We start from the raw sequence: 54379 nt of genomic DNA on the forward strand, positions 1-54379 counted from the left end.
CAGGCGAACACCCAGCAATGATCGGCGAACGCGGCGAGGACGGCATCATCCGTTCCATGCGAGTAATCGCCTGGGCGGCTCACCGTGAGTTTTGTCGGATGGCTACGGACTTGGAGATCCCCCAATGAACCAGATTGTCCCGGTGTGGCAGCCAGATGGCTTGCATGGTGAGATCGTCCACGACGTGACCCTCACCGCAGCGGATATCGCGCGTTTCAACGAAGCGCGCGAATCATTCAAGTTGATCAAAGCCTTGTACTGGGCGCATGTCGTGCCCTCGCTCGGCGGATTCGACAATCCTGTAGCCGGCGAACTTGAGCGCCTGTTCGAGCGCGTCGTTTTCGACACGCGAAACTTTATGTGGCCTCACCGAAACGCGGCTGCCTTCCATGATGCAAAGGATGTGGGAGGTGCTGCATGAGCAGCGTTATCAATTTCCCCGCAGCCCCCGCAGCTGATGTGATCGACGAAGCCTTCTTCGAGAAGTTCGCCGATGCTGCCCTGCTGATGACGTGCTTCGAGACCGTCGCCAACGCCATCGAGGTGGTGGAGGAGGGCGCCAAGATCCATGAGCGCGACGAAACGCACGTCAGCCTCATTGAGGCATGCATGGCGCTGGCGGTGCTCTTCCGTAGGCGAACTGGCTATGCCGTGCAGACTGTTTCTGCTGATCACCTGGAGAAGCAGCGCCAGGCGCTGTTGGCGGGAGAGGTGATCAGTTCGCTACCAATCCCTATCCGCCCGCCTGAGCTCAAGCCGTTGGCCGCGTCTGCTTTTGCCGGCCTGGCGGACCTGGAGCTGGCGCAGGCTGGATTCAACTACATCAGGCGTGTCGGTGAGCTCATCAACGGAAATTGCCCTCAGCTGGTTGAGCTGGACCTGGCGAGAGCCCACTCGGTTGACGCCTTGAACGCATACAGCCAACTGATTTCCCGGCTTGCTGGCAGTGCTGCGCAGGATGTGAGTGCTTCTCTTCCGACCATCACCGGTCCCTCATCGGAGACCCTCCAATGACCACGACCCCAAACCATGCCCAGGTGCTCCCGCAGCGCGCTGGCGCGTCGATCATCACCGGCCCTTGGCCAAGCTACGCCGCGTTCCGGGACCTACCAGAGCGCGAGCGTTGGGTGCTGTACGGAAGCGCGAAGGCTTATCGCGAGGCGCTGGAGCTTCAGGGGTTCCAGATGGCCGAGAGCTACGACCAGTTTGTCCGGCGGGTGACCGCTGAGTTGGAGATTTGAACCGATGAGCGTTCAAGCAATGACCTGGGCCCTAGAACAGCAGGAGGTTGGCGAACCGCATGCCCGGCACGTCCTGCTGTGCCTGGCCAACTATGCCGATCAGGATGGGCGCGCCGCGTTCCCTTCGGTGGCTCGTCTTGCAGTCGATACCGGCCTGAGCCCTCGCACTGTCCAGTATCGGCTTCGAGACCTGGAGCAGAAGGGAGCGATCCGCCGGGGCAACCAAGCTATTCCCGCTGCCTACATCACCCAGCGCGATCGCATTCCGGTGTGCTACGACATCGCCATGGAGCGGGGTGCACAGCATGCACCCGGTGCACGCCAGGACAGACCGGGGTGCACGCCAGAACATAACGGGGTGCACGCCACGACAGAACGGGGTGCACAGCATGCACCCGAACCATCAATTAACCACCAATTAACCACCCATAACCGTAAAGAAGGCTCAGGCGCCTCTGGGGATGGCAAAGGGACGCGGAAGGCAAAGGAATCCTTTGACCCTCTGATGGCCAAGCCGGAGAACTGCTCTGATCGCGCTTGGGCCGATTTCTGCGAGATGCGCAAGGCAAAGCGTGCACCGCTGACCAAGCGCGCTTGTGACCTGATTGCCAAGAAGCTGGAAGGGCACCAGAACGCAGATGCGGTCCTCGACAAGTCCACCGTCAGCTGCTGGACCGATGTTTACCCAGAGGCGACGGCAAACGCTGGCGCACGGCCAGGCCGGCCTGGCGCATTCAACAACCTCCCTCAGCACACCGATGACATGTACCAGGAGAGCCACGATGGCCGCCCAAATTTCTGATCTGTTCCACCGCGCCCCGGCCAAACGAATCTTCTCGGGCGAGTGCCCGGTGCATGGCCGCGTCGATATGAGCGAAGTCGAGCAGCTGGACGGCTCGATGCTGGCGCGTGGCTGCAAGCGCTGCGCCTGGGAGGCCCTGCACACCACGCCCCGCGATTCAGCAGAGCGCGCCCTGGCCACCGCCCAACGCAAGGCTGAGGATTCCATGGCCGCGCTTATTGGAGCCGGAATCACCCCGCGCTTTGCTGCCGCGACCTTCGACAGCTACCGAGCTGAAACTGATCCCCAGCTTAAGGCTCTGGCCAAGTGCCGTGCCTACGCAGAACATTTCCCGGCCAACTTCCGGGTCGGGCGGTCGCTGCTGTTAACCGGCAATGTCGGTTGCGGAAAGACCCACTTGGCCAGTGCGATTGTCCGTACTGTGGTGGCCGATCAATGCCGTGCGCTGATCATTCCGGCCGGTGACATTGTGAGCATTGCCCGCGCGTCGATGGCGCCCGGATCGGGTTACACCGATCGTGACGTGGCAGTCCATCTTGGCAGCTTGGATCTGCTGGTGATTGATGAGATCGGTGCGCAGAAGGGCAGCGAGTACGAACTGGGCCTGCTGCACAGCATCATCGACCGCCGGTATCAGGCCGTGCTGCCGACTGTGGTGATCAGCAACTTGAGCGCTGACGGCCTCAAGTCCTACATCGGCGATCGTGCCCTTGACCGCCTGCGCCAGAACGGCGGCCAGCAAGTCGGGTTCACTTGGGAATCGAAGAGGGCTGCGGCATGAGGGCTCTCTACAGCGACGAGGCTGAACACGGGGTGCTCGGCGCGGTGATTCACGCTTCGCTGCAGCAGAATGTGGGCCTGGTCGAGGACATGCTCGGCCAGATGACCTCAGCCGACTTCTATCACGCCGACAATGCGGCTCTGTTCGAGGCCATGCTGGAGTGCCGCGAGCAAGCCATGCCCATCGATCCGGTGACCTTGGGCGCGGTGCAGCGCCTGCTCCCAGGTGGCGACAACGTCATGGCCTATGCCGCTGAGTTGGCCAGCAAGGTGCCTTCGCTGGCCAACTGGAAGGCCTACGCCAAGCACGTCAAGGAGTGGGGTGTGATCCGGCGCATTCTTGACGTGGCCGGTGGCGCGCAGGAAATGGTGCAGGCCGGCGCACCTACCGGCGAAGTGATTGCTGCAGCTCAGCAGGCCATGGCAGACCTGCGCAACCTTGATGGGGAGGCAAAGGGTTACAAGCGGCTGGACCAATGGATGGGAGATGCCGCTGACCTGGTGGATGAAAAGCACCGAGGGGTGGCGCCGAAGTGGCCCTCCACGGGGCTCGAAAAGCTGGATGAGCTGGTCCAAGGCCTCCGCCCGAAGAAGGTGACCGTGATCGCCGGCCTACCGGGCAGTGGCAAGACCACCCTGGCCCTGCAGATCGCACAGCACAACGCGGTAAAGGAGCGGAAGCCGTGGCTGGTGTTCTCCATCGAAATGCCCGGCGAAGAACTGGGGCTGCGTGCTATCGCCTCGCTGGGAGGGGTAGCCCTGCAAAAGCTGGATAATCCGGCCCAGATGCGCGAAGACGACTGGGCCAGGATGAGCGGTGCCGTAGGATTGGCCCTGGAAGCCCCGCTCTTCGTCTGTGACGACCCTGTGCAGACGCCGTCCACCATTCGCGCGACGGCTCGGCAGTGCCAGCGCGAGCACGGACTGGCCGGCATCGTGGTCGACTACCTGACCCTGGTGCGCAGCGAGCGTGGTGGCCGATCTCGTACCGAGGAGGTGGGTAAGATCAGCAAGGCCCTACTGCAGCTGGCCAAGGAAATGGGCATCCCGGTCATTGAACTGGCCCAGCTGAACCGCGACTCGACCAAGCGCCCCGGCAAGAAGCCCCAATCCAGCGACCTGCGCGACTCCGGTGAGATCGAGGCCGACGCTAGCTGCATCCTGATGGTGCACCGGGACATGGATACGGAGGAGGGCCAGAACGGCCTCACCGAGATCCTGATGACCAAGTGTCGCCATGCGCGGGTTGGCAGCTGCATCGTTCAGCAGGAAGGGCAGTATGGCCGGTTTGCCACCTACGCCGGATCGCTGCCCAGTGATGATGAGGTCGAGGCTGGGCGTGGCAGCTACGCCCAGCGCTACAAGGGGGCTGGCCTGTGACTGAGCCAATCAAGATGGCGCCCTGTCCCTTCTGCGAAGGGCCGCCCTGCATCACCGCCAAAGATGAAGCCGGTACCGAAATCTCCGAGGGTCACACCTTCGACCCCTCTGACGAGTTCCCGATGGTTTCGGCGCACGTCTGGTGCCACGACTGCGGCGCGCAGGGGCCGAACATCGACACGCTGACCCTGGGCGCGTTCGAGCACCTGTATGACCTGCAGGTGGTGGATGTGATGCGGATCGCTGTCGAGAGCTGGAACAACCGCCACGCGAAAGCCCGCGCCTGCTACGACGCTGGCGATCAGAAAGGCCTGAACCTGTGGCCGAGGAGGGACGCATGAGCGACACCAAGACCCTCACCGTCACCCTCAGTGACGCGGAGATACGCCGGCACGCTGCCGGCCAGGTCTTCCAGCTGCGCGATACCCGTCACCGGGAGCTGCGGTTCCGGTTCTCGACGGTTGACCGCTCCCGTGGCGCCTGGCACGTCGTGGTGCGCGGGCGCTGGGGCAAGGCGGGTGATTACCCGGGGATCAACACCAAGACCATGCTGGCCACGCTGCCAGCGATCCTGGCCCGCCGTGCCGCCGATGCCAACGCCAAGTCCACCACCACCAGCTGGGCCACGGTGGGCGACGTGCTGTCATGGTACCGCGACCGGATGAACCGTGATCGAGGCCTGTCCGCCAAGCGCAAGGCCAGTGCCAAGTCGGTGCTGGATCGCCACCTGGTGCCGCGCCTGGGTGACCTGCTGCTGGCCGAGACCAACAAGCAGGCGATCGACCAGCGCCTGATGTGGCCGCTACAGGAGCGCTATGCCCTGTCATTCGTGCGTTCGGTATATGGCGTGCTTTCGGTCGCGTTCCGCCAGGCCCTGCGTCTGGACATGCTGCCCGCCAACCCGATGGCCTCGCTGAAGTTCACCGACTTCGTGCGGACCCGGATCAGGCCGCGACCGGCGCGACTGCGTGGGGATGATGTGCCGGGCCTGCTGATGGTGGTGGCCGAGCGCTTCGAGGTGGAGCCAGCAGGCTGCATGCTGGCCCTGATGATGCTGTGCCACGGTTCGCGGCTGGGCGAGACCCGGCTGGCGCGCTGGCGCAACGTCAACCTTGAAGCGGGGCGCTGGTTCATTCCGGCGGGTGACACGAAGACGAAGGCCGAGCACACGCTGCCGCTAACCACCCAGGCCTGCGCCCTGCTGCGCCGGTACCAGCGCCTGCAGGCCGCCCAGGGTTACACCGGCCTGCTGCTGTTTCCGGGCAGTCACGGAGCTCCGCTGAGCCCGAGCAAGGCCAACACCTTGTTCACCGACCTGGCCAAGGGCGAGTGGTCGAGCCACGACCTGCGCAAGGTGGCGCGCACGGCATGGACCGACCTTGGCGTGGATTACATGGTCGGCGAACTGCTGCTGAACCACGCCATGAAGGACCTCGACGCCACCTACATCCACACCACGGCCGAAGGGCTGAAACGTCAGGCGCTGGAGGCCTGGCACAAGCACCTCGACGGGCAGGGATTCGCCGCCATTCACACCGAGACATTGCCGGGACAGAAAACCGGGCCTGTAGCCGTTGACGCCACTGCCGGCGCGGGTTGCAGCACCTCACAGCATCCATCCCAAGGGAGGATGCGCAATCAAGATTCAGAGCCAGGAGGTGGCCATGAATAACGTCGCAGCGGCTCTGCCGCGCAAGAGCTTGACCCCAGTCGAGCGGGAGTTCCTGAAGAAGGGCAATCGTATGCTGCTCGATCAAACCAATGGCCGGATCGCCGCGGCTGCCCTGATGGACATCGTGGCCGACTGGCATGGCTCCCGGGCCGCTCAGGGCTTCGAGCAATTCGCCAAGGCCTGGATCATCCAGGGCGGCGCCAAGAACAAACACGCCTACAAGCTCCTGTGCGAGCTGTTCGGCCTGGATACCGACCCAACGCCCCGGAGGGCTGCATGAAGAAACGAACCTACGTGGACAAAGCGCTGGGCGATACCGAGTACATGCTTGAGCAGTGGGGGTTCTGGCGTATGTGCGAGATGGGAGTTCCCCGGTACGTTTCACCGCTCTACGCCCTCATGCGGGACAACGTCCCATCCGTGGGCGGCGCACGACAGCATGTGATCACAGACGATCTGGCCTTGGTGGTGGACCGCGCCGTGGCCAGGCTGGTGAAGCGTAACCAGCAGATGGGTGATTTCGTGTGGGCCTACTACGGCTACAAGCACCCGGCAATGAGGGTCGGCCGGGAGGCGGGCATGTCTGAGCGCAAGGCCCGGGAGATCATCAAAGCCGGAGTGGCATGGATCGATTGCGCCCTCGAAGAAATTCGAGAGGCAGCGTAAAAAGTTCTATGCGGGCGGATAAACACCTGTTTTCATAGCAGCGTGTCCAGCTTGCAACAACGCGACACAGACAAACCCCGGCCATTGTGTCGGGGTTTTTCGTTTATGCGGATGACGCGCCCAGGCAGCTGGGCTAAGTCGGTAGAGGCGTGGATCAAAGCCGTGCGCTCCCTGATCGACTACGCGATGAGAGTCTGGGGTACGTGACCCAGCGATCCAGACCAACAAGCCGGGAAGCGCCGGCCCTCCGCACCCATTCCAAGCCTCGCACCAGCTGGGGCTTTTTCGTATCTGGAGGATGCATGGAAAAGCTACAGCTCGACGTTGAGGTTGAGGGCGCCGCTGACTTCCTGCGCCCTCTGGCTGAAACGCTCAGGTCACTTGAACATTTTCCCGAGCTGCCGCTGCAGGTCCTTCGTGACCTTGTCGCCCACAGCCTTCATGAGCTTCCCGTAAGTCTCGACAGCACCGCATTTGCCGCAGGTGACCTTCGAGTTGTCGTTCGGCCTAGCCGGAACCTCGAACTTGTCACTGCCGCACTTGGCGCACTTGAGGGTTACCTTCATCGTTTTTCGCTCCGTGAAACGTCTTGTGTGGAAACTCGACGATAGCACGGGGCCATCTTTTCACGTATCCAAGGGCTCGCCAGTTCGACGGGTCATTTTGTTTCTGGAGCACCACCTATGGCCGAGCCAAGTACCGGCGCCCTCGCAGTGACCGGCGTACTTGCCAGCTTCGGCCTGGGTGCCCCGGCATAGCTAATCATCCCCCTCAAAGCGTACATCCGAGATACCCAAATCTGCGACCGCAATGCGGAGATCATCATGTGATAAGCGGCACGGCGCGCGCGCCTCAGGCAAGGGGGCAGCGGGGGCATGCAGACGGAGGAGAGCGGTCAGCACATTGTCTTCGTTCGGCGTGCTAGACCAATCGCATATCCAGAATCTGGTATGGCCTTTGAGGTTGTAGTCGATGCGGTATTTCATAGGTTGCCGGACCTCCGCCATTGGACGTCAGTTATGCCGAAGCGCTCAGCAGCAGGCCGAGAGACTTTTCTGATATCCGAAGCAGTGAACTTAGGGATGACTCCAACGCCGGCTTCGCAGGCAGCCCAGTGCCAGGCCTCATCGTTATCCATCCTCTCGGCGCGGACGATGAATTCGCGAGCTTCTCCATGGAGGTGATAAGCGACCACATAGATGTTACTGACGGGCATTTACTAGTTCCTTCTAGCGAAGCCAGATCGGCCAACATTCCTTTTAACCCCTAGGGATTCCGGGGGCAAGCATCCGGCCGGTTTTACGTCGGTGCACGAATTTTCATTTACGGAGCAAGCAATGGCCCGACCGACCTCGGCCCAGGCGCAGCCACCTCGCTGGGCATAAGGCTCCTCTACTGTTCTCGCTGGGTGGTTGGTCGCCCCAGCCTTCCGCACCCACTCCTGGGCTCGCCACAACGGCGGGCCTTTTCTTTTTCTGCTCCCCGCAAGGGAGGAACCCGGATGTCCAACATGCCAGACAAACCAGACACCTGGGCGGTTGCCCTTGCGTGGTTGAGCCAGCATTCGCCCCTGTTGTATGCGGCCGGGCTCTCCTGCGCCATGGCTGTGCTGCGCATCACTTACGGTGGCGGCACTCGCCGGCAGATGCTGGTGGAGGGCGCCATATGCGGCGGCCTGACCCTGACGATCATCAGCGGCCTGGAGTTCTTCGGCCTGCCGCAGAGCATGTCGACGTTTGTGGGTGGCTGGGTTGGCTTCCTTGGTGTCGAGAAGGTCCGCGCCATTGCTGATCGCGTCACCGACTTCAAGCTGCCGAGCCGCAAGGTCGATTAATCCGCGCCACAAAATAGACATGCGCCGTTTTGTGGCGCGAGCACGCTGGTCATGCGTTCAGCCAGATTAGTGAAGCACTCGACCGGGGACCGGTTGAAGCTGATCCCTTTCGTGGATGACTCCGCGCGCTGCTTTGGTAATTACATCTTGCTGAAGCTGATTAACCTGCATGGTGAGGACACGAACGGCAGTTTGATAAACAACTGATCCGGACGCCACGGGATGCTCCTCCAGTAGGCCTTCAAGCTTCTCGGTTAGCAAAACGCACCTGTCTATAAGCTCTTCGATTTCTTTCATCACGGTTTCTCCAGATCTTTCCGCTACGACCATCCGGGCGGAATGTCGTTCCGACGACCCCGCGGATGCGCCGATTTCATTGCGCGAGAGAGCTTATCGAACATGGCCAAGCAACCCTATACACCATGCAGGCTGTATGTCGACGGTGCCGACGGCATTGCAGTCAGTGATTTCATAACCACTGCTGCCGGATCTGCCTATTTGGTGCAGACGCTGCGTGTGAGCCGCACCCGGCCAGAGCGAAAGTACATGGGCTGCTTGCGCTGGCCCATCGCCGAGATACCCGCCGATGCGCGGTGCTACCAGCTGACCTGGTACAGGAGGTGAGCAATGGCCTGTAGTGGATGCGCCGCTCGGCGCGAGTGGATCAACAAGTGGACAAAGGTGGCGTATGAGCGAGCAGCAAACCTATTCGCAACAAATCGAGCAGCTGAGCCCGAAGAAGGGCGACCTGTTGGTGGTCAGCGTTCCGTTCCCGATCAAGACGGAGGTGCGCGAGCGACTGACTCAACACCTGGCAGGGACAGCTGATCGACTCAAGTGTGAGCTGATCGTGCTTGAGGCGGGCATCACCGCCCAGCTGCAACCAAGCGTCAGCGACCTACTGGCTGAGCAGCAGAAGCAGACCGCGCTTCTGGAGCAGATCGCAACCCAGAACCTGGCGCTGATTGAGGCGCTGGCGGACGGCGACGATGTTGATCCTGACGCTGAGCCAGGCACCTACCTGGATGGCACACCATGCCGCTGAGGCCACAGCGCCCATGCAGAGCCCAGGGTTGTCGGTCCCTGCACCGGAATGCCAATGGCTACTGCGTCGGACATGCCGAACTGGCTGCCGAGCAGGCCAAGGCCTGGGCTACACGCAAGGGCTCAGGTCGTGGCGGTCGCCCCTGGCGTCGGCTGCGTGACCGCATCCTCAAGCGTGATCAGTACCTGTGTCGGTGCGATGACTGCACAAGGCTGGGAGGGATTCGCGAGGCAGATGAAGTTGACCACATCATCGCGCTGGCCCACGGTGGCACGGACGATGACAGCAACCTCAGGGCCATCAACCACGATTGCCACAAGATCAAGACACAGAAAGAATCCCGACAACATCGATAGATAGACCATGCGACCTATACCCAACCTCAGCGGCTATTACGCGACTGAGGAGGGGGAAGTTGCGTCTGTTCGATCTGGATCGGTAAGGGTGCTGAAGAGCCAGGTGTACGATGGCTACCATCGCGTCACATTGACGGTGCGAGTCAATGGCAAGAAGGAGCGTCATCGCTTCGAAGTGCATCGACTCGTGCTTATGGCGTATGCAGGCTTGCCGCAGACTGACGGCCTTGAAGCGCGCCACCTGAACGGTATGAGCGAGGACAACCGTCCGGTTAACTTGGCGTGGGGTACCAGGCGACAGAACCTAGAGGACGCCATCAAGCATGGTACTCGCGGACCAGGAATGAAGGCTCTGCATCGACGCCTTACTGACCAGCAGGTGGTTGAGATAAGGCAGAGGAGAGCTGCAGGCGAGTCGCCGAAGACTCTGGCCGAGGAGTACGGTGTACATCGCGAATACATCCCCAAGATCGTCAGCGGCAAGGCTTGGAGCTGCATACCGATCAAGGTGGGGGTAGGGGCCTAGTGAAAGTTCACACCTTTTCGCTCGGACACCGCGCCCCCAGCTTTTTTTCCATTTCCGCAAAATTCAGGTTTCCAAAATGGCCCGACCGCGCAAGCCGACGAATGTGCTTGAGCTGACGGGTGCGTTCAAGAAAGACCCCCAGCGGCGCCGCGAGGATGCTGAACCGGTGGGCGAGCTGACCGCCCCGCCGGCTCACATCAATGGAGCAGTGCTCCACGCCTGGAAGGAGATCGCCAAGTACGCGCCAAGGGATGTACTGACGAACTCCGACCGACTGACATTGGAGCTGGCCGCCAACCTGCTGGCCCAGTTCCGCAATGACCCACTCGATTTCCCTGCCGCCAAGCTGGTGCGGCTGGAGGCCATGCTCGGCAAGTTCGGCATGACCCCGGCCGACCGATCCAAGGTTGGCGGCGGTAAGAAGGACGCGCCGAAAGGCAATGCATTCGCGGAGCTGTGATGGCAAAGACGAAATTCCCGCTGATGAAGGCGGCTGAGAAGTACGCCAAGGATGTCGTCGCCGGGAAGATCCTCGTCTGCAAATGGATCAAGTTGCTGGCCCAGCGTCACCTCGACGACCTGGTGGCATCCAAAAGAAAGGACTTCCCGTACAAATTCGATCCCGCCAAGGCGGAGAAAGTCGCCAAGTTCCTGCAGCTTCTACCGCACACCAAGGGTAAATGGGGCGGCAAGAAGCAGCTTATCAAGCTGGAGCCATGGCAACTTTTCTCGGTTTGCGTGCCGTTCGGCTGGGTTCGCAAGAAGGATGGCACCCGGCGTTACCGGACGATCCTGGTGTTCGTACCCAGGAAGAATGGCAAATCGATCATCGGCGGTGGCGTTGGCCTCTACATGTTCGTTGCCGACGGAGAGTTCGGCGCCGAGGTCTACTCTGGCGCGACCACGGAGAAGCAGGCCTGGGAGGTGTTCAGGCCGGCCAAGCTGATGGTCGAACGAACCGACGACCTCCGGGAGCACTACGGCGTCGACGTGAACGCATCCAACATGGTAGTTCTGGCCGATGGATCGCGATTCGAGCCTGTCATCGGCAAGCCCGGGGACGGGTCATCGCCGTCGTGTTCGGTGGTCGACGAATATCACGAACACCAAGACTCCACGCTGTTCGACACGATGGAGACCGGGATGGGCGCCCGCGAGCAGCCCATCATGCTGGTCATCACCACGGCTGGCTCCAGCATCGGCGGCCCCTGCCACCAGCTGATCCGCGATTCCGAGCGAATGCTGGAAGGCGTGATCGACCGGCCGGACCTATGGCCGGCCCTCTACACCATCGACCAGGGCGACGACTGGACCAGCGAAATCGCGCTGCGCAAGGCGAATCCAAACTTTGGGATATCCGTCGCGGAGGACTTCCTGCTTGCCCGGCAGCGTGATGCGATGCAGTCGGCGACCAAGCAGGCCACCTTCCGTACAAAGCACCTGAACGAGTGGGTCGGCGCCAAGAATGCCTGGCTCAACATGCTGCGCTGGAAAGAGGCTCCGGCCAGGAAGAGCCTTGCGGAGCTGGAGGGGCGACCGTGCTACGGAAGTCTCGACCTGGCGAGCAAGATCGATATCGCCGCCAACCTGCTGATCTTCCCGCCGTATGGCGACGATCCGTTCTGGCATATCCACGCCAGGTACTACCTGCCAGAAGCGCGCGTGCTCGAGGAGCTGGATAGCAACACCGCGCGGTACCGCGAGTTCGATGCGCTGGGTCTCCTGACCCTGACTGACGGGGAGGTCACCGAATTCGAAGTCATCAAAGAGGACATGCGTGAGTTTGCCGGGCGCTTCGACATCCGGGCCTACGCCTACGACCCGTGGCAGGCCACGCAGTTGGCTCAGGAAATGGATGCCGAAGGTTTACCGATGGTGGAGCTACGCCAAACGGTGCAGAACCTGAGCGAACCCATGAAAGAGGTAGAGGCCCTGGTGCTGCAGCGAAAGCTGGCCCACGGCGATTGCCCTGTACTGACCTGGATGGCCTCAAACGTTGTGGCAAAGCTTGACGTGAAGGACAACATCTACCCCAACAAGGAGCGCCCGGAGAACAAGATCGACGGCATGGTGAGCTTGATCACCGGCTGCGCTGTGGCCATCAAGCTCGGCATCGACGACTCCGGCCACTTCGATGACTTTCTTGCCAGCCCGATCGTGGTTGGCTAACGGGACAACCTATGAAAACTGGCCTGATCATCTTTCTGGCGCTTGCCGCCGGCGGCTTGCTGCTGGGCGTTGCTGGCGTATACGTGCTGGCCGGCCTGGGTTACGCGCTGCTGGCCGCTTCCGGTTCGCTACTTATCGCCGCGGGCTTCATTCGCAAGGGGTTGATCAGTGGCTAAATCACTAACGCAGATCCTCGGCCAAGCCTTGGTGAAGTCGGCCGAGCCAGGAGTAGCATCGAGCCTGGCGGGCTGGGCTGGCCGCAAGATTGGCCTGACCGACGCCGCGTTCTGGAACACCTTCTACGGAACCGACTCGGCGTCAGGAAAGGTGGTCAGCCAGCAGACGGCGCTCCAGCTCTCGACGGTATGGGCTTGCGTGCGACTGATCGCTGAGACCATCGCCACTCTGCCGATTGCCTTGTACGAGGACAAGAACGGCGCGCCGACGGTGGCCAGCTCTCACCCTGTCAACTTCGTGATCAGCCAGCAGCCCAACGCCGACCAGACCCCTGTCGAGTTCTGGGAGAACGTCATGGCTAGCCTGCTGCTCCAGGGTAACGCTTTCTGTGAGCCTCACCAGAGTGGCCGAACGCTGACCAGCCTGGAGTTTCTACTGCCGCAGAACATGTCACCGCCGCGGCGCTTGGCGGACGGCTCCATCGAGTACCGCTACACCGACAACTTTGGCAAGCCTCACACGCTGACCGAGGATCAGATGGTGCACGTGCGGGCCTTCGGCGTGGACCCACTTTGCGGCCTATCGCCGCTGGCCTACGGGCGGCAGGTACTGGGCTCAGCAATGGCTGCTGATGAGTCGGCGGCCAAGATGTTTGCCAACGGCATGAAGCTGGGCGGCGTCCTGTCCACCGACCAGATCCTCAAGCCGGACCAGCGGAAGGACATCCGCGAGGACATGATCAAACAGTTCTCCGGCGCAACGAACCACGGCAAAACCATGGTCCTCGAGGCTGGCATGAAGTACCAACAGGTCTCCATGACGCCGGAGGATGCCCAGATGCTGCAGACCAGGGCGTTCAACGTCGAGGAGATTTGCCGCTGGTTCCGGGTGCCGCCGTGGATGGTGGGGCACACGCAGAACTCCACCAGCTGGGGCACTGGCATGGAGCAGCAGATGATCGGCTTCCTTTCGTTCACCCTGCTCCCCTGGATCAAGCGCATCGAGATGTGCGCCAACCGGCGTCTGCTTCGCCCCGATGAGCGCCGTCGCTTCTACGTGAAGTTCAACCCGGAAGGGCTGCTTCGCATGGACAGTGCCGCACGGGCGGCCTTCTACAGCTCGATGACTCAGAACGGGATCTACACCCGGGACGACTGTCGGCGCAAAGAGAACTTGCCGCCGGAGGGTGGCAACGCGGCAAAGCTCACCGTGCAATCCAACATGCTGCCGATCGACAAGCTGGGCGAAGACCCCGGCGGCGCCAATCAGGCCAAGGCAGCGTTGCTCGACTGGCTCAACGACCAGCCAAGAGGTAATACCCCATGAGGCACAAGGATCGACTGGCGGCGGTCAAGTACCGCTCTTTCGACTATGACGTGAAGGCTGTCGGCGACGACGGCCTTTTTTCTGGCTACGGCTCGGTGTTCGGGGTGGTCGACAGCTACAACGAAGTGGTTGCGCCTGGCGCCTTCCTCGAATCGATCCAGGACGCCAAGGCTAAGTCGCGGACCTTCCCAGTGCTCTGGCAGCACCGCACTGGTGAGCCTATCGGCAGTTGGGACATCAGCAGCTTGAAGGAAGACGAGCGGGGGCTGTTTGGCGCCGGTGAGCTCTGGCTGCAGGACGCTCCGTATGCGCGCATCGCCTACCGCGGCATGCAGACCCGTTCGATCACCGGTCTGTCGATTGGCTACTACGTCCGCGAGTCGAGCTTCGACGAGAAGACGCGCATTCGCACCTTGACCAAGCTGGACCTGATCGAGATCTCCATCGTTACGGTACCGGCCAACGACGAAGCGCGTACCGACACCATTAAATCGAAGCTGGCCCACGGTGGCCTCCCTTCGATGCCCGAATTTGAGTTGCTCCTGCGCGAGGCAGGCTTCTCGAAGACTCAGTCTGCGGTGATTGCCAACCGTGGCCTGCAGCACCTGCTCCGGAGCGAGTCCGAGGGCGACCTGGCAGCAATTGAAATCGCTGAGGCGCTCAAGTCGCGCCCGGCTCTTGGCCATTGCGCTCAGGTAATGCGAGGCCCAGATCAGTTTCTGGTCGCCGTCCATCAGGCCGCTGATGATCAGGTCGCGCACGTAACCCATGAGTTCGGAAGCCTGTTCGCGGGCGTCCTGGCAGGGGATGCCGGGTTCGATGCGGAACAGCGGGTGAGTGTTGTTTTCGCCTTGGTAGAAGCAGGTCTTGCCGACTGTGGTGGGTTCTGTTGTGTTGTCGGTGGGCATTGTTTTGTTTCCCTGGATTCTGGGTTGCCTGGGCTGGCCTGTTCGCGGGCTCGCCCGCTCCCAGAGGTGCTGTGCAGTGCATGACGGCTGTGATGACCCTGTGGGAGCGGGCGTGCCCGCGAAGAGGCCTGACCTGCTAATGCAAGGTGTGAGGCTCTGTGGGTAAATGCGGCCGCATCTGCAACTGCATCAACGCCGACTCGACCAGCCCCTGTACCGCTTCCATTTCATGGATCACGGCCTGCATCACGATCGAGCTGTGGGCGGTGGGTTTGAGTTGCACGGATTGGCGGGCCACGGACAGGGCGCAGAGTACGTACTCTGAGGACTGGACCAGGGTGTCTTGCAGGATCTGGGTGGAATGGGGGGAGTAGGGTGGATCGGGGACTGTCTTGCGCATGTAAGCTCCTTGGGTAGTGGAGCCGCCTGGCAACGCTGTCAAACGAATGGAGGCAGCTATACATGGGTTGACAGACCGGTACCCAAGGACCCGGCGCACACGAATGTGCCCCATGCACAGCTGCCATTAAGCGCTGCAACGGAAACTTGAGTAGTCGGCCTGTCAAAGCCGGTCGCTGATTTCACAACGACGAGCCGAGACTAGAGCGCGACCGAATCCGTCGCAACCGTTTGAGCGGGTTGGCAGTATGTTTGGGAAACGCCCTACAAGGAAGGGGATAATTCTGAGTACAAGCTGTAGGACGGATTTCTACTAATCAATCAGACAGGCTTCCTGCAACATTTTGTCTTGAACTGCCAATGGCACCTTGGGCTACAATGCGGCCCTCTGATACGCCACTCACGCCCAGGCCACACGCCGTAATGATTACGCGCGCTGGGCGATGAACTCTTCCTGACATGGATTCGTTGGATGCTTTGCGCCGTACTGGTCTCCCCCTGCGCCCCTCGCTGGACGGCTGAATTGTCGTCTGCGGCCAGTGCTGCACACTTTCTGAAAATCCCGCACAAACTCGAATGCTGCCGCCAACCATTGGCTGCGGTACGCGGCTGTGCGCCCCACCGAAAATGGAGTGCTCCACTTGCGTAAGAAATTCGTCGCGTCCCTTCTGGCGGTCGCCATCGCCTCTACCACGGCCTGTGCACAGCTCGGGATCAGCAAAGAGCAAGCGGGCACCGTGATCGGTGGCCTGGCCGGTGTGGCCATCGGCTCGACCATGGGCAGTGGCAACGGCAAGATCGCCGCTGCGCTGATCGCAGGTGGCATTGGCGCCTACGTGGGCAACCGCATCGGCCACATGCTCGATGAAAAGGACCAGCAAGCCCTGGCGCTGCGTACGCAGGAAGTGCTGAGCCAGCAGCAAACCACTGCCAGTGCCCAGCCAGTGACCTGGAAGTCCGACCACTCCGGCGCCACCGCGCAGATCGTGCCGGGCAAGGAATACACCAAGACCAAGCAGGTCGAGGTCAAGCGCGCGCCGAAGATCCAGGCGGTGCCGTCGATGAAGCTGATCAACGAGCCGTATGTGACCATCAGCGACAACCTCAACGTGCGCGCCGCGCCTAACCAGGCTGGTGAGAAGGTCGGCAGCCTGAAGAACCACACCGAATTCACCGCCGTGGGCTCCACCGGTGACTGGATTCTGGTCGGCCGCAAGGGTGTGACCGTGGGCTATGTGCACAAGAACTACGTCGAGCCCAAGGCGCAAGCGGTTGCCAAGCGTGTAACGCCAGCCGTCAACCTGGACGAGCTGGACGTTGCCGCCAGCAAGGAAACCCAAGGCTTCGACCTGGACTCGGTGCAGTCGCTGCCGACCCAGACAGTTGCCGCCGAAGCGGCCTGCCGCCCGGTCACCGTCAGCCTGAAATCGCAAAGCGGCCAGACCGAACAAGAGCAGAACACCTTCTGCAAACAAGCCAACGGCACCTGGGAACTGATCTGAGGAACTCCATGAAAAAGCACGCGCTCGCGCTGGCTGTGATCGGCGCTTGTGGTCTGGTACCGCAGGCGTTCGCCCACGAGCTGGCCTTTTCCAAGAAAGACAACATCAAGGTCGAAGTGCCCGGGGATGCCACCACCTGGTGCAAACCCCAGGTAGACCTGACCATCACCCGCCCGGCCTGGGATAACCAGGAACTGCTGTCAGGCCTGCTGACCAAGCTGCCGTTCGTGTTCGCCAAGGACTGCTCGACCGCCAAGGTGAGCTGGAAGGCGGTCGATGCCAAGGGCAACCTGTACGCCAGCGGCTCGGGCAATGCCAGCAACCTGGGGCTGGTGACACTGGCTGCTGCGCCTGCCACTGCCGCCCCGGCGCCGGCTGCAGCAGTTGCCCCCGCTCCGGCACCTGCGCAGCCAGAAGCACCGGCTGCTGCTGCACCGACACCGGCCCCTGCTCCGGCCCCAGCCCCAGCCCCAGCCCCAGCCCCTGCTGCTGCAGCGGCCCCGGCAGTGGTCGAAGCCGCACCTGCGCAGGCAAAACCCGCTCCGGCCCCCGCGCCCGCGCCAGCCGTAGCTGCAGAGCCAGCCCCAACCCCCGAAGCCCCGGCAGCAGCCCCTGTTGTGCCGCCCGCTCCGGCACCTGCCACAGCAGTCGCCGCAGCCCCCACTTCGGACTTCGGTCGCTCGGTGGTCCTGGAAAACCGCAACCTGATGCAGGTAACGGACGGCACCGGCTGCAAATGGGTGCTCAGTACCTCGATCATCGGCGATGGCGACACCCTGTCGTTCGGCACCACCCCGGCCATGCCGTGCCCGGCGTCCGGCTTTGGTGAAGGCAGCTTCGACAAAATCAGCTGGAAGGCTGTGGGTACCTACCGGGGTGATAACTGGACCCGCGTCTATGCTCACCCGAGTGGTTTGATCTTCAACAAGCACCTTGAGCCTGCGGTAAAGGACAAGGCCGTTTCTTATCTCACGCCGCAAGCTGACCAGGCCGCGTTCCTGGTCGGTGAGATCCCCGGCCGGCAGATGAAGGTGTACCTGACGTTCACCCGCTCCAGCTACGGCGTGCTCCGCCCGTTCGGCAGCGACCCTTACTACGTCGCGGTCACCCCGGACGAGTCGTTTGCCCTGGACGCGACCAAGTACAAGGAAGCTGCGCTGGAAATCTTCGACCTGATCAAGACCACCTCGCCGACCACCACCGATGTGGCCAACCTGTTCATCGTCAAAGACCTGTCGGCGATCTCGAACAACATCTGGGGCAACGACGCGCAGAAAATCACCCGCAACCGCATCGGCATCAACCGCCAAGGCCTGTTCTTCGATGTGCGCGACGGAGCCAACTGGGCGGTACAGCGCGAGCAGCAGCGTGTGCGTGAGCAGCGTCAGCGCCAACAGGAACTGGCCCGCGTGCACACCCGTGTGCTGGAACGTTACCAGCAGTTGCAGGACGGCATGAGCGACTTCAAGGGGCGCGAAACCGAGGCGTTGGCGCAGATGGCCGGTATCAAGGTGCGCTTCGCTTCGCCACTGGAGCAGCAAAACCCTGCGACCTCGGCCAGCGTAGTGCCGATGATGGTGCACGTTACCGGCAAGAAAGGTGACTTCTACAGCATCGACTTCCCGAGCAACGGCCGCCTGGTTGCGGACGAGGAATACAGCGAAGGCTGGTACGTGACCCAGGTGGCCAACGCCACGCCGTACTACCCGCTGGACGACGGCCGCGCCGTGCCTACCTACCGTGCCTACAGCGCCGGTGAGCCGGAGGCCTGCAAACAGGACCACTGTGCCGACCGCGTGTCGTTCGGCGCCGTGCTGGCCAAGGAATTCCCCAACGCCGGTATCGATTTCAGCTGGACCCCCGAGGTCTCCCAACAGTACGTGAACGACTGGAACAACGCTTCCGCCATGGTCCAGTGAGGCAAACACCATGATCAAACAGATGAACAAGAAGCAGCTGCTGATTGGCGGTGTGGCCGCAGCGGTGCTGGTGCTCGGTGGTGGCTATGCGATGGTCGCCAGCTCGGGCAAGAAGGCTGCGCTGGCCTACTATGACGACTTCAAGGAGCGCTATTTCCTTGAGGATGTGCTGTCTGAGGGGGACATTTCCTACTCGGCGTTTTCCGGCAACCTGACGGTAGCCGACCCGGAGATCCGCGTGGCGGCGGCGCAGACCAATGGCGCCCAGCAGTTCATGCGCGGCCTGTCGGGCTTGATGGAGTCCGTACAGGGTGGTTCGGCTGAAGAAGGCCTGGCGGGCTGGGCCAAGTACCAGCTCAATGTCAGCCGCAATGTGGCCGGGGTGTACCTGAAGGCTGATGCGCTGAAGCTGGCCCATGACGGAGACAGCAAGGATGGCAGCATTCATATCCAGTTGCTGGGCATGCAGATGGCCAACCCTTACGTTGCCAGCAAGGGGGCTGAAGTCGTGCTGGTGGCGGATGTCAGCGACGAAGTCCAGCCACGTGCCGAGCTGGCCGCCAATGGTCGGGCCGCCCCGTCGAACTTCACCTGGGGCGCCAACATGGCGGTGCGCCAGCCAGTAACCGGCGCGTTTCTGGTCAGCAGCACCGGTGACTTTGGTACCACGGTCGACCTGGACTTCACCATCAAGCGCTCCAGCGATGGCGAAGGCTCGATGGCGTTCGTGGTCACCCACCGCAACGACGGCTCCAAGGTGGGGGAGATCGTGCGTAAGGCCGACTTCCAGTCGCTGCCGGAGCTGGACGATGTCGAAACACAGCTCAAGAGTGCCCTGAGCGCGATGCTGATTGGCGCGTACAGCCCGTACACCGGCCAGGCGGTGTTGGCTGAAGCGGTGAGCGGCTTTGCCCGCAAGGCCAAGGTCGAGAACTACTCGGTGAGCTACAGTGGCTTCAAATCGCTGAAAGAGGCTTTCAGCGATTACCAGCAGCAAGTCCCCAAGGCAAAGTTCGCAGCCTTCTGCCAGGAGGTTGGGCTGTCGTCGTGGAGCAGTGACTTTGGCGCCAAGGCCAAGAACCACAGCGACTCGGAGTGCGCCATCGGGCAGAAGCTGGTCGAAGACGGCAGTTTCGAAGAGCAGTACACCTTCAAGGAAGGCAAGAGCCTGTTTGCAGCGTTATTCGTGAGCAAGGCGTATCAGCTGGAAACCAATTGATTGGGTAATGGCTGAGTGAGCAAGCCCCCGGGAACCCTGAGTTGCCGGGGGCTTTTTTTGCTGTCAGGTGTGCCCGGACCCTGTCGGGCTTGGGATCAGCGCATCGCCGCCAGTTTGATGCCGAATCCCACCAGGCAAGCCCCCGCCAGTCGCTCGAACATATTGGTAATTCGCGGGTTGGCGCGCATGCGCTCGGCCAGTTGATGGGTCAGCACCACGGCAATCAGCCCATACAGGAAGGTCACCACCGCCACTGTCGCCGCCATGAAACCGAACGTCACCAGCCCTTGGTGCTTCACCGGGTCGACGAACAGCGGGAAAAACGCCATGTAGAACATGATCGCCTTGGGGTTGAGCAGGGTGATCATCATGGTCTGGCGCAGGTACTGGCCGTTGTCCATGCGGCAGGTGTGTGCTGCACCACCGGGTTTGCTCAGCAGCATGCGCAGGCCCAGGTAGGCCAGGTATGCAGCCCCCGCCCACTGCACCATATGAAAGGCGGCAGGGTAGGTGGCCAGCAGGGTGGCGACGCCGGCTACCGCCAGCCACAGCAGCACCTGGTCACCCACGATCACGCCACAGGTCGCGGCCAGGCCTGCCTTGATACCGCCCTTGCCGGTGGCGGTGATCAGGGCGAAATTGCCCGGGCCGGGGATGGCCAGAAGAATAAGGAAGGCGATGACGAATGCGCCGTAGTCGGTGACGCCTAGCATGGTGAGTTCCTGTTGGGCATTGCGAAGGCAGTGCGCTGAACTATCGTCGCCAACGGCGCGCTTTTCAACCTGTTGTTGCACAGTTGCAAAGAACCTGTGCCAAGTGCGGCTTGGATCCAATGCCTGGAGTCTGTATGATTCCGCGGCCATCAGACGATGGTCGAAGATGATTCATTTAAAGGACTGAGTAATGAAAAAGCTGTTCAAGGCCACCGTTGCCGTTGCTGTCGTTTCGGGTGTTGCCCTGCTGTCGGGTTGCACTGGCCAAGTTTACAACCAACCGAAAAACTGCACCTACGACTACCTGTTCCACCCTTCGGTTTCCATCTCCAAGATCATCGGTGGCTGCGGCCCGATCGATAAACTGCCTCAGCAGCAGTAATCTTGGCGGTACCCTGATCGCGACGCTTGCGGCGTGATCCAAGGCCCCCGGTCATGCACATGGCCGGGGGTTTTTGTTTTTGACGTGACAAACTGCCGCTGGGGCAACCGGTCGCCTTGACGCGTCTGCCTGCAATTTGTTTGTGCTGGCATTTCAGATACAATCGGAAAAACGATTCAGCCTTGTCGGTCAATTCGACCAAAGGCCGAGCCGTTTTCTGGTTCTCTGGCTGCTGAACAATGATCAACAAAAAGCCTGCGCTGAAGAACACGCTTTACCGGGGCCAGCCACAGGCCCTCCCTCTGTTCTCCTGACTGGAATTGATCAATGTTCAAGAAAGCTGGCAAGACCTTGCTGGGTCTGGCGGTCGCTGCAAGCGTCATGCAAGCGCACGCTGCAGAAACCAAGAAAGTAGACGTGCTGCTGGTCGGCGGCGGCATCATGAGCTCCACCCTGGCCGTGTGGCTGCACGAGCTGGAGCCAAGCTGGTCGATGGAAATGGTCGAGCGCCTGGATGGCGTGGCCGAAGAAAGCTCCAACGGCTGGAACAACGCCGGTACCGGCCACTCCGCGCTGGCCGAGCTGAACTACACCCCGGAAGACAAGGACGGCAACGTCAACATCGCCAAGGCCATCGAAATCAACGAAGCCTTCCAGATTTCCCGCCAGTTCTGGTCGTGGCAAGTACGCCAGGGCGTGCTGAAGAACCCGCACTCGTTCATCAACACCACCCCGCACATGAGCTTCGTGTGGGGCGATGACAACATCAAGTTCCTCAAGAAACGCTACGACGCACTGCAGGCCAGCCCGCTGTTCCGTCCGATGCAGTACTCCGAGGACCACGCGCAGATCGCCAAGTGGGTCCCGCTGATGATGGAGGGCCGCGACCCGAACCAGAAGCTGGCCGTGACCTGGACGCCAATCGGCACCGACGTGAACTTTGGCGAGATCACCCGCCAGTTCGTTGGCCACCTGCAGACCCAGAAAGGCTTCGACCTGAAGCTGTCCAGCGAAGTGCAGGACATCACCCGCAACAAGGACGGCTCCTGGCACGTCGAGTACAAGAACCTGAAGGACGGTACCGAGTCGGCCACCGACGCCAAGTTCCTGTTCATCGGTGCCGGCGGCGGCGCGCTGAAGCTGCTGCAGAAGTCGGGCATCCCGGAAGCCAAGGAATACGCAGGCTTCCCGGTGGGTGGCTCGTTCCTGGTGACCGAGAACCCGACCGTTGCCATGCAGCACATGGCCAAGGCCTATGGCATTGCCTCGACCGGTGCGCCACCCATGTCGGTCCCGCACCTGGACACCCGCGTGCTGGACGGCAAGCGCGTCATCCTGTTTGGCCCGTTCGCTACCTTCTCGACCAAGTTCCTGAAGAACGGTTCTTACCTGGACCTGCTGAGCAGCACCACCACCCACAACGTGTGGCCGATGACCAAGGTGGGTATCGACCAGTATCCGCTGGTCGAGTACCTCGCTGGCCAGCTGATGCTGTCTGACGATGACCGCTTCGAAGCCCTGCGCACCTACTTCCCGAATGCCAAGAAGGAAGACTGGCGCCTGTGGCAGGCCGGCCAGCGTGTGCAGATCATCAAGCGTGATGCCGACAAGGGCGGCGTGCTGAAGCTGGGTACCGAAGTGGTGGCTTCCGAAGACCGCACCATCGCGGGTCTGCTGGGTGCCTCGCCAGGTGCTTCGACCGCTGCGCCGATCATGCTGAACGTGCTGGAAACCGTGTTCAAGGACAAGGTCGCTACCCCGGAGTGGCAGGCCAAGATCAAGGAAATCGTACCGAGCTACGGCACCAAGCTGAACGATTCGGCAGCGGCCACCCAGAAAGAGTGGAACTACACCGCTGAAGTGCTGCAACTGGGTAAACCGCCGGTGATCGACGCCAGCGTTGAATTCGGTGGCGCGGCAAGCAAGCCGGTTGAGAGCAAGCCTGAGAACGACATGGCGCTGTAACCGGCCATTGTTGTGAAAGAAAGCCACGGGGGAGACCTCGTGGCTTTTTTGTTGCCAAGCACACCGCAACCCTCAGGCTTATCGCCATCCCTGGTAGGAGCGGGTTCACCCGCGAAGAGGCCTGCACAGGTATCACTGCTGGCGCAGGATGCACTCCAGCAGCCCGGGAAACCGCTCGCCCAGCATCTCGCTACGCAGCGAATTCATATGGGTAGTCCCCACATTGCGGGTTTGCACCAGCCCTGCATCACGCAACACACGGAAGTGGTGGGACATGCTCGACTTCGGCCGACCTCCATCCAGCTCGCCACAGCTGGCCTCGGCCACGCCGGCCAGGTGGCGGACGATTTCCAGGCGCACGGGGTCGCTGAGCGCATAGAGCAGGCGTTCAAGAATGAGGTCGTCGGGGTTGGGATGTTTATAGGCTCGCATGGTTGACATGATAACGGGGGTTTCATTAATTGCCATAGTTCGATTATGATCGAACAACAGTATTCAAATGAACCCGGAGTTTCCCATGTCCGCACTGTTCGAGCCCTACACCCTCAAAGACGTCACCCTGCGTAACCGGATTGCCATTCCGCCGATGTGCCAGTACATGGCCGAAGACGGCATGATCAACGACTGGCACCACGTTCACCTGGCCGGCTTGGCCCGTGGTGGTGCCGGCTTGCTGGTGGTCGAGGCCACTGCTGTGGCGCCGGAAGGGCGTATCACCCCCGGTTGCGCCGGTATCTGGAGCGATGCCCACGCCCAGGCGTTCGTACCGGTGGTGCAGGCCATCAAGGCTGCCGGCTCCGTGCCGGGTATCCAGATCGCCCACGCCGGGCGCAAGGCCAGCGCCAACCGCCCGTGGGAGGGTGATGACCACATTGCCGCCGACGACGCGCGCGGCTGGGAGACCATTGCCCCGTCCGCCATTGCCTTTGGCGCGCACCTGCCGAAAGTGCCACGCGAAATGACGCTGGACGATATCGCCCGGGTCAAGCAGGACTTCGTCGATGCCGCCCGCCGTGCGCGTGATGCCGGCTTCGAGTGGATAGAACTGCACTTTGCCCATGGCTACCTGGGCCAGAGCTTCTTCTCCGAGCACTCCAACAAGCGCACCGATGCCTACGGTGGCAGCTTCGACAACCGCAGCCGCTTCCTGCTGGAAACACTGGCCGCCGTGCGCGAAGTGTGGCCGGAGAACCTGCCGCTGACCGCGCGCTTTGGTGTGTTGGAATACGATGGCCGCGATGAGCAGACCCTGGACGAGTCGATCGAACTGGCCCGTCGCTTCAAGGCCGGTGGGCTCGACCTGCTGAGCGTGAGTGTCGGCTTCACCATTCCCGACACCCACATCCCCTGGGGGCCAGCGTTCATGGGGCCGATTGCCGAGCGCGTGCGCCGCGAAGCGAAGCTGCCCGTGACGTCGGCGTGGGGCTTTGGTACGCCGCAGTTGGCGGAGGCCGCATTGCAGGCCAACCAGCTGGATCTGGTTTCGGTAGGGCGCGCGCACCTGGCCGACCCGCACTGGGCTTACTTCGCGGCCAAGGAGCTGGGGGTGGAAAAAGCGTCCTGGACCTTGCCAGCGCCTTATGCGCACTGGCTCGAGCGTTACCGCTGAGGCTTGGAGGGGCTGCTTTGCAGCCCATTCGCGGGCAAGCCCGCACCCACAGAGACACCGCAGGTTTCAGATACTGCACCCTCTCTGTGGGAGTGGGCTTGCCCGCGAATGGGCCGGTAGAGGCTAAAACCGGTCCAGTCGGTATGCGCCCATCTCAGGCCCACCAGCCTGCTCAGCCAACCGCCCCACCCATTCCGCCGTCACCGCCGCCTGGGTCAACCCTAGGTGCTGATGCCCAAACGCCAACAGCACCCGCCCATCGCACACCCTGTCGATCACGGGCAATGAGTCCGGCAACGAAGGCCTGAAACCCATCCACGGCGTTGCCCCTTCGACGCTCAAGTCGTGCCGGAACAACCCCTTGCTCAACCGGTGCAACTGCCACGCCCGCTGCATGCTCGGCGGTGCCTGCAGCCCGGCAAACTCCACTGTGCCCGCCAGGCGCAAGCCTTCGGCCATGGGCGTCATGATGAATTTGCGCTCAAGCGAGGTGACTGCAAACGGCAGGCGCTGGTGCTCACCCGGCAACATCAGGTGGTAGCCGCGTTCGGTATCCAGCGGCACCCGCGTGCCTGTCAGCGCGGCAGTCAGTTTTGCAGAATGGGCGCCACAGCTGACAAGCACCTGGCGGGCATTGAGCATGCCTTGGTCGCTGGCAAGGCTCACGCCGGCACTGTGCAACTGCCCGCCATCGACCTGCGCCTGGACAAAGCGCACCCCACTGGCCTTGGCCGCTTCGAACAATTCGCACACCACCCTATAAGGGTCGATGAAGTGCCCGGTGCGTGGGAAGAACAGCCCGCCCAACAGTGACGGGCTGAGTTGCGGCGCCGCTTCGCGCACGGTTTCGGCCGACCAGAAGTCCACCGGCACCGCCTGCTGTTGCATGCGTGTGCGCAACGCCTCCAACGCCTGGCGTGACTCAGGCTTCTCGAACACCAGCAACGAACCATCCTCTTGAAACAACTCGCTGCGCCCGATTGAGCCCAACAGCCGTTGCCAGGCGCCCAGACTGCCTTCGTTCAGCGTGCGGATGCCCGCCACGCTGCGCTGGAACGGCGCCGGGCGCAGGTTGAGCAGCAGCCGGGTGAACCACGGCATGGCCTTGGGCAGGTATTTCCAGTCCAGGCGCAGCGGGCCCATCGGGTCGAGCAGCATGCGAGGCAGGCGCTTGAGGATCGACAGGTCGGCAATCGGGAACACTTGCTCGGTTGCCAGGTGCCCGGCATTGCCGAAGGACGCGCCAAGGCCGGGTGCCTGGCGGTCGACCAGGGTTACCCGACGGCCCTGGCGGGCCAGTTGCAAGGCACAGGCGACGCCGACGATGCCTGCGCCGACCACGGCAATATCGGTTTCAGCGGTTTCGAGCATGCTCAGCCTTCCCGTTTGCCGTCTAGCAGGCGCCGCAGTTGCAGCGGGTTGCCGTGTTTCAATGCCTGCGGCAACAGCGCATCGGGGAAGTCCTGATAGCAAACCGGGCGCAGGAATCGCAGGATCGCCGCGGTGCCCACCGAGGTGGTGCGGGCATCGGAAGTGGCCGGGAACGGCCCGCCGTGGACCATGGCATCGCACACCTCGACACCCGTCGGCCAGCCATTGACCAGAATGCGCCCGGCCTTGCGCTCAAGGGTGGGGAGCAGGGCGCGAGCGCTTTCGATATCGGCCTCGTCCAGTTGCAGGGTGGCGGTCAGCTGACCTTCCAGGTGTTCGGCTACCTGGCGGACCTGCTCAGCGTCGGTGCAGGCAACGACCAGCGACGCTGCACCGAACACTTCAGCCTGCAACGCCGGGTCGGCGAGAAACGCTTCGGCCTGGGTCACGAACAACTGTGCCTGGCACTGGTTGGGGCCCTGATCGGTTTGGCCACTGGCGATGGTTTGGGCGCAGGGGTTGTCTGCCAGGGCTGCGATACCGGCCTGGTAGGCACTGAAAATGCCGGGGGTGAGCATGGTTTGGGCGGGGGCCTGCTGCACGTAACCGGCGGCTGCAGTGATGAACCGCTGCAGGGCCGGCCCCTGCCGGGCGATTACTAGGCCCGGGTTGGTGCAGAACTGGCCGGCGCCCTGGGTCAGCGAGGCGACGAAACCTTGTGCCAGTGCTTCGGCACGGGCTTGCAGGGCGGCGTCGAACAGGAACACTGGGTTGATCGAACTCATTTCGGCATACACCGGGATGGGCTCCGGGCGCGCCTGGGCGGCTTGGCACAGCGCCATGCCACCGCTGCGCGAGCCGGTGAAACCAACGGCCTTGATACGCGGGTCGCTGACCAGGGCAATGCCCACTTCACGGCCCGAGCCATAAAGCAGCGAGAACACACCGTTCGGTAACGCGCACTGCTTCACTGCTTGCGCCACTGCCTGGCCGACCAGCTCACTGGTGCCGGGATGGGCACTGTGGGCCTTGACCACCACGGGGCAGCCAGCGGCCAATGCCGACGCGGTGTCACCACCGGCCACCGAGAAGGCCAGCGGGAAATTGCTGGCGCCGAACACGGCGACTGGCCCCAGGGCCACCTGGCGCTGGCGCAGATCAGCGCGGGGAAGGGGCTGGCGCTCAGGCAGGGCGCTGTCGACCCGCACGTCCAGCCATTCGCCGGCCCGCACTGTACGGGCAAAGGTGCGTAGCTGGGTGCAGGTACGGCCACGCTCGCCCTGAATGCGCGCCTTGGGCAGGCCGGTTTCGGCCACGGCGCGGTCGATCAGGGCATCGCCGAGGGCCTCGATCTGTGTGGCGATGGCTTCAAGAAAGTCTGCTCGTTGTTCGAGCGAGGTTTCGCGGTAGGCGTCGAATGCCGCCCAGGCCAGCGCGCAGGCCTGGGTCACGTGTTCGCCGGTGCCGCCGAGGTAGGCCGGCTCCAACGTCTGACCGGTGGCTGGGTCGATGGCACGGATGGCGTCGCGGCTGCCGGTTACCGGCCTTTGGCCGATCAGCAGGTTGCCTGTGAGGGGCATGTAGCCTCCTTGGAAATCTAATGCAGATGCATGGGGGGATTACGACCCCTGTAGGAGCGGGTTCACCCGCGAACACCGGCGAAGCCGGTGCCATGCACCGGGTCGCCTGATTCGCGGGCACGCCCGCCCCCACAGCGGGAGCAGTGGCTGCTCAGGCGATGTTCTGCTCAGCCGACCAGCTGGCGTACCAGCTGCGGAACAGCGCGTACTGCTGTTCGGCATAGTTGCGCTGAGCGTCGGTCAGTACGTCGGTCTCGTTGAAGTGCAGGCTGTACTCGGTGTCGCCGTTGAGCACCATCAAGTGCTTGTAATACAACACCAGGTCGCAGCCTTCATCGAACGACGACAGCACCGCCAGCGCCGCTTCCAGCTCGCGCGCCAGGCGGCGGGCACGGGCGTCGCCTTTGGCGGCCTGTTTGCTCAGGCTCACCAGTTGCAGCACTTCGCGCGGCAGCGCATTGCCGATGCCGGTGATGGCGCCGGTGGCGTTGCAGTTGACGAAGCCATGCACCACCTGGGTGTCGACACCGACCATCAGGGTGACATCGTCATCCTTGGAGGTGATGTGCTCGGCGGCGTAGCGCAGGTCGGCGCCACCGCCGAACTCCTTGAAACCGATCAGGTTGGGGAACGCGCTGCGCAGTTCGAAGAACAGGTCGGCGCGGGTGGCAAAGCCGTAGTAGGGGCTGTTGTAGATCACCGCCGGCAGCTTCGGCGCGGCAGCCAGAATGGCCGAGAAGTGATGCTTCTGGGCGATCAGCGAGGCGCCGCGGCTGAGCACGCGAGGGATGACCATCAGGCCGGCGGCACCGACCTTGGCGGCGTGGGCGGCATGCGAAACCGCCTCACGGGTGTTGACCGCGCCCGTGCCGACGATGGTCGGGATACCGGCCGCCACCAGGCGCGCCACGCCTTCCTGGCGCTCGGCCTCGGTCAGCAGCGGCCAGTCACCCATCGAGCCGCAGTACACCACCGCGCTCATGCCGGCTTCGATCAGTTCGCGGCCCTTGCGCACCAAGGCGTCGAAGTCCGGCTTGCGCTCGGCGGTGCATGGGGTCATCAGGGCGGGCATGGTGCCGGTGAAAATGTTGTTGGTCATTGTTGTTACTCCTGGCGAAATTGGGTTTGGTCAAAAGGCCGGGGGCTCAGATGCCCCAGGCGAACGGGTCCTGTTCGTCGATCAGCAGGGTGCTGTCGGCGGTCATGTGGGCGCGGCCGGTGATGAACGGTCGAATACGCTCACCGTCACGCTCGTAACGGCCGTGAAACTGGCTGCCGGTGATGCTGGCCTGCACCCAGGTCTGGCCTTCGGCAAGCGTGCCGTCGGCGGCCAGGCAGGCCAGCTTGGCGCTGGTGCCTGTGCCGCATGGGGAGCGGTCGTAGGCCTTGCCGGGGCACATCACGAAGTTGCGGCTGTCGGCGTTGGCGTCGTCGGCGAACAGCTCGACATGGTCGATGGGCGCGCCGTTTTCGCCGGTGATGCCTTGGGCTTCGAGCGCCTTGAGCATGGCCCAGGTGTACTCGGTCAACACCTCGCGGTTATCCAGCTCGATGCGCTGGCCGTGTTCGGCAACGAGGAAGAACCAGTTGCCGCCCCAGGCGATGTCGCCGTGCACCACGCCATGGCCGGGCACGTCCACCGCAACCTGTTGCCGGTAGCGGTAGGAGGGCACGTTGCCGACGGTGATGGCGCCGTCTTCATGCAGGGTGGCGCTGACCTGGCCGACCGGGGTGTCGATCTTGTGCACACCCGGTGCGATCAGGCCCAGGTGCTGTAGCGAGGCGACCAGGCCGATGGTGCCGTGGCCGCACATGTTCAGGTAACCGGCGTTGTTGAAGAAGATCACCCCGCAGGTGGCGTCGGCCGACACTGGCGGGCAGTACAGCGCGCCGACCAGCACATCGTTGCCGCGTGGCTCCAGCAGGCAGGCGCGGCGCCATGGGTCGTGCAGCTCGCGCAGTTCGTCGCGCTGTTCGGCCATGCTTCGGCCCCGCAGTTGCGGAAAACCCTTCATCACCAAGCGGGTGGGTTCGCCACCCGTGTGGGAGTCGATGACGTGAATCTGTTTCATGGGCTTGTCCCTTGCGTAAAAGATCAGGAAGCGACGGCAGCAGGGCGGCCGGTATAGGTTTCAGCGCAGGCTTCGCTTTCGTCCTCGCCTTCCAGGTGCACCAGGTGGGCAGGCACGCCAGTGGCCGCGCCCCAGTAGTAGATGCCCAGCGCGCAGGCCGCCACGACTACGGTGTCGAATGGGTGGCCGATGACGCCCAGGCCGCCGAAGCTGCCCAGCCACGACAGCAGGATGGTCACCGCGTAGAAGCCGATCAGCCACGCCGACGAGCGAACTTGCTGGGCCAGCGACAGGTGCTGGGTGGGTACGAAACGGCTGCACAGCAGGTACAGCACGAACATCACGATCTGCAGGGCCAGCAGCCACGACACGGTGTTCCAGCCCGACCAGTACACGATCAGCGCGGCGATGATGAACGACAGCGGGCCGAGCACAGCCATGCCCTTGACCCGGAACGGGCGCGGCATGTGTGGTGCATTGCGGCGCAGGGCGGCGACGCTGACCGGCGCTACGGCGTAGCTCAGTACCAGAGCGGCGGACACCACGTTGATCAGCGCTTCCCACGATGGGAAGGGCAGGGTCCAGAACACCGACAGGCCAAATGTCAGCCACAGGGCCGGGCGCGGGATGCCGGACTCTGCATCGATGCGGGTGAAGTACTTGAAGAAGGTGCCGGTCTGCGCCCAGCCATAGATCACGCGCGGGGTGGCGTTCATGTAGATGTTGCCGCAGCCGCTTGGCGAGATCACTGCGTCGGCCACCACCAGGTAGGCCAGCCAGCCCACACCCAGCGCCAGGGCGATGTCACGGTAGGGCAGGGCCAGTTCCTTGGTCACGCTGGCCCAGCCGTTGGCCAACATTTCGGTCGGCACGCTGCCGAGGAAGGCCAGTTGCAGCAAAGCGTAGATCGCGGTGGACAGCAACACCGAAAGAATCAGCGCAATCGGGATGGTGCGCTGCGGGTTCTTGACCTCGCTGGCCACCGAAATGATCGGCGTCAGGCCGAGGTAGGCGAAGATGATGCCGCCGGCGGATACGGCCATTTCCACCCCGGACAGGCCGAACGGGGCAAAGCCCTGGACCTCGAAGTTTTCTGGCTTGAAGAAGGTGAACAGCACGCCGATCACCAGCAGCGGCACGATGAACTTGAACACGCTGACCAGGTTGTTGGCCTTGGCGAAGGTTTTCACGCTGCGGTAGTTGAGGAAGAAGAACAGCCCCAACAGGGCGAACTGCACCAGCCAGCCGAGCACGGTTGGGTCGCTGGAGCCGGCCTTGGTTAGCCCGGGGAACCAGGCGGCGGCGTATTGGCGTGAGGCGACCACTTCGATGGCGATCAGGCTGGAAAAGGCGATCAGGGTGATGAAACCCATCAGGTAGCCGAGCAGTGGGCCGTGCGAGTAAACCGGGTAGCGCACCACGCCGCCGGCACGTGGCAGGGCGGCGCCCAGCTCGCAGTAGACGATACCCAGCAGCAGTACGGCGAACCCGCCGAGAAACCAGGAGAGGATGCCGGCCGGGCCGGCGATGGCCGACACGTGGCTGGCGGCGAACAGCCAGCCGGAGCCGAAAATGGCCCCTAGGCCGATGAAGGTGAGGTCCAGCAGTGATAACTGTTTTTTGAATTTGCCTGACATGGGTTCGCCTTTTTGTTGGTTATTGGATAGGCAGGTCTGATGTCACGAGATGCGGCTTTTTGGGCCGCGCTCTTGTAGGACTTGGGCGGCTTGCGTGGGGCATAGAGTGAACCGGTCGGGGCGGCGGTTCTTGATGGTTTTCTGCAAGGGGGATGACGAAATCGGCACAGTTGCAGAAAAACAGTGGTAAGGCGCAAAGCGGGGGGATAGGCTCAAAGCCATACCGGATAAGGGTTTGAGAGATGCAGTGCTAGTGCCGGCCCTTTCGCGGGTGAACCCGCTCCCACAGGCACCGCACAGGATTCGAAATCTGTGGGGGCCCTGTATGAGCGGGTTCACCCGCGAAGAGGCCGGCCCAGCCAGCAGAGAACCGACAGATGACCGACGCCCCCCTGGCAACCCTCTACCAGTCTCTCGACCAGCACCGCCCCGCCACCCTCGAGGCCCTGCTCGCCGGCGTATCGCTGTTGCTGCCGATGCTCGACGCCATCCCCAACGCCGCAATCTTCATCAAGGACCCGGCCGCCCGCTACGTGCTGGCCAACAACACCTTGGTCCAGCGCTGCGGCCTCAAGCGCTTGCAACCGCTGCTGGGCAAGACCAGCGCCGAAGTGTTCCCGGCACAGCTGGGCCCTGGGTACACCGAGCAGGACCGCCGGGTGCTCAAGGAAGGGATGGTGCTGGAGGACCAACTGGAGCTGCACCTGTACGGCAGCCGTGAACCCGGCTGGTGCCTGACCCACAAGCGCCCGCTGTACAACCAGGCGGGCGAGATCATCGGCCTGGTCGGCATCTCGGTCGACTTGCAGTCAGCCGCCGACAGCCACCCCGCCTATCAACGCCTGGCCGCAGTGGACGAGCACATTCGCCAGCATTTTCACCAGCCGATCAGCATGGGCGAGCTAACCCGCATCGCCGGTATCTCCGTGGCCCAGCTGGAGCGCTATTGCAAGCGGGTGTTCCACCTCACGCCCCGGCAGATGATCCACAAGGCGCGCCTGGAGCATGCCCATCGCCTGCTGCATTCGGAGCTGCCGATCACTGAAGTGGCGATGCGCTGCGGCTACACTGACCACAGCGCTTTCAGCCGCCAGTTCAAGCAACTGACCGGCTTTACGCCACGCCAGTATCGCCAGGCTACCGCCGATCAGGTGGCCTGAAACAACCCCCGGGCCTCGGCAAAGCATTGCTCGGCAATCGCCGAGCGCGGCTCGCTGCGGCGCAGCAGCAGGCCGACCGGGCTGTGGATGGCGGCGTCGGCCACCGGTACGATGCGCAGGTGCTCGCTGAGGTCTTCCAGGCCGCAGTCCAGTGGCATGATCGCGCAACATATGCCGGTGTTGATGGCCTGGATAAGCTGGAAGCTCGAGTCGCTCTCAAGCACCGCATTGGGCTCCAGACCACGGCTGCGGAAGCTCAGGTCCAGCGACTGGCGGTAGTGCATGCCTTTGCTCAACAGCCCCAGCGGAATATCACCGAGCTCATCCCAGCGCAGCCGGTCGCTGGCAAACTGGAAGTGCCGTGTATCGTGCAGCAGGCCCATGGTGGTGGTGCCGAGTTCGATCACTTCGAAGAAGCTGGTGTTGACCTGGTCCAGGTAGCAGATACCCAGGTCGAGCTGGTTGCGGCTGAGGCCGTCGATGACCTGTTCCGAACTCAGCGAGCTGAGCTGAAAGTGCAGTTCGGGGTATTTTTCGCGCAGGGGCAGCAGCAGGTGCATGGGGTTGAAACTGGCCAGCGGCACCGTGCCCAGGCGCAGGCTGCCGACCACCTGGCCACGGCAACTGGCAGCCTCGGCCTGCAGGCCGTCATGGGCGGCGAGCAGGGTACGGGCCCAGGCCAGGATGCGCTCGCCGGCCTCGGTGAAACCTTCGAAGCGCTGGCCCCGCTTGACCAGCACCAGGTCCAGTTCGTCTTCCAGGTTGCGCAGGCGCATGGACAGCGTCGGTTGGGTGATATGGCACAGCGCCGCCGCCTGGCCGAAGTGGCGGGTCTGGTCGAGGGCGATGAGGAACTTGAGCTGCTTGATGTCCATGGAAGTGCCTGGCGTCTGGTTATGCAGACCTTAACCCACGTCTGCGATAGATGTCATTGATCGGCCGGTACGTCATATCGATTGGACGCCTCTGGGGGTATGCCTCTAGCGTGGTGAAAATGCCCTTCAAGGAGCTTCACCGTGCGCGTCCAACTTGATGCGGTCTTCGTACCGCTGAACATCGCCGTGCTGACTGTCAGCGACACCCGTACCTACGACAACGATACTTCCGGCGCGCTGCTGGCCAACCGCTCGGTCGAGGTCGGTCACCGGCTGGTGGCGCGAGCGCTGCTCAAGGACGACCTGTACAAGATCCGCGCTCAGGTGGCCAGCTGGATTGCCGATGAACAGGTGCAGGTGGTGCTGATCACCGGCGGTACCGGCTTTACCGGGCGCGACAGCACACCCGAAGCGGTCGAGTGCCTGCTGGACAAGCGTATCGATGGGTTTGGCGAGTTGTTCCGGGCATTGTCGATTCTCGATATTGGCAGCTCGACCGTGCAGAGCCGGGCGTTGGCCGGGTTGTCCAACCGCACGTTGGTGTGCTGCCTGCCGGGCTCGACCGGGGCCTGCCGCACCGCCTGGGAAGGGATTCTGGCCGAGCAGCTGGATGCACGGCACCGGCCCTGCAACTTCGTCAAACACCTGTTGCCGATGTAGGAGCGGGTTTACCCGCGAAGAGGCCAGAACAGGCAACCACCCACGGTCAGCTCAACACATACCCCACCGGCAACAAGGCGGGAGGTAGCTGCTGTTCCCCCAGCCCGGCCAGCACATCGCGCTCCACAGTCCGCACCATGGCATCGGTCGGCAGATCGTTCTCATCGCGCCCGAACGGGTCTTCCAGCTCGTTGCCGATCGCATCCAGCCCGAAGAACGTGTACCCCACGATGGTGGTGAACAGCGGTGCCAGCCAGCCCAGTGGCTCGGCCAGGGCAAACGGCAGCAGCAGGCAGAAAATGTAGATGGTACGGTGCAGCAGCAGCGTGTAGGGGAACGGCAAGGGAGTGCCCTTGATCCGCTCACAGGTGGCCTGCACTTCGGTCAGGCCCACCAGGCGCTGCTCCAGCAGGTTGTAGCGCCATTCGCTGATCTGTTGCTGTGCGGCCAACCGTGAACAGTGTTCGCCGATTTCACGCAGGATGCCGTCGCACACATTGTGCGGGCTGATCGCATCGGCCCTGGCCAGCCACGGCCTGGCAGCTACTCGTTCGTCCTCATTACGCAGCCGGGCATTGAGTGCATGGGCGAAACCACACAGGTTGCGCAGCAGTTCGGTGCGCAGTGTTTCGTCGGCAATCACCACGCTTTCCCGCACGAACGAGCGGGTTTCGATAATCAGTTTGCCCCAGGCCTTGCGCCCCTCCCACCAACGGTCGTAGCACGCATTGTTGCGAAAGCTCATGAAGATCGACAGCGACAGGCCCAGCAAGGTGAATGGCGTGGCGCTGACCGGGTAGAAATACGTCGGGAAATGCCGCTCGACCAGCACGATCAGCGCGGCCAGCAGTGTCACCATCAGGCAACGCAAGGCAATGCGTTTGACGATCGACCCCTTGAGGGTGAACAACACGCGCAACACATCGGTGGAGGGGGGGACGATCATGGAAATCCAAAGACGGCTGCTCAGCCGCCGGTCATGTTCATGAAGCGCAGGATCTGCACATCGCCACCGACTTCGAAGTGATGGCGATAGGGCTTGAGGTGCAGCGAGTCGCGAATGGCCTTTTCCAGGCGTTCGGGGTTGCCAGGGTGGGCGCGCAGCACGTGCTTGAGGTCTACCGAGTGTTCGTTGCCCAGGCACAGCAGCAGGCGGCCTTCGACGGTAAGGCGCACGCGGTTGCAGGTGGCGCAGAAGTTGTGGCTGTGCGGGGAAATGAAGCCGACCCGGGTGTTCGCGGCTTCGGCCAGGCGCCAGTAGCGGGCCGGCCCCATGGACGACTCGGTCGATTCGACCAGCGTGAACTGCTCGGCCAGGCGTGCCCGTACTTCATCGCTGGAGCAGAACGATTCGCCACGTTCATGCTCGCTTATTACCCCCAGCGGCATTTCCTCGATGAAGGTGATGTCCAGCTCGCGTTCGATGGCAAAGCGCACCAGATCGACCAGTTCATGGTCGTTGCGGCCTTTGAGTACCACGCAGTTGAGCTTGGTGCGCTTGAAACCGGCCTGGCGTGCGGCGTCGATGCCGGCGATTACCTGGGCTAGGTCGCCGGTGCGGGTCAGCTGCTTGAAACGGTCGGCATCCAGGCTATCCAGGCTGATGTTCAGGCGTGTCACCCCGGCGTCGAACAGCGGCTGAGCCAGGCGCCCGAGTTGCGAGCCGTTGCTGGTCAGGCACAGCTCGCGCAGGCCGGGCAGGGCGGCGATGCGCCCGCACAGGTCGACGATGCCCTGGCGTACCAGTGGCTCGCCACCCGTCAGGCGGATCTTTCGGGTGCCCAGCGCGACGAAGCGTTCGGCCACCTGGAACAGTTCTTCGAGGCTGAGGATTTGCTGGCGCGGCAGAAACTGCATGTCTTCGGCCATGCAGTACACGCAACGGAAGTCACAGCGGTCGGTGACCGACATCCGCAGGTAGTCGATTTTCCGGTTGAAGCCGTCGATCAGGGCCCGGCTGTTCTGTTCCACGTTCGCACTCGAATGGGTTGGGACATGACTCCAAGCTATAACCTGGCCGCAAGGCCGTCAAATTGCTTTGCCTGACCGGTTGATCGATGGCCTCTATCGCCTGGGACAGCCTCTGGCAGCCATGATCGAAACCGCTTATCACGCCGTAAGATCTTTCGATTGGACGCTCCTTCCCACGCTCCATAGGCTGGAAAAAAGCATCGAAGCGTGAGGATTCATCGCATGAGCCAGGACGAACACATCAGGGACTACAAGGGCGCCGCTGCCGGCTGGGGGGCGCTCAAAAGCGTGACCAAGAGCTGGCTGGGCAGCGACAACGCCTTCAAGAACCTGCGGGCCATGCTCAAGACCAACCAGAACGGCGGTTTCGACTGCCCCGGCTGTGCCTGGGGCGAGTCGCCGGAAAGCGACATGGTCAAGTTCTGCGAAAACGGCGCCAAGGCGGTCAACTGGGAAGCCACCGGCCGCTCGGTCGACCCGGCTTTCTTCGCCAAATACAGCGTCAGCGCGCTGAAGGAACAGACCGACTACTGGCTTGAATACCAGGGCCGCCTCACCCACCCGATGCGTTACGACGCCGCCACCGACCACTATGTCGAAACCACCTGGCAGGAGGCCTTCGAGCTGGTCGCCAGGCACCTGCGTGCGCTGCAGTCGCCGGATGAGGCCGAATTCTATACCTCGGGCCGGGCCAGCAACGAAGCGGCGTTCCTTTACCAACTGTTCGTGCGTGCCTACGGCACCAACAACTTCCCGGATTGCTCGAACATGTGCCACGAAGCCAGCGGCGCGGGCATGTCGGAAACCCTCGGGGTGGGCAAGGGCACCGTGGTGTTCCACGATCTGGAGCTGGCCGACGCGATATTCGTCATCGGGCAGAACCCCGGCACCAACCACCCGCGCATGCTCGAACCCCTGCGCGAAGCGGTCAAGCGTGGCGCTCAGGTCGTCTGCTTCAACCCGCTGAAAGAGCGTGGCCTTGAGCGCTTCCAGCACCCGCAGCACCCGTTCGAAATGCTCAGCAACGGCTCCGAGCCGACCTCCAGCGCCTACTTCCGCCCGGCCTTGGGTGGGGACATGGCGGCAATGCGCGGTATTGCCAAGTACTTGTTGCAATGGGAGCGCGAGGCACAGGCCAAGGGCGAGCCGGCGGTGTTCGACCATGCCTTCATCGCCGAGCACACCAGCGGCGTCGACGATTACCTGGCGGCGGTGGACGCCACGTCCTGGGAGCACATCGTCAAACAATCGGGCTTGACCCTGGCCGAGATCGAGCTGGCCGCCCGCATGTACCGCAAGGCCGAGCGGGTCATCATGTGCTGGGCCATGGGCGTCACACAGCACCGCCATTCGGTGCCGACCGTGCAGGAAATCGTCAACCTGCAGCTGCTGCGCGGCAACGTCGGCAAACCCGGCGCAGGCCTGTCGCCGGTGCGTGGCCACAGCAACGTGCAGGGTGACCGTACCATGGGCATTGACGAGAAGCCGTCGGCGGCGCTACTCGATGCCATCGAACAACGTTTCCAGTTCAGTGTGCCGCGTACCCATGGGCACAACGCAGTGTTGGCGATCAAGGCTATGGAAGAGGGGCGGGCCAAGGTGTTCATCGGCCTGGGCGGCAACTTTGCCCAAGCCACCCCGGACACCGCGCGCACCCACGCGGCGCTGCAGAACTGCGCGTTGACCGTGCAGATTTCCACCAAGCTCAACCGCTCGCACCTGGTCACCGGCCGCGATGCGCTGATCCTGCCGTGCCTGGGTCGTACCGAAATCGACCTGCAGGCCGAAGGGCCGCAAGGCGTGACCGTGGAGGACACCTTCAGCATGGTGCACATCTCCAACGGCCAGTTGCGCCCGCGCTCGCCGCATATGCGCTCGGAACCGTGGATCATTGCCGGCATGGCCAAGGCCACGCTGGGCAACCAGCCGATCGACTGGGAGCACGCGGTGGCCGATTACAACCGCATTCGCGACATGATCGCTGACGTGATTCCGGGCTTTACCGGTTTCAATGAACGCTTGAACAGCCCCGGCGGGTTCCACCTTGGCAACAATGCCGCCGATCGCAACTTCCGCACGGCCACGGGCAAGGCCCGCTTCATGCCCCACGCGCTGCCCGAGGAACTGGTCAACGCCAAGGTACTGGCCCGTGGTGACAAGCCCGACCTGATTTTGCAGACCCTGCGTTCGCACGACCAGTACAACACCACCCTGTATGGCCTGGACGACCGTTACCGTGGGGTGTTCGGCCTGCGTGAAGTGGTGTTCGTCAATGAGGCGGACATCCGTCGCCTGGGCTTCGAACCGGGTGAGCAGGTAGACCTTGTGTCGTTGTGGGAGGATGGCGTGGAGCGGCGGGTGTCCGGGTTCCGCCTGGTGGCGTATGACGTGCCTGAGGGGCAGGCGGCGGCGTATTACCCGGAAACCAACCCGTTGGTACCGCTGGAAAGTTATGGTGAGGGGACCTATACCCCGACCTCGAAATTCGTGGCGATCAAGGTCGAAAAGGCCAAGGCGGGGAACCGCATTGCGGCGGTGTTGGCCTCGGATTGATGGGGTGCCTGTGCTGGCCTCTTCGCGGGTGAACCCGCTCCTACGGGACCCCACAGCGCTTGAGGTTGAGGTGATCCTGTGAGGTTGCCCGCGAAGAGTCCAGCACCGGTCAGGCGCGATGCACCGGGTAAGCCGTGGTGTACTTCATCTGCTCCATGGCAAAACTGGACGTGATGTTCGACAACCCATCGGTACGGGTAATCAGCTTTTTGTAGAACCGGTCATACGCCGCAATATCACCCACCACCACCCGCAGCATGTAGTCCCAGTCCCCGGACATGCGGTAGCACTCCATCACTTCCTCGAACCCGGTCACCGTCGCAGCAAACTGCTCCAGCCATGCGCTGTCGTGACGCTGGGTCTTGAGCTGGACGAACACGGTGAGCCCCAAGCCTAGCCGTTCGGGGTCCAGCAGGGCGACGCGGCCTAGGATGTAGCCGTCTTCCTCCAGGCGCTTGACCCGCTTCCAGCACGGTGTGGTGGACAGGTTGACGGCCTCGGCCAGGTCCTTCAGCGAGATCGAGGCATCACGCTGTAGCAGGGTAAGAATGTGCTGGTCGAAACTGTCCATATCGCGCGCTGGCCGTGCAGAAAAATATTTCACAGATTACCCCAAGGCCAGATGATTTGGGTTGTGCGATAGTTGCAGCTTTCATTCTGCCAATGGGCCTGACCATGTCCGACAAGCCGCGCAATTTCGCCACCCGTACCATTCACGCCGGCGAGCAGTTCAGCGTTGCCGATAACGCCATTTTTCCGGCCATCGTCACCGCCAGTTCGTTCACCAAGCGCAGCCTGGACGATAAGCCGGAATATTCCTACAGCCGCGTCGGCAACCCCACCCGGCATGCCTACGAAACCTGTGTCGCTGCCTTGGAAGAAGGCGTGGGCGCTGTGGCCTGCGCCTCGGGGGTCAATGCCACCGCAACCGTGCTTGAGCTGCTGCCCAAGGATGCCCACGTGGTGGTGATGAACGGCGTGTACGGTGGCACGTTCCGCATCATGGAAGATTACCGCAGCCGCACCTCGGGGCTGACCACCACCTATGTCGATCTCAACGACCTTGAAGCCGTAGCGGCTGCGATCAAGCCGGAAACCCAGCTGATCTGGATCGAGTCGCCGACCAACCCGTTGCTGCACCTGGTCGACATCAAGGCGGTGTGCGACCTGGCCAAGGCCAAGGGCATCCTCACCTGCATCGACAACACCTTCTGCTCGCCGTGGAACCAGCGCCCGATCACCCTGGGCGTGGACCTGGTGATGCACTCGGCCAGCAAGTACATCGGTGGCCACTCCGACCTCACCGGCGGTGTGGTGGTGGCGGCCAATGATGCGTTGCTGGCGCGCCTGCGCCGTATCAGCATGGCGATAGGGGCGGTGCAGGGGCCGTTCGACTGCTACCTGGCCCTGCGCGGTCTGAAGACCCTGGATGTGCGCATGGAGCGCCAGTGTGCCAATGCCCTGCAGGTGGCGCGCTTCCTGGAAGGTCACGCGCAGGTCGAGCAGGTGTATTACCCAGGGCTGGAAAGCCACCCTCAGTATGAGCTGTGCAAACGCCAGATGCGCAGTGGCGGGGCGGTGGTGGCGATGAAAGTGAAAGGCGACCGCGCCGCGCTCAACCGCCTGGTGGAGGCGCTGCAGATCTTTGTCCTGGCCGACTCGCTGGGTGGGGTGGAAAGCATGATCAACCATTCCTGGAGCATGTCGCACTGCTCGCTGAGCCCAGAACAGAAAGGGGTGATGGGGATCAGCGAGAACCTGCTGCGGTTGTCGGTAGGTATCGAGGATTACCGTGACCTGGTCGAGGACCTGGATGGGGCGTTGAAAGCGCTGGTTGCTGTGTAGGGCTGCAAGCCTCTTCGCGGGCTCGCCCGCTCCTGCAGGTGGTAGGAGCGGGTTTACCCGCGAATACGGAGGCGACGGCAACGGTGAACGGCCAGGGGTATTGGCCAGCAGGCCCGGCCCTTTCGCGGGTAAACCCGCTCCTACGACGGTCTGCACATTGGCGTAGGAGCGGGTTTACCCGCGAATACGGTAGCGGCGGCAACGGTGAACGGCCAGGGATACTGGGCAGCAGGCCCGGCTCTTTCGCGGGTGAACCCGCTCCTACGACGGTCTGCACATTGGCGTAGGAGCGGGTTTACCCGCGAATACGGAGGCGACGGCAACGGTGAGTGGCCAGGGACATTGGTCAGCAGGCCCGGCCCTTTCGCGGGTGAACCTGTTTCTACGACGGTCTGCGCGTAGGGGGGGTACCCGCGAATACGGTAGCGACGGCAACGGTGAACGGCCAGGGATACTGGCCAGCAGGCCCGGCCCTTTCGCGGGTGAACCCGCTCCTACGACGGTCTGCACATCGGTGTAGGAGCGGGCTTGCCCGCGAAGAGGCCGGTGGATTCAATAAATGCCTGTCAGGATTTGGGCGGATGAATGATCCGTTCGATCTTGTCCTTGATCAGCAACCTTTCCTTGCGCAGGCGGTTGACGGCCTCGTCGTTGGTGCCGTTGCCTTCGGCGGCTACCACCTCCTTGTCCTTGGCGTTGTACTCCTTGTGCAGTTTGTGCAGGTCCTGATCCTTCTCTATGAGTGCCTGGAATGCATCAGCGGTAACGTGCAGGTCAGCGAGCAGATCGTGCGGAACTGGCATTTCTTCACCTCTGTCAGGGTTGTCGGTAAGGTCCTGACCATTGAGGATAGCTGTCTTTGCGCAGGCTTGTGACGGCGGTTCAGGCTGAATGGCAGCTGAATGGTTTAGAGATAATTGGTAAAAGACGCGCCCTCACGAAATTGTTACCGAGTTTTTCACGAAAAATTGATGACGTGCTTTCTAGAGTTCGCCCAACTTTCCCACAGTGCCATTTGGCCTGGGGGTGATAATCACTCTTGATTGCGAACGCTGATGCTCAACTTCAAATCCCTGCGGACTGAATGGGTCACGCTGCTGGCCAGTCTTTACCTGCTGATCGGCTTCAACATGTTCCTCTGGGAGCACCTGCAAGCGGCGGTTCCTGCCGGCCTGTCGGGGTTGTGGCTGAGTCTGGCGTTTGCTGTGCTGATGCTCTTCGCCTTCAATCTCATACTCACGTTATTTGCTTTCCGGTATGTATTGAAGCCGGTACTTATCGTGTTGTTCATGAGTGGCGCGGGCGTGGCTTACTTCATGAACCAGTACGGCGTACTTATTGACGCCGCCATGTTCCGCAATATGGCCGAGACCAATGTTGCGGAAGTGCGCGACTTGATGTCGTTCAAGTTTGCCGCGTATATCCTGCTGCTGGGTGTGCTGCCATCGGTGCTGCTGTGGAAGGCGCAAATCGCCTACCGCCCGTGGCACCGCGAGCTGCTGGGCAAGTTGCTGGTCAGTGGTGCCTGTGTGGTGACCATTGGCTCGGTAGCGTTGGTCAATTATCAAGGGCTGTCGTCGCTGTTTCGCAATCACCATGAATTGCGCCTGATGCTCACCCCCAGCAATATCGTCGGGGCCTCCATTGGTTATGTCGGCGAGCGTGTCGGTACGGCCTCGCGCCCGTTCCAGCATTATGGCGAAGATGCCAAGCGTGATGCGGCCTGGCAAAAACATGAGCGCAAGTCGCTGACCGTGCTGGTGGTCGGGGAAAGTGCCCGGGCAGACCATTTCGGCGTGCTGGGCTATGACCGCGATACCACGCCCAATCTTGCCAAGGAGCAGGGCCTGCTGGCGTTTTCCGACGTGCACTCGTGTGGTACGGAAACGGCGGTTTCGGTGCCTTGCATGTTCTCGGGCATGAAGCGCAGGGACTACGATGCCCGCGTAGCGAAGAACCGTGAAGGGCTGTTGGACATCCTGCAGCGTGCCGGTCTGGCCGTGCAGTGGCGTGACAACCAGTCGGGCTGCAAAGGCACCTGCGATCGCGTGCAGTTCATCGACGTCAGCAACCTCAAGGACACGCAGCTGTGCGCCGATGGCGAATGCCATGACCAGATCCTGCTGCAAGGCCTGGACGCGTTGATCGACAACCTCGACAAGGACACCGTGCTGGTGCTGCACCAGATGGGCAGCCACGGCCCCGAGTACTTCAAGCGCTACCCCAGTGATGGCGAGCGCTTCACACCGGTGTGCCAGAGCAACGCGTTGAACCAGTGCAGCAAGGAGCAAATCATCAACGGATACGACAACACCCTGGCCTATACCGACAAGGTGCTGGCCTCGCTGATCGATACCCTGCGCAGCAAACAAGACAAGGTCGACACGGCGATGATCTACCTGTCCGACCACGGCGAGTCGCTGGGCGAGTACAACCTGTTCCTGCACGGCACGCCCTACGCCATCGCTCCCGAGCCGCAGAAGCACGTGCCGCTGCTGACCTGGTTCTCCGACAGCTACAAGGAGGACTTCGGCGTCGATACCGACTGCCTGGCACGGCTCAGCGATGCCCCGCTGTCCCAGGACAACCTGTTCCACTCGATGCTTGGCCTGTTGCAGGTGCATACCGAGCTCTACCAACAGTCGCTGGACATGTTCGCCAGTTGCCGGCCCTGGCTGGCGGCCAAGCGCTGAAGCCAGTCGCGTTTCATGCAAGCTTGGGCGATCCCTGTGGGAGCGGGCAAGCCCGGGCCATACACCGTGTTGCCTTCATTCGCGGGTGCGCCCGCTCCCACAGGGTGGACTGCCCCCGAAAAGCGGGACAGTTTCACCCGCAGTGCCCGCGCCGTATATACTGCGCGCCAATGTTAGTGGGAGAGCCTTGTGGCCATCGAAATTCACTGGATCCGTGACGACCAGAGCCTGGCCGAACACTGCCGCGACTGGCACCTGCTGCCCTTCGTCGCCGTCGACACCGAATTCATGCGGGTCGACACCTTCTACCCGAAAGCCGGGCTGATTCAGATCGGCGACGGCCAACGCGCCTTTCTGATCGACCCGCTGCTGATCGGCAACTGGCAACCCTTGGCCGACCTGCTGGAAGACAGCGGTGTGGTCAAGGTGCTGCACGCCTGCAGCGAAGACCTTGAAGTGCTGCTGCGCCTGACCGGCAAGCTGCCTCAGCCGCTGTTCGACACTCAGCTGGCCGCCGGTTACCTGAACCTGGGCTTCTCCATGGGCTATTCGCGGCTGGTGCAGGAAGTGCTGGGCATCGAATTGCCCAAAGGCGAAACCCGCTCCGACTGGCTGCAACGCCCGCTCTCGGAAACCCAGGTCAGCTACGCTGCCGAAGATGCCGTGCACCTGGCCGAGCTGTTCACCGTGCTGCGCCCGCGGCTGAGTGACGACAAGTATGCCTGGGTGCTGGAAGACGGCGCCGAGCTGGTGGCTGCGTTGCGCCGTGAAGTCGAGCCTGAAAGCCTGTACCGCGACGTCAAGCTGGCCTGGAAGCTGGCGCCTCAACAACTGGCAGTGCTACGTGAGCTGTGCGCCTGGCGCGAGCGCGAAGCGCGCAACCGCGATGTGCCGCGTAATCGTATCCTCAAGGAGCACTCGCTGTGGCCCATGGCCAAAAGCCAGCCGAACAACCTGTCGGCTCTGGCCAAGATCGACGAGATGCACCCACGCACCATTCGTCAGGACGGCGAGTGCCTCATCCAGCTGATCAAGCGCGCCGCCAGCCTGCCTGCCGAGCAATGGCCGGCGCCCTTGCCCGAGCCGCTGCCGATCGAGGCTGCGGGCCTTCTCAAGCAGCTGCGTGCCATCGGCCAGGCCGAAGGCGAGCGCCTGGGGATTGCGCCCGAGTTGATGCTGCGCAAGAAAGCCCTGGAGGCGCTGCTCAAGAGCGGATACCCCAATGGCCCTTATCAACTGCCCGATTCGCTGCGCGGCTGGCGCCGTGAGCGCATGGGCCAGGCCCTGCTGGACAACCTGGCAGGTGCCGGAGAAACCCGATGAAACGTATTTGCTCGATCTACAAGAGCCCACGCAAGAACGAAATGTACCTGTACGTACTCAAGGCTGACGGCCTGGAGCGCGTGCCTGAAGGCCTGCTGCCGTTCTTCGGCACCCCCGTGCACGCTTTCGACCTGGTGCTCAGCCCTGAGCGCAAGCTGGCCCGCGAGGACATCACCAAGGTGCTGGAGAACCTCGAAAGCCAAGGCTACCACCTGCAGATGCCGCCGCTGGAAGATGAGTACATCGAGCACCTGCCCGAAGAGCTGCTGCGCCGAAACGACCCCGTCTGACCATGCGTGTACTGATCGCTGAGCATGACCATGCTCGATACGCCGGGCTTTTGCGCGCCGCCGCGCCAGAAGTGGAAGTGTTGACCAGCGGCGACTCTGCCGAACTGGCCCGCCAGGCACCGCAGTGCCCGGTGTGGCTGGGCCAGCCGGACTTGCTGGCCAGTCTGCTGCGCCAAGGCCACAAGCCTGGCTGGATACAGTCGACATGGGCCGGTATCACGCCGTTGCTGGCCGACGGCCTGCCGCGTGATTACCGCCTGAGCCGCGCAGTAGGCATCTTCGGGCAGGTGATGGCCGAGTACATGCTCACCTATATGCTAGGCCATGAGCGTGAGGTGCTGTCGCGCCTGGTCAGCCAGGTCGAGCGGCGGTGGGATGACCGCCCGGGGCGCAGCCTGGAAGGGCGCAAGGTCCTCATTGTGGGTGTTGGCGACATTGGTCAGCGTGTGGCCGAGTTCCTGCAGCCGTTTGGTGTGGCGCTGTACGGCGTTGCCAGCAGCGCCCGTGAGCAGGCACCGTTCGTCGAGGTGGCGGCGCTGGCCGACCTGCCGCGCTTGGTTGGCCAGGTCGACTACGTGCTGAACCTGCTGCCGGATACCCCGGCGACTCATGACCTGTATGACGCAGCGCTGTTCAAGTGCTTCCAGCCCTCGGCCTTGTTCATCAATGCCGGACGTGGTGTGGCGGTGGTCGATGCCGACCTGGTCGAGGCGTTGAAGGAGGGCCATCTGGCCGGTGCGGTGATCGATGTGTGCCGCCAGGAGCCGCTGCCCAAGCAACACCCGTTCTGGACCGCCTGGGGCTTGCTGCTGACCGGGCACAGCTCGGCGCCCACCTCGCCGGCGGCGATGGTGCGCTTGTTTGCGGAGAATGTGCGAGCGTATGCGGCGGGGCAGGGGTTGCGTGGCGAAGTCGATTTCGCCCGGGGCTACTGATTGCTGTGGCCCGTACCGGCCTCTTCGCGGGTAAACCCCTCCAGCACAGGGTGGTGATATCCCCGTAGGAGCGGGCTTGCCCGCGAAGAGGCCAGCACGGCCAACACAAACCTTACAGGCTGAAATCGCCTTCAGCAGCCAGCTCGCTCAGCGGCTTGCGCGGGCTCGGCACTTCACGCGCCTGCAGGGCTTCATCCAGGCTGGCCTTGTCCCCCAGCTTGCCGATCGCCACCATGGCATGCAGTGCGTAACCTTCGGGAATCTTCAGTTCCTGACGTGCCAGGTCCTGATCGAAGCCGGCCATGCCATGGGTATGCCAGCCGCTGATGCTGGCCTGCAGGGCCAGGTGCCCCCAGGCAGAGCCCGTGTCGAAGGTGTGCCACAGCGCCGGTTTTTCTTCCGTAGTGCCCGGGGCCGCGAAGGTAGTCTTCGAAATGACCAGCACCAGCGCCGACGCTTGTTGCGCCCAGCTGCGATTGAATGGCACCAGCAGGCTCAGGTAACGCTCCCAGTTAGGCGTGTCGCGGCGGGCATAAAGGAAGCGCCAAGGCTGCGAATTATAGGCCGACGGTGCCCAGCGGGCGGCCTCGAGGAAGCTCAGCAGGGTTTCTTCGCTGATCGGCTCGGCGGTGAAGGCGCGTGGTGACCAGCGGTTGATGAACTGCTCGTTGATGGCGTAATCGGCAATGCGGGGGTTGGCGCTCATGGCGGCTCCTGCAAACGGACGGGAAAAGCGCACGCTACTGCGTGCCGTCGCGACTGACAAGCGGTCTGGCTTTGCCGAAGCCCAGGCTCTAGACTGGCGCCGCCGCGCGCCGTGGCCCCCAAGATGAAGGCAGGAACCCTGTGTGATGATCGCTGAAAACGCGCCGTTCTGGCGGCGCAAGACCCTCGAACAACTCAGCCAGCAAGAGTGGGAGTCGCTGTGCGATGGCTGCGGCCTGTGCTGCCTGCAAAAGCTCGAGGACGAAGACGACAACAGCGTCTATTACACGCGCATCGCCTGCAAATTGCTGGACCTGGATACGTGCCAGTGCAGCGACTACCCCAACCGCTTCGCCCACGTGCCAGACTGCATCCAGCTGACCCCGGGCAAGGCCGACCAGTTCAAGTGGCTGCCGAGTACCTGCGGTTACCGTCTGGTCAGTGAGGGCAAGGACTTGCCGGCTTGGCATCACCTGGTCTGTGGCGACCGGCAACAGGTTCATGAACAGCGCATTTCCCAGTCGGGGCGTATGCTCAGTGAACACGATGTGCACGAAGACGACTGGGAAGACCACCTGATCTTTCGCGCCAGCTGACCGGCGCGGCCCGCTGCCTCGGGGAAACAAGGAGTTTCTGTATGCGTTGCCAGCTGTTGTTGCTGTTGGGCCTGATGGCCAGTTCGCCGGCCTGGGCGAAGAAGGTCGACCTCCACTACCAGGTGCGCTTGCTGCCTGCCAGCGGCCAGGCCGAGGTCCGCGTGACATTGGCCGAAGGCAGCGCCGTGCGCAGCCTGGACTTCGACCTGGGCAAGGCTGGGGCCTACAGCGGCTTCCAGGCCGATGGGCAATGGCAGCTGAAGGGGCAGCGTGGTATCTGGCAGCCAGCGGCCGGCAAGACCAGCCTCAGCTACCGTGTGCAGCTGGACCAGAAGCTTGCCAGCGGCGCCTATTCATCACGCATCACCCCACACTGGGCACTGTTCCTCGGCGACCAGCTGATACCCCCTGCGCGCCTTGACCAGCAGGATGGTACCGAGCTGGTGGCGCGCCTGGCTTTCGACCTGCCCGAGGGCTGGAAGAGCATCGAAACGTCCTGGCCGCGTATCGGCAAGGGGAAGTTTCGCATCGACAACGTGTCGCGCCTGTTCGATCGCCCGACCGGCTGGATGCTTGCCGGCGACCTGGGCAGCCGCCGCGCTCGCCTGGGCGAGACCGAAGTGACCGTGGCCGCGCCGGTGGGGCAGGGCATGCGGCGCATGGACAGCCTGACCTTGCTCACATTCGTCTGGCCACAACTACAAGCTGTGTTCCCGCGTAACCCGCCCAAGCTGCTGTTGGTCGGGGCGCGTGACGGCATGTGGCGAGGGGCTATGGCTGCGCAGGGCTCGTTGTACCTGAACAGTGCCCGGCCCATGGTCAGCGAAAACGGCAATAGCCCGTTGCTGCGCGAATTGGTGCAACTGTTCGCGCAGATTCACGGGCGTGACGGCAGTGACTGGCTGGTAGAGAGCCTGACCGATTATTACGCCAACGAGTTGCTACGCCGCTCGGGCGGGATGAGTGATGACCGTTACCAGGTCTGGCAGGCGCGTCTGAGCAAGCAGGGCGCCAAGGTCAACCGGCTCAAGGGTGAACGCGCAAGCCCGGCCCAGGTGGCCCGCGGCGTGATGCTGTTGCAGGCGCTGGACAAGGAAATCCGCATTCACACCCAGGCCAAACGTTCGTTGGACGATGTGGTGCGGGGGCTGATGCGCCTGCCCAGCGTCAGTACCGAAGACTTTGTGCAGATCAGCGAGAACGTGCTGGGGCGGCGTTCCGATGTGCTGCAGAGCAAGGTGCTGCACTAGGCATCCCTGCGCCTGACAATCGGCAGGGCGGCATCGTCTGCAAGTCGCATTTCAAGCGTATCAAGTCGTACCTGGAATACACCGCCGAGCAGAAACTCAGCATTGTTCACGGGGCGAAACCGAGGTTGGGGAGCGTGCAGCCAACCATCGTCGGCAGCGTTGATCGCGACAACCCATGGTTTGTCGAGGCAATGTTCGGCCCGGTTTCGGTGCTGTTCTGACGGAGCTCAGCACTCGGTCGCCCTGTGTTGGCAGGTCTGTCCTGCCGCCGCAGTGGCGGCCTTTTTATTTGAACTTGGGCCCCGAGCGGGTATTCAGCCCCTTGGCCAAGCGGTCGTACAGCACCACATTCACCGTTGCTGCCAGGTTCATGCAGCCCTCGGTCGGGATGTAGATAGTCTCTTCACACCATCCCCGCACCTCTTCGCTCAACGAGCCATCCTCTGGCCCGAAGATGTAAATGGCCCGGTCCGGATGGGTGTAATCCGGCAATGGCCGCGCACCCTCCACCAGTTCTACCGCTACTGGCGTGCAGCCCAGCGGGATAATGCGCTGCAGGTCGTCGATGCCGATCAACGGGATGTCGTAGTGCACGCGCTTGGTGTCGGTGACGAAGTCACGCGCGCGTTCATAGCGTTTGCCCGTGTAGAACACCGAATTGACGCCATAGCAGCCCGCTGCGCGCATCACAGAGCCGACGTTTTCTGCCGACTTGGGGTTGAACAGGCCGATGCAGCTGTATCGTTTGTTTGCCACGTACCGGGGCCCTTCGCGAAAAAAAGCGCGATTATACGGGCTGCCCGGTAGCAGCGGGGGGCGAATCGATGGTCAGTCTTTCTTCAGCATGCCCGCCAGCCCGGCAAACGGGTTGTGCGTAGCCTTGGCAATGCTCGGGGTGCTGGTGGAGCCTTCGCTGAAGTACTGCTGGTCGGTGTAGCGCGAGTGCTCGTTGTCGTGGCAGTACAGGCACAGCAGCTCCCAGTTGGAGCCGTCCTGAGGATTGTTGTCGTGGTTGTGGTCACGGTGATGCACGGTCAGCTCGCTCAGGCGCTTGCCGGCGAACTCGCGGGCGCAGCGGCCGCATACGTGCGGGTACATTCTCAGGGCCTTGTCGCGGTAGCCCATTTCCTTGTCGCGCTTGGCATCGGCCAGGATGCGGTCGAGGCGCGCGGTGGCGGCGGCAGAAGAGGTGGAGCTCATGGTGTTTCCTTTGTTCTGATCAGGCAAGTGACGGTTATGCCATTGAGTCTAGCGCGCTTGCAGGTCAGGCGGACAGGCGAAAGCGTTGAATTAGGCGTAGCCTGTAGAAAGGTTCCCGACAGGAGGTTGCTGATGTTTCACGCGATCCTCGCCGCGCTGTTGATGGCTGGCCTGCCCTTGGCAGAAGCTGCCAGTACGCCACCCAGGCTCACGCCGCCAGTACCCGGCGCGCCCGGTACGCCGACGCCTACGCCATACCCGCAGATTACCCCGAGTACGCCGCCCAAGGCTTATGACAGCCAGCCGGGGGCGCCCTTGTTGCCGCCGATGCCAGTGCCCGGCCCGCCGAAGGATCAGCCATTGCCCGGGTTGCGACAGGACCCGCCAAAGCCGGTTGTGGAGGATGATTGACGGGCGGGAGCTGAGGGCGTCTGGGGCTGCTTTGCAGCCCATCGCGACACAAGGCCGCTCCCGCAGGTTGGACTGGATTCCGCGCTGTGGACTGCACCTCAGAAGATGGACAGATGTCCAACATCTGGGGTGCAGTCCACTGTCCTGTGGGAGCGGCCTTGTGTCGCGAAAGGGGCGCAACGCGCCCCCCGCTCTCTCAAAGGATACCCAGCTCGCCAAACACGAACGCATACTCCAGGGCCACATCCTTCAACCCCTGGTACCGCCCGCTCATCCCGCCATGCCCAGCCCCCATCTCGGTCTTGAGCAGCAGCAGGTTGCTGTCGGTCTTGAGCGTGCGCAACTTCGCTACCCATTTGGCCGCCTCCCAATACTGCACGCGGCTGTCGTTGTAGCCCGCCACCACCAGCATCGCCGGGTAGGCCTGCGCTTTCAGGTTCTCGTACGGCGCATAAGCCTTGATCCGTTCATACACCTCCGGCTCCTCAGGGTTGCCCCATTCGTCGTACTCGGTCACGGTCAGCGGCAGCTCCGGGTCGAGCATGGTGTTGAGCACGTCGACGAAGGGCACTTCGGCAATGGCGCAGCGGAACAGCTCCGGGCGCAGGTTGAGCACCGCGCCGATCAGCAGGCCGCCAGCGCTGCCACCACTGATGGCCAGGCGATCGGCGGCCGTCACGCCCTGGCTGATCAGGTGCTCGGCGCAGGCGATGAAGTCGCTGAACGTGTTGTGCTTGTACTCCTGCTTGCCGGCACGGTACCAGGCCTCCCCCAGTTCACCACCACCTCGCACATGGGCGATGGCAAAGGCCACGCCGCGCTCCAGCAGGCTCAGGCGCGCATGTGAGAACCAGGGGTCGAGGCTTTCGCCATAGGCACCATAGCCGTACAGGTACAGTGGCACGGTCTTGCCCAGGTCCTGGCGGCGGCGTACCAGGCTGATCGGCACCTGGGTGCCGTCCGCTGCGGTTGCCCACAGGCGCTCACTGACATAGTCATCGGCATCGAATGCACCGAGCACCGGGGTTTGCTTGAGCACCACCTGGGCGCCCGTGGACAACGCCAGCTGGCGCACCTGGGCCGGGCGGTTGAGCGCTTCGTAGCGCAAGCGTATGCGAGTGCTGGCAAATTCCAGGCTGTCCTGCACGTACAGGCTGTAGGCGGCGTCTGGCAGTTCGACGCGGTAGGCCGGCAGGCCCTGTGGGCGTACTTCGATGATCGGCAGGCCGCCTTCGCGCAGGCTCAGGGTGAGGGCGTCGGCGTTCAGGCTGAGGCCTTCGAGCATGACCGCGTCGCGGTGCGCCACCAGCACCTGCCACTGTTCGCGGCTTGGCACTGGTGCGACTGGCGCGTGGTACAGGGCGAAGTTGATGCCATCCTGGTTGGTGCGGATGAACCAGCGCCACTGGCCGTCGAGTTGGCCGTGGTCGGGGAAGTATTCGTGGCCTTCGACGCGCGGCGCCAGGCAGGTGAACGGCGCCTGCGGGGTTTCGGCGTCCAGCACCCAGGCCTCGCTGGTGGTCTTGCTGTTCAGCAGCAGCACCAGCTGACGCTCGGAACTGGTGCGGTAACAGTGCAGGAAGAAACGCCCGTCTGGCTCTTCGAACACGGTGTGCGCGGCGTCGGTGCCCAAGGTGTGGCGACGCAGGCGCCATGGGCGGTGGGTGTCGTCCAGCTCAGCGAAGAATAGCGTCTGGCTGTCGTTGGCCCAGGTCAGGCTACCGTCGCAGTCGTCGAAGGGCAGGGCAGTGACACGGCCACTGGCCAGGTCTTTGACGTACAGGGTATAGATTTCGTCGCCGCTGGTGTCGAGGCTATAGGCCAGCAGGCGGTGGTCGGGGCTGATGTTGAACGCGCCGAGGGAGAGGAAACCGCCGTTGGCCAGGACGTTGGGGTCGAGCAGCAGTTGCTCCTGGCTTTCATCGACGGTGTTCGAGTCGTCGGTCGGGCGTGGGCAGCGGTAGTGACGCGGGTATTCGTCGCCGGCGGTGGTGCGGGTGTAGTACAGGTAGGGGCCCCAGGGCGCCGGCAACGAGAGGTCGGTCTCCAGGATGCGGCCTTTGATCTCTTCGAACAGTTGCTCACGCAACGGTGCCTGGTCGGCCAGGCAGGCTTCCTGGTAGGCGTTTTCAGCGTGCAGGTAAGCGAGTACCTCGGGGGTATCGCGCTGTTGCAACCAGGCATACGGGTCGGTGGCCTGGTCGGCTTGGGCAATCGGGGGTTGGGGCTTGGCTGGCATTGAAGATCTCTTGATTGGGGTTGCCTGTGCCGGCCTCTTCGCGGGTAAACCCGCTCCTACAGGGATCGCACCGAGGCAGGAGCGGGTTTACCCGCGAAGAGGCCGGCACAGGCAAACACTGTCTGCGCCCGGAAAAGTGTTTATCATAGGCATCTCTTTGCCTGGCTTGCACGAACACCATGACCGAGAACGACTACACCTTCGCCTGGGGCTTGTACGCAGTAGCCGCCTTAGGGTGCCTGCTGGTGGGCTTCAAGCTCACCGGCTGGATGTGGCGCTGGCTGCGCGAACCGCTACGGGTGGTGCTGGCGGTGCTGCTGCTGACCCCGACCATCGTCGACCCGGTCAAGGACAGCTTCGCCCCTGCAATCGCCATCACTGCGCTGGATGTCGCTTTCAAGGTCGGCAACAACGCCTGGCGCGCTGTGTCCGACTTCGCCATGTATGGCATGATCGCCTTCGGCCTGTACTTCCTCTTCGTGCTGCTGCGCTGGCCGCTGGAAAAGCGCGCGCACGCACGCCGTGAGCAGGCCGAAGCCGCCGCCAGGCGTCAGCGGGCCGAGGATGACCAGCTCGGCACCCAGGCGCCGCTGGCTGCCGAGCGCAGCGACCGTTACCGTGACGACTTGCCGCCAGCCGCTACGCGTGGCGCAGGCCGGGTCGAGCCTCGTCTGTAAACGGAGACACGCCTATGTGCGAACTGTTGGGCATGAGTGCCAACGTCCCTACCGACATTGTTTTCAGCTTCACCGGCCTGATGCAGCGGGGCGGGCGTACCGGCCCGCACCGTGACGGCTGGGGGATAGGCTTTTACGAAGGCCGCGGCCTGCGCCTGTTCCAGGACCCGGCCGCGAGCAGCGAGTCGGAAGTGGCCAACCTCGTGCAGCGCTACCCGATCAAAAGCGAAGTGGTGATCGGTCATATCCGTCAGGCCAACGTCGGCAGGGTTTGCCTGTCCAACACCCACCCGTTCGTACGGGAAATGTGGGGCCGCAACTGGTGCTTCGCGCACAACGGCCAGCTGGGTGACTTCAAGGGCCTGGCCAGTTTTTACCGGCCAGTGGGCGACACCGACAGCGAAGCGGCCTTCTGCGACCTGCTCAACCGCATCCGCAGCGCTTTCCCCGAACCGGTGCCGGTGGAGCAGCTGCTGCCAGTGTTGGTCGAAGCCTGTGCCGGCTACCGTGGTCAGGGCGTGTTCAACTGCATGCTCAGCGACGGCGACTGGTTGTTCTGCTTTTGCTCGACCAAGCTGGTGCACATTACCCGCCGTGCGCCATTTGGTGCCGCACGGTTGAAGGATGTCGACCTGATCGTCGATTTTCATACCGAAACCACCCCCAACGACGTGGTCACGGTGATTGCCACCGAGGCCCTGACCGAGAACGAGACCTGGCACCGCTACGCGCCGGGTCAGTGGGCCCTGTGGCGGCACGGCGAGTGCGTGGCGCACGGCCAGAGCTAAGGACGCTGCATGTTCAGAAGTTACCTGCGATTGCTGTTGTTCACCTTCGGCCTGCTGGCCGGTATCCAGGTCCCGGGGCTGGTCAAGGACTACAGCCAGCGGGTCGAGGCGCACCTGTTCGAATCGCGCGAGGCACTCGATGGGTTCCGGCAAACGGCCGAGCGCTTTTTCAAGGGCGACTTGCAGGCGCTGCTGCAGCACTACCGCAGCAGCGACGACCCGGTGTTCAACAGTGATGCCAACAGCATCGAAAGCCTGATGATCCGCAACGAACTGCTGGAAAACGAATGGCAGGTGCTGCAAGGGTCATGGGCTGAGCGTACCTGGCATGTGCTGGTACAGGCCGACCCGCAGTTGCGTGAAGAAACCCTCAATGGCTACAGCTACCAGATTCTGCTGGTGCCCGAGGCGATTGGCTGGGGTGTGGGTGCCGGTTTTGTGCTGGCCTTTGTGGTCGAAAGCCTGTTGCTGGGGATTGGCTGGCTGATCCTGGGCGGGCGGCGCAGGGTGGTGAAAGAGAGCTGGCGCTAAGTTCTGCTGTACCTGTACCGGCCCTTTCGCGGGCAAGCCCGCTCCCACAGGATGGACTGCCCCCCAAAAGTTGGACAGTTTTAAGCTGCAGCCTGAGCCCTGTACTCCACAGGGCTCAGGCCATTGAGCCTCAGCTTGATGCGATCATGGTTGTAGTAGTGAATGTACTCATCCAGACCCGCTCTCAGCTCATCAATGCTCTCGAAACGCTTCAGGTAGAAAAACTCGGATTTGAGCGTGCCGAAGAAGCTTTCCATGGCCGCGTTGTCCAGGCAATTGCCTTTTCGAGACATGCTCTGCTTTACCCCGCATTCGCTTAGCTTACGGCGGTATTGCGCCTGCTGGTAATGCCATCCCTGATCCGAATGCAGCACGAGCTTCGGTTTCTCTCCCAGGCAATCGAGCGCTTTGCCAAGCATGTTCCCAA

The 54379-nt window shown here is 62.7% G+C and carries 61 protein-coding genes and 2 pseudogenes (2 of these 63 cut by a window edge); 41 read left to right on the forward strand and 22 right to left on the reverse strand.

Features of this window, described 5'->3' with window-relative positions:
• The 11 genes in view from KW568_RS07015 to KW568_RS07065 are tightly spaced (at most 4 nt apart) and all read left to right on the forward strand, a layout consistent with a single transcriptional unit that may run on beyond the window.
• Positions 1 to 128 carry the 3' portion of a hypothetical protein gene (locus tag KW568_RS07015; RefSeq protein WP_019438275.1) on the forward strand. 106 nt of this gene lie to the left of the window's left edge, so the window shows 128 of its 234 coding nt (coding positions 107–234); its start codon lies beyond the left edge, outside the window; its stop codon occupies positions 126 to 128.
• Complete coding sequence (locus KW568_RS07020; RefSeq protein WP_019438276.1) at positions 125 to 421, forward strand: hypothetical protein; 297 nt, start codon at positions 125 to 127, stop codon at positions 419 to 421. The genes KW568_RS07015 and KW568_RS07020 overlap by 4 nt, the downstream gene beginning before the upstream one ends.
• Positions 418 to 1014 carry a hypothetical protein gene (locus tag KW568_RS07025; protein ID WP_019438277.1) on the forward strand — a complete coding sequence of 199 codons (597 nt, stop codon included), beginning with the start codon at positions 418 to 420 and terminating at the stop codon, positions 1012 to 1014. Before KW568_RS07020 ends, KW568_RS07025 begins: the two co-directional genes overlap by 4 nt.
• Entirely contained in the window at positions 1011 to 1241 is a 231-nt protein-coding gene (locus KW568_RS07030) for a hypothetical protein (protein ID WP_103469968.1), read from the forward strand. Before KW568_RS07025 ends, KW568_RS07030 begins: the two co-directional genes overlap by 4 nt.
• A gap of 4 nt (positions 1242 to 1245) precedes the next feature.
• Positions 1246 to 2043 carry a helix-turn-helix domain-containing protein gene (locus tag KW568_RS07035; RefSeq protein ID WP_026031924.1) on the forward strand — a complete coding sequence of 266 codons (798 nt, stop codon included), beginning with the start codon at positions 1246 to 1248 and terminating at the stop codon, positions 2041 to 2043.
• A complete protein-coding gene (locus KW568_RS07040; protein WP_259537957.1) occupies positions 2024 to 2824 on the forward strand; it encodes an ATP-binding protein in 801 nt (266 codons plus the stop codon). The genes KW568_RS07035 and KW568_RS07040 overlap by 20 nt, the downstream gene beginning before the upstream one ends.
• Complete coding sequence (locus KW568_RS07045) at positions 2821 to 4203, forward strand: DnaB-like helicase C-terminal domain-containing protein (protein WP_259537958.1); 1383 nt, start codon at positions 2821 to 2823, stop codon at positions 4201 to 4203. Before KW568_RS07040 ends, KW568_RS07045 begins: the two co-directional genes overlap by 4 nt.
• Positions 4200 to 4544 (forward strand): Lar family restriction alleviation protein, encoded by a 345-nt coding sequence (locus KW568_RS07050; protein ID WP_259537960.1) that lies wholly within the window; start codon positions 4200 to 4202, stop codon positions 4542 to 4544. Before KW568_RS07045 ends, KW568_RS07050 begins: the two co-directional genes overlap by 4 nt.
• Positions 4541 to 5875, forward strand: coding sequence for a site-specific integrase (locus KW568_RS07055; protein WP_259537962.1), 1335 nt, complete (start codon positions 4541 to 4543; stop codon positions 5873 to 5875). Before KW568_RS07050 ends, KW568_RS07055 begins: the two co-directional genes overlap by 4 nt.
• A complete protein-coding gene (locus KW568_RS07060) occupies positions 5868 to 6155 on the forward strand; it encodes a hypothetical protein (RefSeq protein WP_019438285.1) in 288 nt (95 codons plus the stop codon). The genes KW568_RS07055 and KW568_RS07060 overlap by 8 nt, the downstream gene beginning before the upstream one ends.
• Positions 6152 to 6541 carry an antiterminator Q family protein gene (locus tag KW568_RS07065; RefSeq protein ID WP_019438286.1) on the forward strand — a complete coding sequence of 130 codons (390 nt, stop codon included), beginning with the start codon at positions 6152 to 6154 and terminating at the stop codon, positions 6539 to 6541. The genes KW568_RS07060 and KW568_RS07065 overlap by 4 nt, the downstream gene beginning before the upstream one ends.
• Before the next feature lie 377 nt (positions 6542 to 6918).
• Here the strand turns inward: KW568_RS07065 and KW568_RS07070 are convergent, their stop codons facing one another.
• Together KW568_RS07070 and KW568_RS07075 are read right to left on the reverse strand one after the other, a co-directional pair.
• Positions 6919 to 7107, reverse strand: coding sequence for a hypothetical protein (locus tag KW568_RS07070; RefSeq protein ID WP_012313239.1), 189 nt, complete (start codon positions 7105 to 7107; stop codon positions 6919 to 6921).
• A 416-nt stretch (positions 7108 to 7523) separates the two neighbouring features.
• Positions 7524 to 7757, reverse strand: a complete 234-nt coding sequence (locus KW568_RS07075; protein ID WP_019438287.1) for a DUF6555 family protein — start codon at positions 7755 to 7757, stop codon at positions 7524 to 7526.
• Positions 7758 to 8042: 285 nt separating this feature from the next.
• Between KW568_RS07075 and KW568_RS07080 the strand changes: the two genes are divergently transcribed.
• Positions 8043 to 8375 carry a phage holin, lambda family gene (locus KW568_RS07080; RefSeq protein WP_019438288.1) on the forward strand — a complete coding sequence of 111 codons (333 nt, stop codon included), beginning with the start codon at positions 8043 to 8045 and terminating at the stop codon, positions 8373 to 8375.
• Positions 8376 to 8441: 66 nt separating this feature from the next.
• Here KW568_RS07080 and KW568_RS07085 read toward each other — a convergent pair whose 3' ends face one another.
• Entirely contained in the window at positions 8442 to 8672 is a 231-nt protein-coding gene (locus KW568_RS07085; RefSeq protein ID WP_019438289.1) for a hypothetical protein, read from the reverse strand.
• Between the two features lie 391 nt (positions 8673 to 9063).
• Here KW568_RS07085 and KW568_RS31075 point away from each other — a divergent pair, with 391 nt between their 5' ends.
• From KW568_RS31075 to KW568_RS07125, 8 genes and pseudogenes are all read left to right on the forward strand, one after another.
• The gene (locus KW568_RS31075; RefSeq protein ID WP_218584491.1) at positions 9064 to 9420 is read left to right on the forward strand and encodes a hypothetical protein; all 357 of its coding nucleotides are present in this window, start codon (positions 9064 to 9066) and stop codon (positions 9418 to 9420) included.
• Positions 9411 to 9776, forward strand: a complete 366-nt coding sequence (locus tag KW568_RS07095; protein WP_172224276.1) for an HNH endonuclease — start codon at positions 9411 to 9413, stop codon at positions 9774 to 9776. Before KW568_RS31075 ends, KW568_RS07095 begins: the two co-directional genes overlap by 10 nt.
• Positions 9777 to 9864: 88 nt before the next feature.
• A complete protein-coding gene (locus tag KW568_RS07100) occupies positions 9865 to 10302 on the forward strand; it encodes an HNH endonuclease (RefSeq protein ID WP_259537964.1) in 438 nt (145 codons plus the stop codon).
• Positions 10303 to 10378: 76 nt separating this feature from the next.
• A complete protein-coding gene (locus KW568_RS07105; RefSeq protein ID WP_019438292.1) occupies positions 10379 to 10762 on the forward strand; it encodes a hypothetical protein in 384 nt (127 codons plus the stop codon).
• Positions 10762 to 12471: a terminase large subunit gene (locus KW568_RS07110; protein ID WP_259537967.1), complete on the forward strand. Its 1710-nt coding sequence runs from the start codon at positions 10762 to 10764 to the stop codon at positions 12469 to 12471. The genes KW568_RS07105 and KW568_RS07110 overlap by 1 nt, the downstream gene beginning before the upstream one ends.
• Before the next feature lie 11 nt (positions 12472 to 12482).
• Positions 12483 to 12647 (forward strand): hypothetical protein, encoded by a 165-nt coding sequence (locus KW568_RS07115; RefSeq protein ID WP_259537969.1) that lies wholly within the window; start codon positions 12483 to 12485, stop codon positions 12645 to 12647.
• Complete coding sequence (locus tag KW568_RS07120) at positions 12640 to 13974, forward strand: phage portal protein (protein WP_252825492.1); 1335 nt, start codon at positions 12640 to 12642, stop codon at positions 13972 to 13974. The genes KW568_RS07115 and KW568_RS07120 overlap by 8 nt, the downstream gene beginning before the upstream one ends.
• Positions 13971 to 14468: pseudogene (locus KW568_RS07125) on the forward strand (HK97 family phage prohead protease); the annotation flags it as partial. The gene KW568_RS07120 and the pseudogene KW568_RS07125, both read left to right, overlap by 4 nt.
• A 180-nt stretch (positions 14469 to 14648) precedes the next feature.
• Here the strand turns inward: KW568_RS07125 and KW568_RS07130 are convergent.
• Both KW568_RS07130 and KW568_RS07135 read right to left on the reverse strand, forming a co-directional pair.
• Positions 14649 to 14882, reverse strand: a pseudogene (locus KW568_RS07130) (DUF3077 domain-containing protein); the annotation flags it as partial.
• Between the two features lie 136 nt (positions 14883 to 15018).
• Complete coding sequence (locus KW568_RS07135) at positions 15019 to 15282, reverse strand: hypothetical protein (RefSeq protein ID WP_003254728.1); 264 nt, start codon at positions 15280 to 15282, stop codon at positions 15019 to 15021.
• 640 nt (positions 15283 to 15922) lie between these two features.
• Between KW568_RS07135 and KW568_RS07140 the strand changes: the two genes are divergently transcribed.
• Genes KW568_RS07140 through KW568_RS07150 form a run of 3 tightly spaced genes read left to right on the forward strand, consistent with a single transcriptional unit; the run spans position 15923 to position 19921 of the window.
• The gene (locus tag KW568_RS07140) at positions 15923 to 16783 is read left to right on the forward strand and encodes an SH3 domain-containing protein (protein ID WP_003254727.1); all 861 of its coding nucleotides are present in this window, start codon (positions 15923 to 15925) and stop codon (positions 16781 to 16783) included.
• Positions 16784 to 16791: 8 nt separating this feature from the next.
• Positions 16792 to 18702, forward strand: a complete 1911-nt coding sequence (locus tag KW568_RS07145; protein WP_004575732.1) for a hypothetical protein — start codon at positions 16792 to 16794, stop codon at positions 18700 to 18702.
• A gap of 10 nt (positions 18703 to 18712) precedes the next feature.
• A complete protein-coding gene (locus tag KW568_RS07150) occupies positions 18713 to 19921 on the forward strand; it encodes a hypothetical protein (protein ID WP_004575731.1) in 1209 nt (402 codons plus the stop codon).
• Positions 19922 to 20016: 95 nt separating this feature from the next.
• Here KW568_RS07150 and KW568_RS07155 read toward each other — a convergent pair whose 3' ends face one another.
• On the reverse strand, positions 20017 to 20634 hold the full coding sequence (locus KW568_RS07155) for a LysE family transporter (protein WP_004575730.1): 618 nt from the start codon (positions 20632 to 20634) through the stop codon (positions 20017 to 20019).
• Positions 20635 to 20824: 190 nt separating this feature from the next.
• Here KW568_RS07155 and KW568_RS07160 point away from each other — a divergent pair, with 190 nt between their 5' ends.
• Complete coding sequence (locus KW568_RS07160) at positions 20825 to 21016, forward strand: YhfL family protein (protein ID WP_003254720.1); 192 nt, start codon at positions 20825 to 20827, stop codon at positions 21014 to 21016.
• Between the two features lie 327 nt (positions 21017 to 21343).
• The gene (mqo, locus tag KW568_RS07165) at positions 21344 to 22981 is read left to right on the forward strand and encodes a malate dehydrogenase (quinone) (RefSeq protein WP_004575729.1); all 1638 of its coding nucleotides are present in this window, start codon (positions 21344 to 21346) and stop codon (positions 22979 to 22981) included.
• 132 nt (positions 22982 to 23113) lie between these two features.
• Here mqo and KW568_RS07170 read toward each other — a convergent pair whose 3' ends face one another.
• Positions 23114 to 23449 carry a helix-turn-helix transcriptional regulator gene (locus KW568_RS07170; RefSeq protein WP_003254716.1) on the reverse strand — a complete coding sequence of 112 codons (336 nt, stop codon included), beginning with the start codon at positions 23447 to 23449 and terminating at the stop codon, positions 23114 to 23116.
• A 49-nt stretch (positions 23450 to 23498) separates the two neighbouring features.
• Here KW568_RS07170 and xenA point away from each other — a divergent pair, with 49 nt between their 5' ends.
• A complete protein-coding gene (gene xenA, locus KW568_RS07175; protein ID WP_004575728.1) occupies positions 23499 to 24590 on the forward strand; it encodes a xenobiotic reductase XenA in 1092 nt (363 codons plus the stop codon).
• Between the two features lie 123 nt (positions 24591 to 24713).
• Here xenA and KW568_RS07180 read toward each other — a convergent pair whose 3' ends face one another.
• The 5 genes from KW568_RS07180 to KW568_RS07200 form a co-directional block, all read right to left on the reverse strand.
• A complete protein-coding gene (locus tag KW568_RS07180; protein ID WP_004575727.1) occupies positions 24714 to 25961 on the reverse strand; it encodes an FAD-binding oxidoreductase in 1248 nt (415 codons plus the stop codon).
• Positions 25962 to 25963: 2 nt separating this feature from the next.
• Positions 25964 to 27541, reverse strand: coding sequence for an aldehyde dehydrogenase (NADP(+)) (locus tag KW568_RS07185; RefSeq protein ID WP_004575726.1), 1578 nt, complete (start codon positions 27539 to 27541; stop codon positions 25964 to 25966).
• A 151-nt stretch (positions 27542 to 27692) separates the two neighbouring features.
• Positions 27693 to 28640 (reverse strand): dihydrodipicolinate synthase family protein, encoded by a 948-nt coding sequence (locus KW568_RS07190; protein WP_003254709.1) that lies wholly within the window; start codon positions 28638 to 28640, stop codon positions 27693 to 27695.
• 46 nt (positions 28641 to 28686) lie between these two features.
• Positions 28687 to 29613 (reverse strand): 4-hydroxyproline epimerase, encoded by a 927-nt coding sequence (locus KW568_RS07195; RefSeq protein WP_004575725.1) that lies wholly within the window; start codon positions 29611 to 29613, stop codon positions 28687 to 28689.
• A 23-nt stretch (positions 29614 to 29636) separates the two neighbouring features.
• Positions 29637 to 31250 (reverse strand): APC family permease, encoded by a 1614-nt coding sequence (locus KW568_RS07200; protein ID WP_003254705.1) that lies wholly within the window; start codon positions 31248 to 31250, stop codon positions 29637 to 29639.
• A 377-nt stretch (positions 31251 to 31627) separates the two neighbouring features.
• Here KW568_RS07200 and KW568_RS07205 point away from each other — a divergent pair, with 377 nt between their 5' ends.
• Positions 31628 to 32410 carry an AraC family transcriptional regulator gene (locus KW568_RS07205; protein ID WP_003254703.1) on the forward strand — a complete coding sequence of 261 codons (783 nt, stop codon included), beginning with the start codon at positions 31628 to 31630 and terminating at the stop codon, positions 32408 to 32410.
• Here KW568_RS07205 and KW568_RS07210 read toward each other — a convergent pair.
• Positions 32398 to 33285, reverse strand: a complete 888-nt coding sequence (locus KW568_RS07210) for a LysR family transcriptional regulator (RefSeq protein WP_003254701.1) — start codon at positions 33283 to 33285, stop codon at positions 32398 to 32400. The genes KW568_RS07205 and KW568_RS07210 overlap by 13 nt on opposite strands.
• A gap of 141 nt (positions 33286 to 33426) precedes the next feature.
• On the opposite strand from KW568_RS07210, the gene moaB reads away from it, so the two are divergent.
• The gene (gene moaB, locus KW568_RS07215; RefSeq protein ID WP_003254698.1) at positions 33427 to 33945 is read left to right on the forward strand and encodes a molybdenum cofactor biosynthesis protein B; all 519 of its coding nucleotides are present in this window, start codon (positions 33427 to 33429) and stop codon (positions 33943 to 33945) included.
• 46 nt (positions 33946 to 33991) lie between these two features.
• On the opposite strand, the gene KW568_RS07220 is transcribed toward moaB, so the two are convergent.
• On the reverse strand, positions 33992 to 34891 hold the full coding sequence (locus tag KW568_RS07220; protein ID WP_004575724.1) for a bestrophin family protein: 900 nt from the start codon (positions 34889 to 34891) through the stop codon (positions 33992 to 33994).
• Between the two features lie 20 nt (positions 34892 to 34911).
• Complete coding sequence (moaA, locus tag KW568_RS07225; protein WP_003254695.1) at positions 34912 to 35916, reverse strand: GTP 3',8-cyclase MoaA; 1005 nt, start codon at positions 35914 to 35916, stop codon at positions 34912 to 34914.
• A gap of 222 nt (positions 35917 to 36138) precedes the next feature.
• Between moaA and KW568_RS07230 the strand changes: the two genes are divergently transcribed.
• Positions 36139 to 38469, forward strand: a complete 2331-nt coding sequence (locus KW568_RS07230; protein WP_004575723.1) for an FdhF/YdeP family oxidoreductase — start codon at positions 36139 to 36141, stop codon at positions 38467 to 38469.
• 109 nt (positions 38470 to 38578) lie between these two features.
• Here KW568_RS07230 and KW568_RS07235 read toward each other — a convergent pair whose 3' ends face one another.
• Positions 38579 to 39040 (reverse strand): Lrp/AsnC family transcriptional regulator, encoded by a 462-nt coding sequence (locus KW568_RS07235; RefSeq protein WP_003254691.1) that lies wholly within the window; start codon positions 39038 to 39040, stop codon positions 38579 to 38581.
• A gap of 92 nt (positions 39041 to 39132) precedes the next feature.
• Here KW568_RS07235 and KW568_RS07240 point away from each other — a divergent pair, with 92 nt between their 5' ends.
• Complete coding sequence (locus tag KW568_RS07240; RefSeq protein ID WP_004575722.1) at positions 39133 to 40314, forward strand: PLP-dependent aspartate aminotransferase family protein; 1182 nt, start codon at positions 39133 to 39135, stop codon at positions 40312 to 40314.
• Between the two features lie 566 nt (positions 40315 to 40880).
• Here the strand turns inward: KW568_RS07240 and KW568_RS07245 are convergent.
• Complete coding sequence (locus KW568_RS07245) at positions 40881 to 41117, reverse strand: YdcH family protein (RefSeq protein WP_003254689.1); 237 nt, start codon at positions 41115 to 41117, stop codon at positions 40881 to 40883.
• Between the two features lie 252 nt (positions 41118 to 41369).
• Between KW568_RS07245 and KW568_RS07250 the strand changes: the two genes are divergently transcribed.
• From KW568_RS07250 to KW568_RS07265, 4 genes are all read left to right on the forward strand, one after another.
• Positions 41370 to 43007: a phosphoethanolamine transferase gene (locus KW568_RS07250; protein WP_004575886.1), complete on the forward strand. Its 1638-nt coding sequence runs from the start codon at positions 41370 to 41372 to the stop codon at positions 43005 to 43007.
• A gap of 189 nt (positions 43008 to 43196) precedes the next feature.
• Positions 43197 to 44330, forward strand: a complete 1134-nt coding sequence (gene rnd, locus KW568_RS07255; RefSeq protein WP_004575887.1) for a ribonuclease D — start codon at positions 43197 to 43199, stop codon at positions 44328 to 44330.
• Positions 44327 to 44620, forward strand: a complete 294-nt coding sequence (locus tag KW568_RS07260; RefSeq protein ID WP_003254683.1) for a YcgL domain-containing protein — start codon at positions 44327 to 44329, stop codon at positions 44618 to 44620. The genes rnd and KW568_RS07260 overlap by 4 nt, the downstream gene beginning before the upstream one ends.
• Positions 44621 to 44622: 2 nt before the next feature.
• On the forward strand, positions 44623 to 45555 hold the full coding sequence (locus KW568_RS07265) for a D-2-hydroxyacid dehydrogenase (protein ID WP_004575888.1): 933 nt from the start codon (positions 44623 to 44625) through the stop codon (positions 45553 to 45555).
• 112 nt (positions 45556 to 45667) lie between these two features.
• On the opposite strand, the gene KW568_RS07270 is transcribed toward KW568_RS07265, so the two are convergent.
• A complete protein-coding gene (locus tag KW568_RS07270) occupies positions 45668 to 46261 on the reverse strand; it encodes a nitroreductase family protein (protein WP_004575889.1) in 594 nt (197 codons plus the stop codon).
• Positions 46262 to 46406: 145 nt separating this feature from the next.
• Between KW568_RS07270 and KW568_RS07275 the strand changes: the two genes are divergently transcribed.
• The 3 genes from KW568_RS07275 to KW568_RS07285 are packed head-to-tail and all read left to right on the forward strand — an operon-like array spanning position 46407 to position 48327.
• On the forward strand, positions 46407 to 46856 hold the full coding sequence (locus tag KW568_RS07275) for a YcgN family cysteine cluster protein (protein WP_004575890.1): 450 nt from the start codon (positions 46407 to 46409) through the stop codon (positions 46854 to 46856).
• A 41-nt stretch (positions 46857 to 46897) separates the two neighbouring features.
• Positions 46898 to 48106 (forward strand): hypothetical protein, encoded by a 1209-nt coding sequence (locus KW568_RS07280; RefSeq protein WP_003254679.1) that lies wholly within the window; start codon positions 46898 to 46900, stop codon positions 48104 to 48106.
• 2 nt (positions 48107 to 48108) lie between these two features.
• Entirely contained in the window at positions 48109 to 48327 is a 219-nt protein-coding gene (locus KW568_RS07285; RefSeq protein ID WP_108078912.1) for an aldehyde dehydrogenase family protein, read from the forward strand.
• Positions 48328 to 48391: 64 nt separating this feature from the next.
• Here the strand turns inward: KW568_RS07285 and KW568_RS07290 are convergent, their stop codons facing one another.
• Positions 48392 to 48862 (reverse strand): RNA methyltransferase, encoded by a 471-nt coding sequence (locus KW568_RS07290; protein ID WP_003254677.1) that lies wholly within the window; start codon positions 48860 to 48862, stop codon positions 48392 to 48394.
• 72 nt (positions 48863 to 48934) lie between these two features.
• Positions 48935 to 49306, reverse strand: coding sequence for a YajD family HNH nuclease (locus KW568_RS07295; RefSeq protein ID WP_003254676.1), 372 nt, complete (start codon positions 49304 to 49306; stop codon positions 48935 to 48937).
• 132 nt (positions 49307 to 49438) lie between these two features.
• On the opposite strand from KW568_RS07295, the gene KW568_RS07300 reads away from it, so the two are divergent.
• Entirely contained in the window at positions 49439 to 49717 is a 279-nt protein-coding gene (locus KW568_RS07300; protein ID WP_003254675.1) for a hypothetical protein, read from the forward strand.
• A gap of 196 nt (positions 49718 to 49913) precedes the next feature.
• Here the strand turns inward: KW568_RS07300 and KW568_RS07305 are convergent, their stop codons facing one another.
• Positions 49914 to 51956 carry a S9 family peptidase gene (locus KW568_RS07305; RefSeq protein WP_004575891.1) on the reverse strand — a complete coding sequence of 681 codons (2043 nt, stop codon included), beginning with the start codon at positions 51954 to 51956 and terminating at the stop codon, positions 49914 to 49916.
• Positions 51957 to 52135: 179 nt separating this feature from the next.
• Between KW568_RS07305 and KW568_RS07310 the strand changes: the two genes are divergently transcribed.
• Genes KW568_RS07310 through KW568_RS07320 form a run of 3 tightly spaced genes read left to right on the forward strand, consistent with a single transcriptional unit; the run spans position 52136 to position 53952 of the window.
• The gene (locus KW568_RS07310) at positions 52136 to 52633 is read left to right on the forward strand and encodes a hypothetical protein (RefSeq protein ID WP_003254673.1); all 498 of its coding nucleotides are present in this window, start codon (positions 52136 to 52138) and stop codon (positions 52631 to 52633) included.
• A gap of 14 nt (positions 52634 to 52647) precedes the next feature.
• The gene (locus KW568_RS07315) at positions 52648 to 53421 is read left to right on the forward strand and encodes a class II glutamine amidotransferase (protein WP_003254671.1); all 774 of its coding nucleotides are present in this window, start codon (positions 52648 to 52650) and stop codon (positions 53419 to 53421) included.
• A 9-nt stretch (positions 53422 to 53430) separates the two neighbouring features.
• Entirely contained in the window at positions 53431 to 53952 is a 522-nt protein-coding gene (locus KW568_RS07320; protein ID WP_003254669.1) for a DUF2937 family protein, read from the forward strand.
• An 80-nt stretch (positions 53953 to 54032) separates the two neighbouring features.
• On the opposite strand, the gene KW568_RS07325 is transcribed toward KW568_RS07320, so the two are convergent.
• Positions 54033 to 54379, reverse strand: a protein-coding gene (locus KW568_RS07325; RefSeq protein WP_098089532.1) for an IS3 family transposase (it continues 1008 nt past the right edge of the window). Within the gene, positions 54033 to 54379 belong to an annotated coding region that runs on past the window's edge; the region does not span the whole gene.

It is taken from the genome of Pseudomonas sp. HD6515 (assembly GCF_024971855.1).
GTDB classification, from domain to species: domain Bacteria; phylum Pseudomonadota; class Gammaproteobacteria; order Pseudomonadales; family Pseudomonadaceae; genus Aquipseudomonas; species Aquipseudomonas alloputida.

Excerpts from the sequence above, each read along its gene's own strand:
- KW568_RS07020 (WP_019438276.1), top strand. The coding sequence starts at position 125 with ATGAACCAGATTGTCCCGGTGTGGCAGCCAGATGGCTTGCATGGTGAG.
- KW568_RS07025 (WP_019438277.1), top strand. The coding sequence starts at position 418 with ATGAGCAGCGTTATCAATTTCCCCGCAGCCCCCGCAGCTGATGTGATC.
- KW568_RS07030 (WP_103469968.1), top strand. The coding sequence starts at position 1,011 with ATGACCACGACCCCAAACCATGCCCAGGTGCTCCCGCAGCGCGCTGGC.
- KW568_RS07035 (WP_026031924.1), top strand. The coding sequence starts at position 1,246 with ATGAGCGTTCAAGCAATGACCTGGGCCCTAGAACAGCAGGAGGTTGGC.
- KW568_RS07040 (WP_259537957.1), top strand. The coding sequence starts at position 2,024 with ATGGCCGCCCAAATTTCTGATCTGTTCCACCGCGCCCCGGCCAAACGA.
- KW568_RS07045 (WP_259537958.1), top strand. The coding sequence starts at position 2,821 with ATGAGGGCTCTCTACAGCGACGAGGCTGAACACGGGGTGCTCGGCGCG.
- KW568_RS07055 (WP_259537962.1), top strand. The coding sequence starts at position 4,541 with ATGAGCGACACCAAGACCCTCACCGTCACCCTCAGTGACGCGGAGATA.
- KW568_RS07060 (WP_019438285.1), top strand. The coding sequence starts at position 5,868 with ATGAATAACGTCGCAGCGGCTCTGCCGCGCAAGAGCTTGACCCCAGTC.
- KW568_RS07065 (WP_019438286.1), top strand. The coding sequence starts at position 6,152 with ATGAAGAAACGAACCTACGTGGACAAAGCGCTGGGCGATACCGAGTAC.
- KW568_RS07070 (WP_012313239.1), bottom strand. The coding sequence starts at position 7,107 with ATGAAGGTAACCCTCAAGTGCGCCAAGTGCGGCAGTGACAAGTTCGAG.
- KW568_RS07075 (WP_019438287.1), bottom strand. The coding sequence starts at position 7,757 with ATGCCCGTCAGTAACATCTATGTGGTCGCTTATCACCTCCATGGAGAA.
- KW568_RS07080 (WP_019438288.1), top strand. The coding sequence starts at position 8,043 with ATGTCCAACATGCCAGACAAACCAGACACCTGGGCGGTTGCCCTTGCG.
- KW568_RS07085 (WP_019438289.1), bottom strand. The coding sequence starts at position 8,672 with ATGAAAGAAATCGAAGAGCTTATAGACAGGTGCGTTTTGCTAACCGAG.
- KW568_RS31075 (WP_218584491.1), top strand. The coding sequence starts at position 9,064 with ATGAGCGAGCAGCAAACCTATTCGCAACAAATCGAGCAGCTGAGCCCG.
- KW568_RS07095 (WP_172224276.1), top strand. The coding sequence starts at position 9,411 with ATGCCGCTGAGGCCACAGCGCCCATGCAGAGCCCAGGGTTGTCGGTCC.
- KW568_RS07105 (WP_019438292.1), top strand. The coding sequence starts at position 10,379 with ATGGCCCGACCGCGCAAGCCGACGAATGTGCTTGAGCTGACGGGTGCG.
- KW568_RS07110 (WP_259537967.1), top strand. The coding sequence starts at position 10,762 with ATGGCAAAGACGAAATTCCCGCTGATGAAGGCGGCTGAGAAGTACGCC.
- KW568_RS07115 (WP_259537969.1), top strand. The coding sequence starts at position 12,483 with ATGAAAACTGGCCTGATCATCTTTCTGGCGCTTGCCGCCGGCGGCTTG.
- KW568_RS07135 (WP_003254728.1), bottom strand. The coding sequence starts at position 15,282 with ATGCGCAAGACAGTCCCCGATCCACCCTACTCCCCCCATTCCACCCAG.
- KW568_RS07145 (WP_004575732.1), top strand. The coding sequence starts at position 16,792 with ATGAAAAAGCACGCGCTCGCGCTGGCTGTGATCGGCGCTTGTGGTCTG.
- KW568_RS07150 (WP_004575731.1), top strand. The coding sequence starts at position 18,713 with ATGATCAAACAGATGAACAAGAAGCAGCTGCTGATTGGCGGTGTGGCC.
- KW568_RS07155 (WP_004575730.1), bottom strand. The coding sequence starts at position 20,634 with ATGCTAGGCGTCACCGACTACGGCGCATTCGTCATCGCCTTCCTTATT.
- KW568_RS07160 (WP_003254720.1), top strand. The coding sequence starts at position 20,825 with ATGAAAAAGCTGTTCAAGGCCACCGTTGCCGTTGCTGTCGTTTCGGGT.
- mqo (WP_004575729.1), top strand. The coding sequence starts at position 21,344 with ATGTTCAAGAAAGCTGGCAAGACCTTGCTGGGTCTGGCGGTCGCTGCA.
- KW568_RS07170 (WP_003254716.1), bottom strand. The coding sequence starts at position 23,449 with ATGGCAATTAATGAAACCCCCGTTATCATGTCAACCATGCGAGCCTAT.
- xenA (WP_004575728.1), top strand. The coding sequence starts at position 23,499 with ATGTCCGCACTGTTCGAGCCCTACACCCTCAAAGACGTCACCCTGCGT.
- KW568_RS07180 (WP_004575727.1), bottom strand. The coding sequence starts at position 25,961 with ATGCTCGAAACCGCTGAAACCGATATTGCCGTGGTCGGCGCAGGCATC.
- KW568_RS07185 (WP_004575726.1), bottom strand. The coding sequence starts at position 27,541 with ATGCCCCTCACAGGCAACCTGCTGATCGGCCAAAGGCCGGTAACCGGC.
- KW568_RS07190 (WP_003254709.1), bottom strand. The coding sequence starts at position 28,640 with ATGACCAACAACATTTTCACCGGCACCATGCCCGCCCTGATGACCCCA.
- KW568_RS07195 (WP_004575725.1), bottom strand. The coding sequence starts at position 29,613 with ATGAAACAGATTCACGTCATCGACTCCCACACGGGTGGCGAACCCACC.
- KW568_RS07200 (WP_003254705.1), bottom strand. The coding sequence starts at position 31,250 with ATGTCAGGCAAATTCAAAAAACAGTTATCACTGCTGGACCTCACCTTC.
- KW568_RS07205 (WP_003254703.1), top strand. The coding sequence starts at position 31,628 with ATGACCGACGCCCCCCTGGCAACCCTCTACCAGTCTCTCGACCAGCAC.
- KW568_RS07210 (WP_003254701.1), bottom strand. The coding sequence starts at position 33,285 with ATGGACATCAAGCAGCTCAAGTTCCTCATCGCCCTCGACCAGACCCGC.
- KW568_RS07220 (WP_004575724.1), bottom strand. The coding sequence starts at position 34,891 with ATGATCGTCCCCCCCTCCACCGATGTGTTGCGCGTGTTGTTCACCCTC.
- KW568_RS07230 (WP_004575723.1), top strand. The coding sequence starts at position 36,139 with ATGAGCCAGGACGAACACATCAGGGACTACAAGGGCGCCGCTGCCGGC.
- KW568_RS07235 (WP_003254691.1), bottom strand. The coding sequence starts at position 39,040 with ATGGACAGTTTCGACCAGCACATTCTTACCCTGCTACAGCGTGATGCC.
- KW568_RS07240 (WP_004575722.1), top strand. The coding sequence starts at position 39,133 with ATGGGCCTGACCATGTCCGACAAGCCGCGCAATTTCGCCACCCGTACC.
- KW568_RS07245 (WP_003254689.1), bottom strand. The coding sequence starts at position 41,117 with ATGCCAGTTCCGCACGATCTGCTCGCTGACCTGCACGTTACCGCTGAT.
- KW568_RS07250 (WP_004575886.1), top strand. The coding sequence starts at position 41,370 with ATGCTCAACTTCAAATCCCTGCGGACTGAATGGGTCACGCTGCTGGCC.
- KW568_RS07260 (WP_003254683.1), top strand. The coding sequence starts at position 44,327 with ATGAAACGTATTTGCTCGATCTACAAGAGCCCACGCAAGAACGAAATG.
- KW568_RS07265 (WP_004575888.1), top strand. The coding sequence starts at position 44,623 with ATGCGTGTACTGATCGCTGAGCATGACCATGCTCGATACGCCGGGCTT.
- KW568_RS07270 (WP_004575889.1), bottom strand. The coding sequence starts at position 46,261 with ATGAGCGCCAACCCCCGCATTGCCGATTACGCCATCAACGAGCAGTTC.
- KW568_RS07275 (WP_004575890.1), top strand. The coding sequence starts at position 46,407 with ATGATCGCTGAAAACGCGCCGTTCTGGCGGCGCAAGACCCTCGAACAA.
- KW568_RS07280 (WP_003254679.1), top strand. The coding sequence starts at position 46,898 with ATGCGTTGCCAGCTGTTGTTGCTGTTGGGCCTGATGGCCAGTTCGCCG.
- KW568_RS07295 (WP_003254676.1), bottom strand. The coding sequence starts at position 49,306 with ATGAGCTCCACCTCTTCTGCCGCCGCCACCGCGCGCCTCGACCGCATC.
- KW568_RS07300 (WP_003254675.1), top strand. The coding sequence starts at position 49,439 with ATGTTTCACGCGATCCTCGCCGCGCTGTTGATGGCTGGCCTGCCCTTG.
- KW568_RS07305 (WP_004575891.1), bottom strand. The coding sequence starts at position 51,956 with ATGCCAGCCAAGCCCCAACCCCCGATTGCCCAAGCCGACCAGGCCACC.
- KW568_RS07310 (WP_003254673.1), top strand. The coding sequence starts at position 52,136 with ATGACCGAGAACGACTACACCTTCGCCTGGGGCTTGTACGCAGTAGCC.
- KW568_RS07315 (WP_003254671.1), top strand. The coding sequence starts at position 52,648 with ATGTGCGAACTGTTGGGCATGAGTGCCAACGTCCCTACCGACATTGTT.
- KW568_RS07320 (WP_003254669.1), top strand. The coding sequence starts at position 53,431 with ATGTTCAGAAGTTACCTGCGATTGCTGTTGTTCACCTTCGGCCTGCTG.